Origin of the sequence: Amycolatopsis sp. A1MSW2902 (assembly GCF_017312175.1) — a bacterium.
GTDB lineage: Bacteria > Actinomycetota > Actinomycetes > Mycobacteriales > Pseudonocardiaceae > Amycolatopsis > Amycolatopsis nivea.
This window is the reverse complement of record NZ_QJPO01000001.1, coordinates 5880044-5935967: the sequence shown is the minus strand read 5'-3', so window position 1 is coordinate 5935967 and position 55924 is coordinate 5880044. Positions and strand designations below refer to the sequence as shown.

Sequence of the window (55924 nt, the reverse complement as noted above, 5' to 3'; positions counted from 1 at the left end):
GCCGCACACGTCCTGCTCGCGGACCTCGTCGCGCAACGACAGCGCGATCTCGCGCAGCACCAGGTCGCCGGTGGGGTGGCCGTAGGTGTCGTTGATCGCCTTGAAGTGGTCGAGGTCCAGCAGCAGCACGCCGACGCTGTCCTGGTTCGCCCGCGCGCGTTCGAGGTAGCGCTCGGCGACCGTGCGCCACCAGCGTTTGGTGGCGAGCCCGGTGGTGACGTCGGTGCGCGCGTCGCGCTGGAACTGGGTGAGCAGCAGCCCGCGGTGCAATGCCACGAGCGCGATCACGACGCCCGCCAGGATCAGCGGGTTGGCCAGCAGCAGGAGCGCGGCGGTGACCAGGCCGAGGCCGATCGCGCCCGCTTCGAGGAGCTGGTCGCCGAAACCGGAGAACAGGTCGGCGAACGACCGCGGCGGGCTCGACAGCGCGATCGCGACCATGACGAGCGCGGTGTTGATCGCCCAGCGCAGCCCGGCGGCGAGCACGAAGACGATCAGGTCGACCAGGCCGGGCCCGAAGCCGTGGGCGAGCACCCCGGGGTACTCGTGCATCCCGAGCGCGAGCACCGCGACGGCGGCTTGCGTCCCGCACAGGACGGACGCACAGGAGAAAATCCAGCGGTGCGGCAGGACCGGCCGTTCGCGCGGCCAGATCCGCCACCACGCGACGGCGTAGGTGAGCACGACCATCGCCGACGCGAGGATCGCCGGCAGCGCCACCACGGCGGCGATGCTCCACACAGCCTTGGTGTCGACGTACGCGACTGTGGGTGCGCGGCTGTACTCGCGCTGCCGTTCGATGTGCCGGGTCGCCTCGATCGCGAGCGCCGCGCACACGGCGAGAACCCCGAAGCGGACCAGGTCGATCTGACGCACCGGCGCGAGCCACGCGGTGGCGAGGGTGGTGCCCACCGCCACGACGTTCACCAGCAGCACATACATGCGGACGTGAGAGGGCAGCCGCCATAGGCGCCAGCCTGTGAACCACCCGGCAACTCGTCCGCGCACTCTTCACCTCACCCGATTGGCTTCTACGGTAAACGACGAGGCGCGTTGTGTGCTGCCTGTCGTCCGGACTCTGGGAAGCCCCGGGGCGATTTCGCCCGGTCAGCCCAGCGCCAGACGGCCGGCGGGGGGAGGTGGCCACTGTGAGTAGTGACCAGCTGCTCCGAATCCGGGCCGGACCAGGGGATCCAACAGGGTCCCCTTGGGGCCCCCATGGCCACATTCGGTGACCAGCCGACCGGCGATGACGTGCGAAAACCGCCGAAGGCGCGACTCTGAAACGGAGGTGACAACAGTGCGCGACAACAACTGGACGGCTCTTCGGTGACCTCGGTCTCCCTCGCGGTCTCGACTCGAGGTCGAGACTTCGGTCTTCGCAGATGAGAGGAGGTGCCCACAGTGCGGGACAACAACTGGTGAGTGGGTCGGAGAAGGGAATCCGGGATGCGGAAAGGAGGGCTCTCGATGCGCGACAACAACTGGACTCGGTGAGACGGCTGAAATCCCTGCACGAAATGTGCGCGGAGGAGGTGAACAACTGCCATGCGCGACAACAACTGGACTCGCTGAACGTGCTGAGTGCTGACCGTCGATCCGGAAGGGAGCTGCCGTCGTGCGCGACAACAACTGGACCCGCTGAATCTGTCGACCGCCGACCGCCTAGCCACGAAAGGAGCCGCTGCTGTGCGTGACAACAACTGGACTCGCTGAGTCCCGCCGACCATCGCCCGTCGAGCCGCGAAGGGAGCCGCCCGCGATGCGTGACAACAACTGGACTCGCTGAACCCCGCAACCACCGCCCGCCGAGACAGGAAAGGAGCCGCCGCGATGCGTGACAACAACTGGACCCGCTGAATCCCGCGACCACTGACCGCTCAACCGCGAAAGGAACCGCCTCGTGCGTGACAACAACTGGTCCCGCTGAGCCCGTAACCACCACCCGTCGAGACAGGAAGGGAGCCGCCGCCGTGCGCGACAACAACTGGACCCGCTGAATCTCGCGACCACCGACCGCCCGACCGCGAAAGGAACCGCCCCGTGCGCGACAACAACTGGTCCCGCTGACCCCCGCAACGACCGCCCGTCGAGCCAAGAAGGGAGCCGCCGCCGTGCGCGACAACAACTGGACCCGCTGACCCCTGCAACCACCGCCCCTCAAGCCAAGAAAGGAGCCCACCGTGCGCGACAACAACTGGACCCGCTGAACCGCCCCCAGCCCGCCCCACGAGGAGGTGAGAGGGCATGCGTGACAACAACTGGACGTGACCGAAGCCAGTCCCGCGGCGCACCCGTCCCGCGGATTACGGCGCGGGAGGTGGGGTGGCCCCGTCGAGGGGAGTTCGGCGGGGCCGCACCGCGCGGTCCGCTCGCACCGCCCGCGTCCAGGCGATCCCGGCCAGAGCGGCGCATCCCGCCCCGGCGACGGCGGCGATCGCGACCACTGTCGTCGGCGCGAAGGCCAGTGCCAGCGCGCCCGCGGCCGCGATCGTCAGTCCTTGCGCCGCCCGCAACGCCGCGATCGCGACTCCGATCACCTGGCCGCGCTGTTCCGGCGGCGCGGCGAGGCTGTACTGCACCTGGGTGATCAAGTCGTGCGCGGAGAACATCCCGGACACCGTCCAGACCGCGACGACCACCGGCAACGCGGGCGTCCAGCCGGTCGGCAGCAGGACGAGACTGCTCGCCACCGCGAGCGGGCCCAGCCACCGCACCTGCCGTGCCCGCGGCAACCGGCTGATCAGCAGCGCGCCGAGCAGCGTCCCGACCGGGTTCGCGACCAGCAGCCAGCCGAGCACGCCCGTGCCGCCGAGTTGCGCGGCCACGGGCACCGCCAATCCCTCCGGCACCACGTAAAACCCGCAGCAGCACGCGATCGCCAGCAGTGACCGCAGCTTCCGGTCCCGCGCGACCAGCCGGCAACCAGCCTTCAGCGACGCCCATTGCGGCACGTGCGCGGTCACCTTCGAAACCGGGTACGGCCGCAATCCCCAGCGCAGCGCGGCCGCCGACACCGCGAACGTCACCGCGTCCGCCCACAGCGCGCCCGAAACCCCGAGCCACGCGACCACCGCGGCGCCCGCGCCGAAGCCGATCACCAGCGCGGCCTGGTACGTCGAGGAGAGAATCGCTTGACCGGTCGCCAGTTTCTCCTCGCCCAGCATGTCCGGCAGCACCGCCTGCCGAGCCGCCTGAAACGGTCCGGCCGCGAGTTGCACGATCACGAGCAGTCCCGCGGCGACCGGCCAGGGCATGCCGGGGATCGCCATCAACGCGACCAGCAATGCGCGCACGACATCCGCGACCACGAGCACGGTCCGGCGCGGGAACCGGTCGGCGAGCCCGCCGAGCGCACCGCCGAGGAGGTCCGGCAAATAGGTGAGCGCGTACGTCCCGGCGGCCCAGCCCGCGGACGCCGTTCGGTTGAACACCAACACAGTCAGCGCGACTCGTGCTAGTTGATCACCTGCCACCGACAATACGTGCGCGAGCCAGAGCGCACGAAATTCGCCCATCCGGAACACACTCCGGAAAGACGGCGCTGTCGTGGTCATGTGCTCACCCTGTCGTGACTCGGCCACCCGGAGCAACCCCGGCCTGGCGCGGGTGGGTCGCGGATCCGGCTCCGGCCGTCCGTGGAAAACTGGGTGATCGCCGTCCGTGGATGATGTCGCACCGAAGGGTTTTCCGTTGACCGAGGAGAGCCGGCAGGTCGCCGGTCGCTACGAGCTCGTCGAACTGATCGGCAGCGGCGCGATGGGGATGGTCTGGCGCGGGGAGGACAAGATCCTCGGCCGCGTCGTCGCGGTGAAGGAACTCCTCATGCCCGTGAACCAGGGCGAGGACAAGGTCGAGGAAGCCCGCAACCGCGCCATGCGCGAGGCCCGCATCGCCGCCCGGCTGCAGCATCCGAACGCCATTTCGGTCTTCAACGTGGTCGAGCACGAGGACCGTCCGTGGCTGATCATGGAGTACCTGCCGTCGCGCAGCCTCGCGGTGAAACTCCGCGAGGACGGCCCGCTGACCGTCGACGAGGCGATCCCGTTCGCGGTGCAGCTGGCTGGCGTGCTCGCCGCCGCGCACCGGGCGGGCATCGTGCACCGCGACGTCAAACCGGGCAACGTCCTGCTCGGCGACGACGGCAGCACGGTCAAGGTGACCGACTTCGGCATTTCCCGCGCGGTCGGCGACGTCACGCTCACCGCGACCGGCGAAATCTCCGGCACGCCCGCGTTCCTCGCGCCCGAGGTCGCCCGCGGCGAGGAAGCGACGTTCGCCTCCGACGTGTTCGCCCTCGGCGCGACGCTGTACATGGCAGTGGAGGGCGACCCGCCGTTCGGCACCGCGGACAACGCGATCGCCTTGCTGTACCGGGTTTCCAGCGGTTCGATCAACCCGCCGAAACAGGCTGGCAAGCTGGAGCCGCTGCTGCTGAAGCTGCTGGAGCTCAAGCCGGAGGACCGGCCGTCGATGGCCGAGGTCGTCACGGAACTGCGCAAACTCGACGGCGGCGTCACCCCGGTCGTGGCGGTCCCGGAACCGCCGACCCTTCCGGACGCCAAACCGCCGGTCGTACCCACCACGGTCGCGGTTCCGGCCGCGGGCGCCGCCGCCGCGCCGCCTGCGGGCTCGGACCGAAGACGCCGCGGGATGATCTTCGCCGGGGCGGGCGCGCTGCTCGTCGTGATCGCCGTGATCGTCACTGTCGTCCTCACCCGCAACCACGGGGGCGAAAACCCCTCCGCGAACCCGCCGCCCCCCGCCGAGAGCTCCGCGGCTTCCAACGCTCCGGCGACCTCGTCCGCGTCGCAGCCGTCACCGTCGACGCAGCCGTCGACGCCGTCCTCGTCGAGCAGCCCTCCGTCGTCCAGTTCCGCGGCGAACTCGCCCGAGGCGATGGCTTCCGCACTGCGTGCCTACTTCTCGTACCTGCCGAGCAATCTGGAAGCCGGCTGGGCGATGATCAGCGACAAGTTCCGTGCCGCGCACAAAAATCAGACTTTCGACGAGTACAAGGCGTGGTGGAGCCGGTTCAGTTCGGTGACCGCGAACGACGTGAAGGTCACCGGTGAGAACACGCTGACCGCGGTGATCACCTATCACCGCGCCGGCGGCGGCCCGACGACCGAGACGCACCGCTACACGATGTCGCAGCGCAACGGCACCTGGCAGATCGACGTGGAGAACTAGCTCTCGAGCAGCAGCGCGATCGCGGCGGCGGGGTCGCGGTCCGGGCCGACCCGCACGGTGCGCAATCCGGCGGACCGGGCGGGTCCGACGTCCGCGCCGACGAACCAGGCGTCGTCCAGCGTGGTCTCGCAGCGTTCGGCGACGAGCCCGAACAGCTTCGGGTCCGATGTGGACAGTCCGTCCGGCCCGGCGAGCGCCCAGCCGTCCACGAGCCCGGCGATTCCGGTGCACAGCAGCGTGGACAGCTGCGGTTCGCCCTCGCCGAGGACGCCGATCCGCCAGCCCGCCGCGCGCAGCCGGGGCAATCCGGCCAGGACGCCGGGGGCGGCCGGGACGAGGGCGGGATGGCGTTCGCGGTAGGCGTCTTCGAGATCGGGTTCTTGCAGGTCGAAGCGCTCGCGAAGGTTTTTGAAGAACGTCGCCCGGTCGGCGCGCCCGCGGTCGTCGGCGGTGATGAGCCACGCGGCGTCCGCGTCGGCGAGCCGGTGTTCCGCGCAGAACTCCCACGCCCAGCGGCGGAATCCCTCCGCGCGATCGACGAGCGTGGTGTCGAGGTCGAACAGGACGAGCCGCACGGGGGAGAGGTTAGCGCGTCCCGTCCGGGTTCAGTCCGGGCTCCGGGAGATTTTTCTACTCCGTTCGAGTGAACGGATCGCGGTTTTTGTCGGTGTTCGATGCGAACATATGTTCGTGACGAGCGAAGGACCGATCCTCCACGCCGATCTCGACGCGTTCTACGCCTCGGTCGAGCAGCGCGACGATCCCCGGCTGCGCGGCAGGCCGGTGATCGTGGGCGGTGGCGTGGTGCTGGCCGCGAGCTACGAGGCCAAGGCGTTGGGCGTGCGCACCGCGATGGGCGGGGCGCAGGCCAGGCGGTTGTGCCCGCATGCCGTGGTGGTGCCGCCGCGGATGCCGGTCTACAGCGCGGCGAGCAAGGCGGTGTTCGAGGTGTTCCGGCAGACGACGCCGGCGGTGGAAGGAGTGTCGATAGACGAAGCTTTCTTGGACGTAGGCGGTCTGCGGCGGATCGCGGGACGTCCGTCGGAGATCGCGGTACGCCTGCGCGCGGAGGTGCTGGCGCAGGTCGGGCTGCCGATCACGGTAGGGGTGGCGCGCACGAAGTTCCTGGCGAAGGTGGCGAGCGGCGTCGCGAAACCGGACGGTTTGCTGGTGGTGCCGCCAGACCAGGAGCTGGAATTCCTGCACCCGCTGCCGGTGGAGCGGTTGTGGGGAGTGGGAAAGGTGACGTCGGCGAAGCTTCGGGAACGCGGTGTCCGCACCGTGCGCCAGGTCGCCGAACTGCCCGAGGCCGCGCTGATCTCCATGCTGGGCCCAGGCTCGGGACGCCACCTGCATGCCCTGGCGCATGGTCGTGACCCACGCGCGGTTCAACCAGGAAAACGCCGCCGCTCGATCGGCTCGCAACGCGCGCTGGGCCGCCGCTCCCGCTCTCCGGCCGAACTGGACGAGATCATGGTGTCCATTGTGGACCGACTGGCCCGTCGGCTGCGCGGCGCGTCACGCGTATGCCGGACGGTGGTGCTGCGAATGCGCTTCGCGGACTTCACCCGCGCCACGAGGTCGCACACGCTCGCCGACAGCACCGACCACACGGAAACCTTGCTGTGCGCCGCCCGCGGCCTGCTGTCCGCGGCGCAACCACTGGTGTACGACCGGGGTTTGACGTTGCTGGGCCTGTCGTTCTCGAATCTCGACAGCCACGGCGCGGTGCAGTTGGCGCTGCCGCTGGACCAACCGTCCAGCCCAGCGTTGTCCGCGGAGGCGACTGCGCTGGACTCAGCAGTGGACGCGCTACGAGACCGCTTCGGCGCGGCCGCGCTGACCCGTGCGGCGCTGCTGAGCCATGAGGCGGGGATGGAGATGCCTATGCTGCCGGACTAATCGAATGCGGTGGTCCCGCGGACGCTTCGCCGTGGGTCCGGACGACCTTGCACGACAGCACGCTCCGCGTGCGAGAGTGCGGGAGGTCGTTGCCCGGCATCAGGAATGGATGCTTGTGCTGCCGGATCTAGTGAGCGTAGTGGTTCCGCGAGGGCTGGTACCCGAACCGGGCGGGCAATCCCGGGACAGCTGGATGCTGGGCGGAATTTGGCTGGCCGGGATCTGAGTGCGGGGGCTTGCGCCGACCCGATGTGGCTGCACTTGGCCGGAGTCGGATGGCTGCACTTGGCCGCAGTCGGAGAGCGCGCTCCGGGTGGCCGTTCTTCGGATCCGGTATGGACTGGCTCGGTTTCGGCGGCGCCACCGAAACCGGTGCCGAGTCCAGCCGCTTCTCTGCAGCCGCCCGGCTAGGGTGACGCGGCATCTGGAGGAGGTGTTGTGCGGCCTTGGGAGTCCGGTGTTGTGGGTGCTGGGCGGGGCGGCTACTGGTGGGCGAGGTCCTGCGTGGCTCCGGGGATCCGGTGCTGCGGGTGCTCGGTCAGTGGCTCCTGAAGAACCAGGTGCCGCGTACCACCGGGAAATCCTGTTGCTGCGGGCAGCGAGTGGGGCGACGACTGGACGAACAGGTGCGGCGTGCCCCCGGAAACACGAACAGGTGCGGCATGCCTCGGGAAACCCCGGAGCTGCGGTTGCTGGGCCGGTGCGGTTCCGGTGAGCTGATCTTGTTCAGGCTCAACGTCGTTGACCGCGGTCGTCGCCCGCGGGCGTCCGTGGTCTGTTCCGGTCATCGCACGCGCGGGCGGGGGAGTGCCGAGGCACAATCCCCCCCGCCCGGCAAGGTCCATGCGAGACGCAGGCCGTTCCAGGGCACGGAAACAGGTCTTCGCCCGGAAGCCGCTATTTCAGGTCAGCGAGCAGACCGTCCAGGGCTGTGGCGAGGGCCTCGGCGTTGGCTGGCCCGAACCACGTCGTGCGGATTCGTTCGTTGTTTCCCTGAGACGTCTCGTGGTCGGCGGCAAGCTGATCAAGCGAGCGGGTCTCGTCGTCCAGTGCGCGGCCGACGTTCTGGAAGAGACCGCGCACGTACCGTTCGGCGACCTCGGTCGCGATGCCGTGCTCGCCGGCCCAGGCGGTGAGCGTGGCGAGGTAGGCGTAGTGGGCGGTGAGAGTCCCGGTCAGGGCGGAGAAGACGTTGAAGGCGTCCTCGTCCGCGACGGGCAACGACCCGCCCAACTGGTCGAAGAGAGCGTCCACCGCTGGATGCGGAGGTGTGGTCACGGTGACGGACCGGCGTACGCGCACGGCGGGCAGCGGGATGGCGCGGACGATCGGGGCGCCGGTGCCGAGGGTTTGGCGCAGAGCGTCGATGCCGACCCCGGCCATCAGGGTGACCACGATCTTCTCGTCGGCCACCTTGAGCCCGCCTAGCGCTTCGTCGCGGTCTTGGCGGCGCACGGCAATGATTACCAGGTCCGCGCGGTCCACGACCTCCTGGTTGTCGGCGCACACCTGGACGCCCTCGAAACGTTCGGACAGTTCGGCGGCGGTGCGGGCTCCTCGCGGGGAGAGGAAGATTTCCGCTGCCGCACCGTTTTCGTGTCGTATGCCTTCGACGAGAGCCTTGCCGATTTCGCCGACGCCGACGATGCCGATTTTCCGCATGTTGTTGTCCTCCAGGGAATGCTGGGTCATGTCGGTCTCCTGGCGCCCCAAGGCGAGGCGACTGTGAGATTGCCGCGAGGTGATCGTTGTGCTGTCGGCGCAATGACGCTTCGCAGGCACGCAGCGGATCGTCGGGCGAACCGGCGGGCACCAGGTCGTGGCAGCGCGCCGGACACCGGTTTTTGGGCCCAGACAACGATCAGGCAACCCAGACCGAGCCGGGCGTTGTTGTGCACCTGATCCTCCGTCACTTCGCCAAAGCCGCGCCGAGGAAGGCGAGGATTTCCGCCTGTGCGGCTTCGGCCTGCGGTTCGATGCCAGGCAACGTGAGGAATGCGTGTTTCGCGCCCGGGTACTCGGAGAGCTGCACGGGGCTTCCGGCCTCGCGCAGCCGCTCGGCGTAGCGGCGGCCGTGGTCGGCTACAGCGTCCTGGGTGGGCACCACCACGAGTGCTGGAGCGAGCCCGCTCAGATCGTTGGTGTGCAACGGGGAGACAGCAGCGGCGTCGGCGCCAGGCGGGATGGCGAGTCGCTGGAAGAGCTTCAGCAGCGACAGGGCTGGGCTCGGGCGGTACGCGTATTCGGCGACAGAGGGGTAGTCGAACATCGTGCCGGTCACGTCGGCGACCGGGTTGACCAGCACCTGCGCCTTAAGCTCGAGACCGGCTTCCCTGGCGCGGACGGCAGCTAGTGCGCTGATAAGGGCACCACAGCTCTCGCCGAAGACCGCCACGCGCGCGGGGTCGATGCCCCACTCCGCGGAGTGCCGGACCACGTGCCAGAGCACGTTCCAGCCGTCGTCCGCGGCGTTCGCGAGCGGGGTGTCGGGTGCGAGCAGGCGGTGTTCTACCGAGACGACGACGGCGGGAAGCCGCGCGGCGAGACGGCTGTTGGTCCAGTCGCACTGCGCCGCCGTGCCCACGAAGCCGCCTCCGTGGACATGGACCACCAACGGCAGTGTGGCTTCCAGCCTCGGCCGGTAGACCCGGACCGGCAGGTCACGGCCGGGCAGAGCGATCTCGCGCCACTCGATCTCGGCATCGGGGCTCGGCTCTCCGATGATCGGGTACGCCGCGCTGGAAGCCCGGAAGCGGTTCTCCGCCTCGCGGTAGACGTGCAGTTCCTCGGGCGTGATCACCGAGTAGTCCGGCTCCGGCGGTCTCGTCGGGGCAGCGGGTTCTCCCATGATTCCTTCTTTCCTCCCGGCGGAAAGCCGGGTGCGTCGTGGTGTCCCCAGTGACTTGTCCTTATTATGCACACACTGTGTGCATTGCCAAGTGCATAGGTTATGCTGGGCCGGACGAGAGGGGCCGAGATGACCGGTCGCAGGCGATGGTCGACCGACGAGATCCTGGACACCGCGGAAGACCTGCTGCGCACGAGCGACGCGGAGTCGTTCAGCGTGCGAAAACTCGCCGCCGCGCTCGGGACCGATCCCTCCAGCCTTTACCGGCACTTCCGCAACAAGACCGAACTGCTGCGCGCCGTCGCGGACCGGATCCTGCTCGCCGCCATGGACGGCTACCGTCCGGAAGGCACTTGGAAGCAGCGCATCACCGCACTGGCGCTGTGCCTGCGCGAGGCCTTCGGAGAGCAGCCTCAACTCGCCACCGTGTGGGGCCGCTACGCGTCCGGCGGCACCGGATCCCGGTTGGTCATGGAGGAATTGCTGCAGGCCCTGCGCGCGGCCGGGGTTCCCGACAAGCAGATCCCGGTGCTGTACCACCGCCTCGTGGTCCTCATCGCCGCCCTGATCGCCGCCGAGGCTGGCGTCAGCAGCATCACCGCCGAGGAGTACGAACAGGGTCTGGAACAGTTCCGCGTCGCAGTGCTCGGCGCCGATCCCGAACGCTTCCCCGCTTTGGCGTTCTTCGCCCGCGAAGTCCGTCCCCTCGGGGCGGATCGCCGCGCCGCGTTTGAAGAAATCGTCGCCGGTCACTTGGCCCAGATTGAGGCTCAGATTCCTTGATGCGCCTGGTCCACTGCGCGCCGAGGCAACATCGCACAATGCGGTAGGACTGCCAGAGGATGTCTACCGCAGGGCGCTGAGCCACGAGACGGCGATGGCTTGCTGGGGTTAAGCGTGGTTCCGCGGTGCGCAGTTCAGAGCCCGGTTGGTCACTGTTCGTACCGGGCTACCGGGAGGGCCTCCCCGAGGCAATGGCGCGCAGTGCAACAAGGCCTGCACTGACCAAAGGATGTCCACTGCTGCCACGTCGTACCGCGGTCAGCAATTGCCGGGTAGGAATAGACGTGCCCAGCAAAGGAATCCGCTTAACCGCGTGCTCCGGCAGCGGCACGATCCTCGGCATCAGGCACACGCCGAGGCCTTCCGCGACGAGGGCGGAAACTGCGTACCACTCCTTGACTTCATGCACGATCCGAGGCGTGAAACCAGCGGCGGCGCAGGCTGCGGTCACCAAGGGATAAGTGTCGTTGTTGTGTTTCTTGACGATCCACGGCTGATCAGCCGCCTCCGCGAGTTCGATTCCCTTGCGGCGGGCCAGGGGGTGGGTGGCGGCGACGAGCAGGTCTTGGCGGTCGGTCGTCAACGGGGTCTGTTCGAAGCGGGAATCGGTGACCGGCGGCGCTTCCGGGCCGGGCAGGACTAAGGCGATGTCGGCTTCGTCGGTGAGGAGGAGGCGGTAGCAGTCGGCGCTTTCCGCTTCGGTGATTTGCGTTTCTGCCAACGGATGCGTCCGGCGCAGGCTGGCGACGGCGGGGGCGGCGAGGGTCGCCAGCGCGGAGGAGACGCCGCACAGGCGCAGTGTGCCGCGGAGTTCAGTGGCCTCCGCGGCGAGTTCCGCGCGGGCTGCTTCCCATTGCAGGCGTAGGGCGTCGGCGTGTCGGAGCACGATGTGTGCGGCGGGCGTCAGCTGCACTCGACGGCCTTGCGGCACCAGGAGTTCCACCTCCAGATCCCGGGCCAGCAAACGTAATTGCTGCGAGACGGCAGACGGGGTCAGGTGTAGTGCGGCGGCGGTCGCGGTCACGGTTTCGTACTCGGCGAGGGTTCGCAGGACGTGCAACCGGTGGTCAATCATGTAGTCCAGGCTAAACGGTTTCGTGCGGAAAGATTCGTTGGACGTGCACGCTTCCAGAGGCAAGCCTGGAGGGATGAGGAATGCGCCTGCGCTGATGGTGGGGAGTGTGCTGAGCGTCCAGTTCGGGCAGGCGTTCGGGAAGCAACTGTCCGAGGACGTCGGCGCGTCCGGTGTGGTGGCGTTGCGGCTTGGGCTGGCTGCGGCGGCTCTGCTGATCCTGTACCGGCCTGCGGTGCCCCGCAGTTGGGCGGAAAGGAGGGTGATTCTCGGCTTCGGCACGGCCATCGCGGGGATGAATTTGATCTATCCCGCGCTGACCATCTTGCCGTTGGGGTTGGCGAGTGCGTTGCAGTTGTTGGGGCCGATTTCCTTGGCATTGTTCACCTCGCGACGTCTCCGCGACGTGGCTTGTGCGGTCGTGGCCGGAGTCGGGGGTGTGGTTGTTCTATGCTCCGCGCGAGGTCAGTTTTCCGCTCGCTGGCGTGGCTCTCGCGTTGGCTTCTGGCGCGTGCATGGCTGCCTACTTCCTGCTCAGCAAACGCGCGGGAGCAAGCAGCGCGGGTGGGGGTCCGCTTGCGCTGGCGTTGGCTTGGGCTGCCGTGCTTTCGGTGCCGTTGGGGGTGATAGACCAAGGCACGCGGCTGGTGGCGCCTCGGGTGTTGCTGGTCGGCGTCGTGGTGGCCGCGTTATCGGCGGTGGTGCCGTATTCCTTGGAGCTGGCGGCTTTGCGACGGCTGCCTGCCCGGACGGTCGGGGTGCTGGCCAGTCTCGAGCCGGCGAGTGCGGGGCTGGCCGGGGTGCTGGTTCTCGGTGAGCACTTGCGCGCGGTGCAGTGGGTGGCGCTCGCCTGTGTGGGGCTCGCGAGCGCGGGGGCGGTGTTGGGGCGGAAGGACGCTACTCAGCGGGTCGGTTGACCAGTGCGGCAATGCCTTCGATCAGGCGGTCCAAGCCGAACGCGTACTCGTGGTCGAGGCTGTACGGAGCCTGGTGCGTTTGCCCGGCGGCGGCGCCGACCCGGTCCGCGACGGGGAAGCGGCGCGGTTCGTAGACCTCCGCCAGTGCGGGGGCGGTCGCGGCCCACCATTGCTGGTCGGTCATCCCGGTTTGCCGCACCACGCGGGCGGCTTCGACCTTGCGGCGCGCCAGGCCTTCGACGTGGGTGGTCACCAGCGTGATCGTCGAGTCCATTTCGAGGTCCGACAGGCCGATCCCGTCGACGACCGCCAGTTCCAGGTCGTACTTCGCGATCGCGTTGGGGCCGAGCGTCGGACGGCCGGTGAAGACTTGCAGCAGCCACGGATGCCTCAGGTGCATCGCCCAGTTGACGGCGGCGACGCGGCGGAGGCCGTCGCGCCAGTCGTCGGCGTCTATTTCGGACAGTTCGGCTACTGCCTCGCCGTACACCGCGTCGACCATCGCTTCGACCAACTCCGCGCGCGACGAAACGTAGGTGTAGAGCGACATCGTCCCGACGCCCAGCGATTCGGCGACCCGGCGCATCGACAGCGTCGCCAGGTCCTGTTCGGTGTCCGCGACCTCGACCGCGGCGTCGACGATCCGGGCCGGAGTCAGTCCGTGCTTCGGGCCGCGCTTCGGCAGCTGGCGGGTGCCCCACAGCAGCGCGATCGTCGCGGCGGGGTCGCCGGGGTTGCCGTCAGTCGTCACGTGACCAGCATAGGAACTTAACTCCGTAGGCAATACGGAGTGTTGTGCTAGCCTTCTTCGTATGGCATACGGAGTAGATGGCCTGCTGGCGCGCGGGGTGCAGAAGCGGTACGGCGAACGGGCCGCGCTGGACGGGTTTGACCTGCGGGTTGAGCCGGGAACGGTGTGCGGACTGCTCGGTCCCAACGGTGCGGGCAAGACGACCGCGGTCCGGATTCTGACCACGTTGCTGCGGCCGGACGCGGGGGAGGTGCGGGTGGCCGGTTTCGACGCGGTCGCCGAGCCGGACGAGGTGCGGCGGCGGATCGGGCTGGTCGGGCAGAACGCCTCGGTCGACGAGATCCTGACCGGCAGGCAGAACCTCGAACTGTTCGGCAGGCTCGGCGGACTGCCCTCGCGGGCGGCCCGGATGCGAGCGACGGAGCTGCTGGACCGGTTCGGTCTCGCCGAAGCCGCGGGCCGGTCCGTCTCCGGCTACTCCGGCGGCATGCGGCGCAAGCTGGACCTGGCTGCCGGGCTCCTGCTGAACCCGGCGGTGCTGTTCCTCGACGAGCCGACGACCGGGCTCGACCCGGCTGCCCGCATCGACGTCTGGGCGGACGTCCGCGCGCTGGCGGGCACCGGCACCACGGTGCTGCTGACCACGCAGTACCTGGAGGAGGCCGATCAGCTCGCCGACCGGATCGCGGTCCTCGACGCCGGCCGGGTCGTCGCCGCGGGCACGCCGGACGAGCTGAAGGCGAAGGTCGGGCCGGACCGGGTCGAGACGGTCGTCCGGAAGCCGACGCTCGACGAGGTTTTCCTGCTCCTGACCGGCAACGCGACTGAGGAGGCGCGATGACCGTCCCCGCATCCGCGCGCGTGTCCTGGCCGACGCACACCGCCGTCCTGACCCGGCGGATCCTGGTGCACTGGAAGCAACGTCCGGTCTCGATCGCGGTCACGCTGCTGTTCCCGGTCCTGATCGTGGTGATGTTCGGCCAGCTTTTCGGCGGCGCGATGGACATCCGGGACGGCGCGTACATCGACTTCCTCATCCCCGGCATGCTCGCGATGACCATGCTGTTCGGGCTGGAATCCACCGTCCTCGCGGTGACTTCCGACGCCGCGAAGGGCGTCACCGAGCGGATCCGCGCGATGCCGGTCAGCGGGCTCGCCGTGCTGACCGGACGGTGTCTCGCCGACTTGATCAGCGCGGTCGCCGGGCTGGTCGTGATGATGGGAGCAGGGCTGGCGCTGGGCTGGCGGCCGCACCAGGTGTCCGTGCTGGGCGCGGTCGGGCTGCTGTTGTGGCTGCGGTTCGCCTTCGTCTGGATCGGGATCTATCTCGGACTGCTGCTGAAGACCCCGGAGTCGGCGGTTTCGGTGCAGGTGCTGGTGTGGCCGGTCGGATTCCTGTCCGGCGTTTTCGTTTCCCCGGACACCATGCCTGCCTGGCTGAGCGCGGTCGCGACCTGGAATCCGCTCACCGCAACGGCTTCCGCGGTGCGCGAGCTGGCGGGCAATCCGGCGTGGGCGGCGAATGGCTGGGCGGCGGAGCATTCCGTGCTGCTCGCGATGGCGTGGCCCGCGGTGCTGACGGCGGTCTTCCTGCCGCTCGCCACCCGGCAGTACCGGATGCTCGGTCGGTAAAAAACAGCCGGGCGGCAAGGGAAATCCCTGCCGCCCGGCTGCACCCCGAGAGGAAAAAATCAGGCGCGTGCCTTCGCGTGCGTCCGTCCGCGCAGATCGAGTTCGATTTCCTCCAGCGACCGCCCCTTGGTTTCCGGGACGAGCCACTTCGTGAGGAAGAACAGGACCACGTTGATGCCCGCGAACAGGAACATCGAGCCGCCGAGGCCGAGTGCGCCCGGGTCGGAGATGATCGGGAACACGGCGCTGATGATGCCGGTCGCGGCCCACAGGACGACGCTGCTCACGCCCATGCCCGCGGCGCGCACCTTCAGCGGGAACACCTCGGCCATCATGACCCACACGACCGCGCCCCAGCCGAGTTCGTAGCCGACCAGGTAGAGCACCATCGCGACGAGCATCAGGATGCCCTTGGTCGCGGTGTCGTGGACTTCCAGCACGATGAACCCGGCCCCGACCAGGGTGATCACCATCAGCACGTTGCCGATCAGCAGCAGCGGCTTGCGGCCCCACCGGTCGACCACGAACACGACCCACGCGGTGAACAGGAACTTGGTCACGCCGAGCAGCACGCCGGACAGCAGCGCCGCCTGGGTCGCGAAACCGAGGCCGATCAGCATCGTCGGGAAGTACGCGTTCACCGCGTTCACGCCGCTGAACTGCTGGCCGATCGCGAGCAGCATGGCCACCACGAGCATCGGCCGCACAGTCGGCGTCAGCAGGTCGCGGAGCCGGGTCTTCGCCGATTCCGAGTCGAGCCGGATCACCTCGCGGATCGTGCCGATCTCCTCGTCGACGTTCACGCCGCCGCCGTGCGAGCTGAGCAGGACCGCGCGGGCCTGTTCCTCGTGGCCGTTCGCGACGAGCCAGCGCGGCGTTTCGGGCAGGAACACCAGGCCCGCCAGCAGGATCACCGCGGGCACGATCGCGCCGGCGAACATCAGCCGCCAGTTGCCCGAGCTGCCGAGCCCGTAGCTGACCAGGAACGCGATCAGGATGCCGAGCACGATGAAGATCTGGTTCAGCGCGCCCATCGCCCCGCGCAGCCGGGCCGGGGCGAGTTCCGACAGGTACGTCGGGACCGTCGAGGACGAAAGCCCGATGCCGACGCCGATCACCAGCCGGGAAATGATCAGCAACGCGAACGTCGGCGAAAACGTGGCCGCGAGCGTGCCGATGATGACGACGACCGCGGCCACCATGATCGTGCGGCGGCGGCCGAGCCTTTCGTTGAGCCGGGAGGAGAAACTCGCGCCGACGATCGCACCGATCGAAATGCTCGCGGTGATGACGCCTTTGTCCCAGCCGGACAGGCCCCAGAGTTTCCCGATGAACGGCAACACCCCGGAAATGACGCCGAGGTCGTAACCGAACAGGATGCCGCCGAGGGCACCGAAGAAGTACAGCGTCGTTCTGCCGATGGGCCGCCGCGCCGCGGCTGTCTGTGTCATTGCCGAGCCGTCTCTTTCCGGGATGGCCGGCCGGTCCTGGTCCGCTGCCCGCGAGGTCAGCGCCGTCCTGGCCGGACGAATGGGGGTCGAGGGGACAAGGACTGCCGGACTGGTCCAGCACTGCGGAACGGCCGGATCCGCCGTCGCACAGCGCCTTTCCACGCTGTGCGCCTGCCCGGCTCGCTCCCGTTCGAACTTCGCCGTACACAGTCACACGCTGGTCACCGGCGGGCAAGACGCGGGCTGATAACTATTCAGTCACGTGACTAGCGTTCACATATGTGGACGCGGTAGGCGAGCGTTTTCGCAGGTCAACGTGGTGGCAGGGAGATCTTGTCAAGAGTTTCCGCGAACGTCGAACTGTGGGGAACCGGCTGCCGGGGACGTCCGTCGTACCGGGCGTCCGGTCGCCGCGGTGGGGGAGATGCGCATGGGAACGGGTTTCGAGGTCGCTCCGAGGGAGGTCGTGACCGCGGCCGGACGGGCGCACCAGGCGGCGGCGACCGTGCGGACGGTCGACCTCGCGGGCGCGCTCGCCGGGGTCGGGCTGTCCGGCGGCACGAGCGTGGCGGCGGCGGATCGGCTGTCCGACACCTGGGGCCGCGTCGTTCCGAAGTGGACCGCCGACACCGAGGCTTATGCGGAGAACCTCGACCAGGCCGCGGCCGGCTACCGCGACAGCGACCAGAACGCGGCCGGCGAGATCGCGGCGGCGGGCCGATGATCACCTGGGGAGACGTCCGGCGCTGGAACCCGGCTGACCTCGCCGCGGCGGTCGACGCGCTCGGCGCCCGGGCCGCGCGGCTCGCCGCGGCGAACGACGACGCCGACGCCATGACGAAGTTCGGTGCCTGGCAAGGCGACGCGGCGGACGCGGCGACCGCCAAAGGCACTGCGCTCACGGCGGAATTGCGGCAGCTGACCACCGACGTGTCGGCGGTTCGGCGCGGGGTGCACGACGCGCAGCTGGCGGTCGAGCGGATCAGCTCGGCGGTACGCGACGTCGACGATTTCGCCTCGCGCAACGGAATGCGGATCGACGACGGCGGCGGGGTCAGCGGGGAACCCGAGCGGCAAGCCGAGGTCGCCGACCGCGTCGGCCAGATTCTCCGCGACGCCACCGCAGTCGACGCGGACCTCACCGTCGTGCTCGATCGCGCGGCGAAGGGCGAAAGCGGCGGGACGGGTGTCGTCGCGCTGGCGATGGCGACCAGCAGCCAGCCGAAACCGAACGGCACCCCGGCGGAGAACCGGGCGTGGTGGGACAGCCTGTCCGACTCCGCGCAGTCCTCGATCCTGCGCGACAGTCCGGACCTGATCCGCAACCTCGACGGCATTCCGGTGGTCGATCGCGACGCGGCTAATCGTGTTGTGCTGCAACAGGAAATCGACAAGCGCAAGGGCGACGACGCGCAACTTCGCGGCCTCACCGCGATCCGCGACCGGCTCGCGGCCACCGGCGACGGCAAACCGCCCGCCTTCCTGATTTCGCTCGACGTCAGCGGCGACGGCACCGCGGTGGTCGCGGCGGGAAACCCGGACACCGCGGCGAATGTCGCGACCTACGTGCCCGGCACCGGCAGCGAACTGGCCAAGATCGGCGGCGACCTCGGCCGGTCGGACAAGATGTGGCAGTCGGCGACGATGGCGGGCTCGCCGTCGACCTCGGTGATCACCTGGATCGGCTACGACGCGCCGGACGAACTCGTCAACGCCGCCAGCGAAAAATACGCCGACGGCGGCAAAGCGGCATTGTCGAAATTCGAGGACGGACTGCGGGCATCGCACGAAGGCGCGCCGTCGCACAACACCGTGCTGGGCCACAGCTACGGCACGACGGTGATCGGCCACGCGGCTCGCGATGGCGGTCTCAATGCCGACGACCTGATCTTCGCCGGCAGCCCCGGTGTCGGCGTCGAGCACGCGAACCAACTGCACCTCGACGGCGTCCCGCAGGACCAGGTCGCCCAGCACGTGCATTCGACGGTCGCGGAACACGACCTCATCAAGATCACCAACATCGGCGTCGGCGGCCATGACCCGCTCGGTCCGAGCCCGACCGGCGACGGATTCGGCGGCCAGGTATTCGAGTCCGCGCCGGGCGACAAGGGCCCGTGGTACGAGGGCGGCCTGTCCGGGGCCGCGCACAGCCAATACTGGGAGGACAACAACCCGTCGCTGCGCAGCTTCGGCCGGATCATCGCCGGGCTGCCGGCGTGACGGCGCGCCGCACCGCGCTGGCCTGCCTCGCCGCCCTTCCTCTCGTAGCCTGCTCCCCAGGAGGTGAAGCCATGACCACCACGATCACCGAAACCGAAGCCCGCGACCGGGTCGAGGGCTATGTGCGCGCCGTGTTCGCGGTGCTGCCCGCGCCGGCCGCGCGGGAACTGTTCTCCCGCAACCGGTCCGAATGCACCGATCCGACCGACAACGGTCCGGCGGGGCGGTACGAAATCTCCGCCACCTACGAGGTGACCGGCCTCGAACCGGACACCTTCAAGGCGCAGTTCGACGCCGTCGTGGATTGGTGGCAGGGGCACGGCTTCACGGTGCTGACCGACCGGCGGCCGACCGACCAGTACGTCTTCGCGCGCAACGAGCGGGACGGCTTCGACATGTCGTTGCAGGCAAACGAACTCGGGAAGCTTTACCTCGGCGCGACGTCGCCGTGCGTCTGGCCGAAGGGCACCCCCGAGGCTGCGCCCGAAGCGGTCGTAGAAGAAGAGGAAGTCGCGGAAGCTCCGGAGCCCGAACGTCCGCGACCGCGCCGCGCGCCGGTGGACGACGAGGACTTCGGCCAGACGTCCTGGTCGGACGGAGGCGCCGCGTTCTGAGCACTCGCGGGTAGAGTGGACTCGCAGGTCCAATCAGGAGGCAGGCGATGACGCTCACGCGCAAGGGCGAGGCCACGCGACAGCGGATCGTGGAGGGCGCGGCCGAGGTGATCCGCGAGCGGGGCGTGCTCGCGACGACGCTCGATGACGTCCGCGCGCAGACCAGGACCAGCAAAAGCCAGCTGTTCCACTACTTCCCGGACGGCAAGGAAGAACTGCTGCTGGCCGTCGCGCGCTGGGAGGCGGACCGGGTGCTGGAGGTGCAGCAGCCGTCGCTCGGCGCGCTGCGCACCTGGGACGACTTCCGGACCTGGCAGCAGGTGGTGCTCGGGCACTACACCGAGCAGGGCAGGCATTGCCCGCTGAACGTGGTGATGTCGCAGATCGGCCGCAACACGCCGGGCGCGCAGGCGGTGGTGACGCAGCTGATGGAGCGCTGGCTGTGCGAGCTGACCGCGGGGATCGAGAACCTGCGTGCGGCGGGGGAGACCCGGCAAGGGCTGGATCCGAAGCGGGCCGCGTCGGCGCTGCTGGCCGGGGTGCAAGGCGGGGTGCTGATGCTGCTGACCACGGGGGAGCCGCAACACCTCGAAGCCGCGCTCGAAGTCGGTATCGCCGGGTTGCGCGCCGCTTAGCCGAAGTACGTGAAGGGCTCCTTGCGGGAATCAGATTCCGGCAAGGAGCCCTTCACGGACAGCTCGGGTGGTTCAGGCGTTCTTGATCGCGGAGATCTCGAACTCGAGGGTGATCTTGTCCGAGACCAGCACGCCGCCGGTCTCGAGCGCGGCGTTGAAGGTGACGCCGTAGTCGCTGCGGTTGATCGAGGTCGAGCCCTCGAAGCCGACGCGGTCGTTGCCGAACGGGTCCTTCGCCGAGCCGCCGAACTCGAACGGGATGGTGACCTGCTTGGTGACGTCCTTGACGGTCAGGTCGCCGGTCACGTCGAAGGTGTCCTCGCCGGTCTGCGCGATCCCGGTGGAGGTGAAGGTGATGGTCGGGAACTGGTCGCAGGACAGGAAGTCGTTGTTGCGCAGGTGACCGTCGCGGTCGGCGTTGCGGGTGTCGACGCTCTTCGTCTGGATGGTGACGTTCGCGCTCGAGTTGGCCGGGTTCTCGCCGTCCAGGGTGAACGAGCCCTCGAACTCGTTGAAGGAGCCGCGGACCTTGGTGACCATGGCGTGGCGGGCGACGAAGCCGATCCGGCTGTGCGAGCCGTCGATCGTGTAGGTGCCGGTCAGGTGGGAGTAGGTGGTCGCGCTGGTCATGAGTTCCGTTCCTTCGGGTCCTTGGTTGAGTGTTCAACTAGCACTGTAGCCCACAATAACTGATTGCGCGAGCAAGTGTCGGATATACTCCTCGTCTGTGGTGAACAGAACCCCGCTGACCAGCGAAGAAGAGGCAGTGTGGCGTCCGTTGATGCGGGTCGTCACAGTGCTGCCGAGGGCTCTCGAGGACCAGTTCGCGCACGACACCGGCGTCTCGCTGACGGATTACACCGTGCTCGTGTCGCTCTCGGAAGCGCCCGAAGGCAGGCTGCGGCTCACCGATCTGGCGGAGTCCGCGGCGCTGTCGCTGAGCCGGATCAGCCGGGTCGTCGAGGCCATGGTGCGCCGCGGCCTGGTCCAGAAGGTGAAATGCCCGCAGGACCGCCGGGCCGCGCACGCGACGCTCACCGAACTGGGGCGGGCGAAGCTCGCCGCCGCGTACCCCGGGCATCTTGAGCGCGTGCGCTCGTACCTGTTCGACCACCTCTCGCCCGAGGAGGTCCGCGCCGCGGGCCCGATCCTCGCCCGGCTGGCCGCCGCGCTGGAGCCGCCGGACTGTCCCGCCTGCCCGGACGATCAGACCTGACTCCGCGACGAAAGGGTTCCGATGCCCGACCAGGGTGAGTTCAAGCGCGACACGAACTACATCTCCGACCGCATCACCGCCGACGGCCGCGACGGCTGGCCGGTGGAGCCGGGCCGCTACCGCCTGGTGATCGCGCGCGCGTGCCCGTGGGCGAACCGCGCGTCGATCGTGCGCAGGCTGCTCGGCCTCGAAGAGGTGCTGTCGATGGGCCTGTGCGGTCCGACGCACGACGAGCGCAGCTGGACTTTCGACCTCGACCCCGGCGGCCGCGACCCGGTGCTCGGCATCGAACGGCTGCAGGAGGCGTTTTTCGCGCGGTATCCGGACTATCCGCGCGGGATCACCGTTCCGTCCATTGTGGATGTCCCAAGTGGACGGGTGGTGACGAACGACTTCAAGCAGATCACCGTCGATCTGTCGCTGGAATGGGGCGCCTACCATCGCGACGGCGCGCCCGAGCTGTATCCGGAACGGCTGCGCGACGAGATCGAGGACGTCGCGGAGAAGGTCTTCCGGGATGTGAACAACGGCGTGTACAAAGCGGGTTTCGCCACTTCGCAGGAGGCGTACGAAGAGGCGTACCGCGCGTTGTTCTCCCGGCTGGACTGGCTGTCCGAGCGGCTGTCCGGCCAGCGATACCTGGTGGGCGACACGATCACCGAGGCGGACGTGCGGCTGTTCACGACGCTGGTCCGCTTCGACGCGGTGTACCACGGGCATTTCAAGTGCAACCGGCAGAAGCTCGCGGAGATGCCGGTGCTGTGGGCGTACGCGCGGGATCTGTTCCAGACGCCCGGTTTCGGGGACACGATCGATTTCGGGCAGATCAAGGAGCATTACTACGTGGTGCACCGGAACGTGAACCCGACCGGGATCGTGCCGCTGGGGCCGGACCTGTCGGGATGGCTGACGCCGCACGGGCGGGAGGAGCTGGGCGGGCGTCCGTTCGGCGACGGGACGCCGCCCGGGCCGCCGCCGGCGGGGGAGCGGGTGCCTGAACTGGGGTCGTGAGATCCGCGAGTCAGTCCGCGTTTTGCCGACTCCGGTAGGCCGCGACGCTGGCCCGGTGCGCGCAATTCCGGGTGCAGTACTGCTTCGAGCCGTTGCGCGACAGGTCGACGAAAGTAGCTCGGCAGTTCAGTCCTGCGCAGACGCCGAGGCGCGACGGACCGTGGGTGGCGATCACGGAGGCCAGTGCGCTGAGCGTGGTCGCCGCCAGATGTGCTGAGCAGCGGTCGGTGTCGGAAGTCACCTCGGTCCACCAGCGGTCGTCCTCGTGCCGCAGTTCCGGGGTGGCTCGGCTGTCCCGTAGCCCGGCATTGATCAGGGCCGCGGCTTCGACCGCGTCGGTGCTCGCTCGTTCCAGCACGGCGCGCACGGTCTCGCGCAACTCGCGGACTTCTGCCAGGTCGGCGCGGGTGAGACGGCGTGAAGGCGCGGCCGCGGGATGGCCGGCGAGGAAGTCCCGCAGCTGCTCCACGGTCTCGAGCGCGTCCTCTCCCTTGATCGGCCGCAAAGTGTTGGCGAGGTCGACGGCCGTCTGCACGTGATACGCATCCAGCATTTGACGTGTCTCCTCGTGTCTTCGTACTGTGACACCCATGGGTGCGTTCGCGTGTCACAGGATACCTGCGGCGGAAGCTGCGAGCGCGGACGGGCGGCGGCTGGGGCTGACGCTGGGGATGCTGGTGCTGCCGATGTATGTGGCGCTGGGCGCGCCGGCGGTGGCGCTGCCTGCCATCGGCCGCGCGCTCGCGGTGCCGTTCGGGGCCACGGCCTGGATTCTCGCCGCGTGGTCGATGACCTCCGCGCTCGCGATGCCGGTCGCGGGCCGGTTGATGGCCCGGTGGAGTCCGCTGCGGGTGCTCGTCGCCGGAGTCGTGGTGCTCGCCGCGGGCTCGGTGCTCGCCGGGGCGGGTTCGACGCTGCCGGTCGTGATCGCCGGTCGGCTGATCGGCGGCGCGGGGGCGGGTGCGACCGTGATCGCCGTCTTCGCCGCGGCCACCGCTCTTCCTGGGCGGGAACGGATTCGCGCGCTGGGAATCATCGCGGCCGCCAGCGCGACGGCGTCGGCGTGCGGAACGCTGCTGGGCGGGGCGGTCACTGCATGGCTGGGGTGGCGTGCCGTGCTCGCGCTCCCGGCCCTCGCGCTGCCCTTGCTGCTGGCTGTGGTGGCGCGCAGGCGCACGTTCACGCGGACCGACGGTGGTGAGCGGGACGGGCGGCTCGACATTGTCGGCGCGGCTGTGCTGTCGGTGCTCGCTGGCTCCTTGATCGCGTTGCTGCAAGCGCGTTCGGTCGGCCTGCCCGCTCCGGTCACCGTCGCCGTGGCTGTCGCCGGTGTGCTCGCCGCGGCGGGACTGTGGCGGCGCGTGCGGCGCTTGCCCGACGGGTTCGTGCCTCGGCGGGTGATCGCAGCACACGGCTTCCTGCCAGCCGGTCTGATCGGCGGGACGGTCTTCGCCGGTTACTACGGGGTGCTGTTCGTCGCCCCGTCCCTGATCGAACAGGCCACCGGCGGCGGTGCCCTTGAAGCTGGCGCGATCTTGGTCCCGGCCGCCGCCTGCTCAGTGCTGGCCGGGAGACTAGTGGGCACCCTGCACGACCGGTTCACCAGTTGGCAGATGGCGGCCGGACTCGCGGGACTCACTGTCGTCGGGGTCCTCGTGGTCGCGGTCTTCGACGGGCCGGTCGCGGTGGTCATCGGCGCGGCGCTCACCGTGTGCGGGTTCGCCGGTTCCCAGGCCGTACTTGTCGGCCTCGCGCCGGAACTGGTCGCCGCGGATGATCGCGATACCGCACAGGGCCTGTTCAACTTCATGACCGCTTTGGGCGGCGGAATCGGCCCGGCCGCGGTCGCGGGTCTGTCCGGCCTCGTGCCGATGTCGGTGGCCCTCGCGGTGCTCGCGGCCCTCCCGCTGGCCGGAGTCGTTATCAGCCTGTCCCGGAAAGGAGCCCGCCGTGGCCGCCGAGCCATTCAAAGTCAGTGTCAGTGAAGCCGAGATCGCGGATCTGCGTGAACGATTGCGCCGGACGCGATGGCCCGAGCCCGAGCCGGTGGACGACTGGTCGCAGGGGTTGCCGCTGGCTTATGCGCAGGAACTGTGCCGCAGCTGGGCCGAGGACTACGACTTCGGGTTCGCCGAGCGGCTGAACGCTTTCCCGCAGTACCGCGACACCATCGACGGGCTGGGCATCCACTTCCTGCACGTCCGCTCGCCGGAACCGGACGCGTTCCCGCTCGTGCTCACGCACGGATGGCCGGGGTCGGTGCTGGAGTTCCTGGACGTCCTCGGCCCGCTGACCGATCCGCGCGCGCACGGCGGGGATCCGGCGGACGCGTTCCACGTGGTCGCGCCGTCGTTGCCCGGGTACGGCTGGAGTGACAAGCCGTCGAGGACCGGTTGGGGCGTCACCCGAATCGCGCGCGCTTGGGACACGTTGATGGTTTCGCTGGGCTACGAACGGTACGGCGCGCAGGGCGGCGACTGGGGTTCAGCAGTGTCCGGCGCGCTGGGCGAGGTGGCACCCGAGCGGGTCGCCGGCGTCCACCTGAACCTGGGGTCCGTGGCGGCGGGCACGTTCGATGACCCGACGCCCGCGGAGCTGGCGAATCTTGAGGCAGAGAAGGAATTCCAGCGCACCGGCCGCGGGTACTCGGCGCTCCAGGCGACCCGGCCGCAGACCCTCGGCTACGGCCTCACCGACTCCCCGGCGGGTCAAGCCGCTTGGATCGCCGAGAAGTTCTGGGCCTGGACGGACAACGACGGCCACCCCGAGGACGCGTTGCCGCGGCAGAAGATCCTCGACGAGATCTCGGTTTACTGGTTCACCGCGTCGGCCACGTCGTCGGCACGGCTGTACTGGGAGAGCTTCGCCAACTTCCGGGACAAGGTCACCGCGCCGTCCGGACTGTCGGTCTATCCGCGCGACATAACCCGACCATCGAGGCGCGAGGCCGAACTGCGGTTCACCGACCTGCGCTGGTTCGAGGAACTGCCGCGTGGCGGTCACTTCGCCGCGCTGGAGCAGCCGGAGTCGCTGGTCGAGCAGGTGCGGGGGTTCTTCCGTCTCTTCCGCTGACCGTCCGTTATTCGCGCCCGGGCAGCGGAAGGTCGTGTGCTTTGCGGAAGTCGTTCAGCGCGGCCCAGGCGAGATGCGGGTCCAGCGCGAGCCGTCGTCGGGCGACGGCCAGTTCGTGCAGGCTCGGCGTGAGGCGGGACTGGGTGAGCGCGTCGGTGAACACGTCCAGGACGGTGGCGCAGAAGAGGACGAACGCGCTGCTGTGCAACCGCAATCGGTTGACCGCGTCGGCGAGGTCGGGGGTCGCGCCTTCGTGCAGTTCGGCGGCTAGTTCGGCGAGTTCCACCGCTTCGCGGGTGTCGGGGATGCGGAGCAGTTTTGGCCACAGTTCGGTCAGCTCCGGAGTCTGCGTGAGCCCGCGAGCTTGTCCGGTGAAGCCGCTCGCTTTGGCGGTCAGGTCGGCGCGGACCAGGATGCCGGTGACCGTCGACAGCGACGGTTCGTAGTGCTCGATCGTCACGTCCACCATGTCGATCGTGGTGCGGCGCAGGTCGCGGGGAAGGCCGCCGGAGAGGCAGTGGCCGAGGTAGCAGAACTGCTCCGGGACGCCGGGCAGCCGTTGCGCGATCCACAGCCTGCTTTCGTCCAGCGTGAACGATTCCAGGCGCACGACCTCGGAGAACGCGCTGTCGAACGCGTCGCGCACGGCCAGTCCGCGCTGCTCGAAGCTGAGCACCGCGTCGTCGGACACCGCCACGAAGTACAGGCAGCCGGGCACGCCGAAGATGCCCTTGATGTCGTTCACCAGTTGCTGGGCCTTGTCCTGCTCGCCGATCTTGTCGAGTTCGTCGATCGCGACCACGACCCGATCGGTGATTCCCTCCTCGCGCAAGGACTCGGCGGTCAGCTGGGCGAACGCGCGGAACTCGTCGACGACCTCCGGATGCGTCAGCTGCTGTTCGGCCCGTTGCGTGGTGCGGGTGCGGCCCAGCTCGCCGCCGGCCGGGACGGCGAGCTTGCCGGACCAGCCGGTAGTGTAGGTCAGGAGGTACTGGATCCGGAGCAACTGCCGTCGTGCTTCGGCTTCGAGGGCGCGCGGCCCGGCGGACGATTTCCGGCGCAGGAAGAGGATTACCGCGCCGATCGCGGTCGCGAGAAGTTTCCACACCCAGCGGAGCGCGAGGACCGCGACCACGGCCAGCGCGATCCGGTTGCTCACTGGCTGGTTAGTCCACAGTGGACCGAGCAGATTCGGGAACCGCACTGTGCTGACGGTCTGCCACAGTTCGACGGGGAACCGGGTGAATTTTCCGTTCCACAGCAGGCCGCCGATAGCCCAGCCGAGCGCGGCCGAGAGGACGAGGTCGGCCGATCCGCGCCAGAACCGGCGGGCCCACCAGCGCCAGCCGAGTTCCGGACCCAGCGTCTGCCGGATCCGGGCGAGGACGGCTTGGCACAGCAGTTTGTGCAGGTGCAGCACGAAATCGCGGGCGTCGTAGGTGGCCGGGGCGGAGGCGACCACGACCAGTGGCGCGGGGTTTTCGCTGCCGTGCAGCAGCCCTCGCTGCATGGAACGGATCGCGGTGGTTTTGCCGGACCCGCGTTGCCCGCCGAGCGCGACCGCGCCGGAACCCGCGCGTTCGAGGACGCGCCGGATCCGTTTCGCCGCGGCGGTCGGCACGATCCGGCTGCTGTCCTCTTCGCCGAGGTCGTGCTGCTGGTCGAAAACCAGCGTGGTGCCGAAATGCAGCCGCCGGTGCGCGGAAATGACGTCGCGGACCTCGGGCAGCACGATCTCGCGCGCGGCGAACGAACGCCGCGGCCCGAGACCGAGCTGCTCCTCGTGGAACTGCATAGCGTCCGGACTCATCCACTCGCGCAACGCGGTGACTTTGCGGACCGCGAGCACGCCGGTGGCGAACAGGACGCACGGCATCATGACTCCGGCGAAAACCCGGAAGAACAGGGGAAGCTGACTCCACGCTGCGCTCATCAAGCTGAGGTAGACGAGCCCGAGCAGCACCGCGACGACCAGCCAGACCACCTCGCCCGGAGACACCGCCCGGTTTCGCGGCCGGAACCCGCGGTCGCCTTCGGCCATGACCTGGTCCTGCAGCGTGCGGATCTTGGCGAGCAGAGTCTCGTTGCCGAACAGTTCCTCGCGGACGACTTCGGTGCGCAGTGATTCGCGGGCGAGCAGGCGGGTGACTTCGTGGGAGCTGAGCGTTTCGTCGATGAGGGAGGCGAGTGCGGCTTGGGCGGTCCAGGAGTCGAAGTCTTCGAGGTCTTCTTCCTCGAGGAGATGGGGGTCGGTCCGCTCGCCGGTCACCGGCGGATGATGCCATATGCGGTGCTTCGGGCAGGGCGGTTTCGGTGACTGTTAGCGCTAAGTGAGCAGCCGCAGCGCGTCTCGGGATGCGGTGTCGCGCGGGGTGTAGGCCTCGAGCCGGTGGTCGGGGCTGTCGGGTTGGAGCCAGACCTGGTAGTCGACGTCCACGTGGCCCAGCGTCGGGTGGCGCAGGTTCATCGGTCCGCTCGTGCAGTCCGCGACGTCGCCGGTTGCCCACAGTTCGGCGAATTCCGGGCTGCCCATCGCGAGTTCGCCGATGAGCTCCGCGAGCCGGGCGTCGGTCGGGTGCCGGCCGGAGGTCAGGCGCAGGTAGCCGATGTGGATGCGGGCGAGGTCGGACCAGTTGCGGTAGAGGTCGCGGTGCAGCGGGTCGAGGAAGAACATCCGCGGGATCGACGGCCGGGTTTCGGGAAAGTCCGGCGCGGTGTACTCGACGTGTTCGGCGAGCAGCAGGTGGCCGGTGCGGTTCCAGCCCAGTACGTCGCCGCGGCGGCCGAGGATGATTGCCGGGACGCTGTCGCTCAGTGCGTGCAACAGGGTCGCGACCCGCGGGTCCAGAGTTTCCGGCGCGGGGCGCACCAGACGGGAGACACCGGGGCGTTGCGCGAGGTTGTGCAGGTGGCTCGATTCGGCGTCGTCGAGGCCGAGCACCCGTGCCAGCGCGTCGAGCACTTGCGGCGACGCGGTGCCGGACTGGTCCTGCTCCAATCGCGTGTAGTAGCCGACGCTGACGCCCGCCAGCTGGGCGAGTTCCTCCCGGCGCAGTCCGGGCACCCGGCGGAGCGTGCCGTACGTCCGCAGCCCGGCGGCCTCCGGCGGCACGCGGTCGCGGCGGGTTTTGAGGAACACGCCAAGGGTTTCGGTCTGCATGACCTCGATGGTAGGCAGCCGCGCGCGTCGCTGCCTGCACCTGCGAGGGGTACTCATCGCAGGTGCTGGCCGAGGCGGTTCGCGCGTTTCCAGGATCGGGGGCATGACGGAAACTCGCCGCGCCTGGCTCGGGCTGCTCGTGGTGCTCGGACCGGTCCTGCTGGTCTCGATGGACGGTTCGATCCTGTTCCTGGCCATGCCGACCATCACGCACGCCCTCGCCCCGACGCCGGACCAAGCCCTGTGGATCCTCGACAGCTACGGCTTCGCGGTCGGCTCGCTGCTCATCGCCTTCGGCAGCCTCGGCGACCGGTACGGGCGGCTCAAACTGCTGATGATCGGCGCCGCGGTGTTCGGGGCGGGTTCGGCGGGCGCCGCGTTCGCGACCGGGCCGGAATGGCTCATCGGCTGTCGCGTGCTGATGGGGCTCGGCGGCGCGACGTTGCTGCCGTCGGGGCTCGCGGTGCTCAGCGAGGTGTTCCCCGAGCCGCGGCGGCGGGCCCGCGCGATCGGGATTTTCGCTGCGACGTTCGCCGCCGGCTTCGCGATCGGGCCGATCCTCGGCGGGGTGCTGCTGAGCCGGTTCGGGTGGGGGTCGGTGTTTCTGGTCAACCTGCCGGTGGTCGCGGTTTTCCTCGCTGCCGCGCCTGTGGTGCTCCGGGAGGTCAAGACGACCCGGCCAGGCAAGGTCGACCTGCTCAGCATCGTCTTGTCCGCAGGCGGTTTGCTGCTGACTGTCTACGCGGTCAAGAACTTCGCTGCCTACGGTTTGTCTTGGTCGGCGATCGCCGGGGTCTTGGGAGCGGCGGTGCTCACGTGGTTTCTGCGGCGGCAGCGGAAGTTGGAGTACCCGCTCCTCGACGTGACCTTGTTCCGCGAGAAGGCCTTCACCGTCGCGGTGATCACCGGAGTGTTGTCGCTGTTCGCCTGGTCAGCTGCGGCATTTCTGACCGGGATGTACCTCCAGTCGGTGCTGGGAGTGTCCGTGCTCGCCACCGCGTTGCTGGCGCTTCCGGGGGCAGCCGCGCTTACCGCGGTCTGCGTCCTCACCCCGGCGTTCTCCCTGAAGATCGGGAACCGAGCGGCCTTGGTGACGTGTCATTTCGCGATGGCGCTCGGATTGGCGTTGCTGCTGGCGACCACGGCCACCGGCGGAATCGGCTGGTTCATCGCCTCCTCGGTGGTGGCCGGGGTCGGCTACGGGATCTCGTTCTCCCTCGTCGCGGACACCGCGGTCGGCGCGGTCCCGGCTGACCGCGCGGGCTCGGCGGGTGCGATCGCGGAGACGTCCAACGAGATCGGCAACGCGCTGGGCATCGCGGTGCTCGGTTCGGTCGCGGCGTTCGTCGTCCGGTCGGAGGGGACCGCGGAGGCGCACGTGACTGGTTTGCATGTCGCGATGGGCATCGCGGCCGTGCTCTGCGCGGGGCTGGGAGTGCTTGCGCTGCGGTGGCTTCCGAAGGATTCGTCAGCTGAGGACGTCGTAAGCGAGAGCGACTGGGTCGTCGACCGTGCCTGACGGCTGGGCCTGGACGGCGGCCGCAGCGGCAGTCGCGTCGGGAAGGGCCAGGTGGGGGCCGCCGCGGAGGTGGTCTGCGGCGGCCAGCAGGTCAGCGGCGGCGACTGGGCGGTCCAAGCGCACAGCGTGGTCGGCGATGCCCACGAGAACGATCGACAGATACAGCACCTCGCCGGATTCCGCGGCCAGGGCCAGTGCTTCGCGGCGGCGGCCCCGGGCTGTGGGCAGGTCGCCGGCTTGCGCGTCCAGGTAGGCGTGCGAATGCTGGATCATCGCGCAGAACAACGGATGCGGCGAGACTTCGCTCAGCAACGCTTCGGCCCGGTTCAGTTCCGCCCGGGCTTCCGTGAGGTCTCCGCGCCAGCGCGCCAGATCCGCTTTCGTCTGGGCCAGAAACGCGAGCGAATCAGGGAACGGCACGGTCCGCGCGTCGCGTTCGGCGGCGGCTATCGCGGTTGCCGCTGCTGCCGCGTCACCGAGTTGCCAGAACAGGTGCGCTTGCCGTCCTCGCGCGAAGAGAACGTCTTCGGCCGAACCGATTTCCGACACGACCTGGATGGATTCCTCGTAGCACGCAACGGCTTCCTCCAGTTCGCCGCGACGGCCGACGACCTCGGCGAGGCTGTTCAGCGCCAGCGACATGCCCCAGCGTTCCCCGCTCTGCCGGAACAGCCGGACAGCCTCGCGGGTGTCGGCTTCCTGCGCGGCTGAGTCGTGCCAGCGGTTCAGCTGTATCCGCGCGCGGTGCAGCCGGGCATGGGCGCGCAGCCACGGGTCCTCATCGGATAGTAAATCGTCCAATGTGGACCCTATGACGCTGGGATCCCCGCTTTGCGTGAACACCGGAATAATGGAGCGCAGCAAGGCATTCTTGCTGTCGCGGCTGAGTTCGAGCGCTTTGCGGCCCAGCGCGTCGGCGGTGGTTTCAGAGGACATCCCGATGGTCAGCAACAACGCGGCCATCGCGTAGCCCATCGCGCGCAGTTCGCGATCCACCACCTCGCCGGGTAGCGCCAACGCCGCCTCGATCACTTCCTGTGCCTCGGTTTTGCGCCCGGTCAGCATCCAGAACCACGCGCACGACGTCGCCAGCCGCAGTGCGGTCGTGGCTTCGCCCGCGGCAATGGCACCGCGCGTCGCGGAGATCAGATTGCCGTGCTCCGCGGCGAAACGCGCCAGCCATTCGATCTGCTCGGCGCGGCGCAGGTATTTGTCGCCGGCCTCGGCGAAGGAGGCGAACCACTCGGCGTGCGCTTGGCGCATTTCCTCGCGTTCGTCGGCCGCAGTGAGCTGCTCCAGGCCGTACGCCTTGATCGTCTCGAGCATCCGGTAGCGCGGCTCGGCGTCCGCGGAGACAGTCAGTAGCGATTTGTCGACCAGCGCGCTGAGCAGCTCCGAAGTACCGCCGCAGACCGCTTCCGCGGCTTCCGCGGTCGCGCCGCCGGAGAACACCGCCAACCGGCGCAGCAGCTGCCGTTCGTCCGGTTCCAGCAGATCCCAGCTCCAGTCGACGACCGCGCGGAGCGTGCGGTGCCGCGGCAACGCGGTCCGGCTGCCCGCGGTGAGCAGGCGGAACCGGTCGTCGAGCCGCGCCGCCAGCTGCGACACGGTCATCGACCGCAACCGGGCCGCGGCGAGCTCGACCGCGAGCGGCATTCCGTCGAGCGCGCGGCAGATCCGCACCACATCGTCCACTGTGGACTCGTCAACGACGAACCCTGGCCGCACCGCAGCGGCACGGTCCGCCAGCAGCCGCACCGAAGCGCACGACATCGCTTCAACGGACGTGGCGCCTTCCGCGGGCAGCGTCAGCGGCTCGACCGGCCAGAGCGCTTCGCCGGTCAGCGCCAAGGGTTCCCGGCTGGTCGCGAGGATGCGCAGCCGCGGGCACTCGCCGAGCAGGTGGTCGGCCAGTTCCGCGGCGGCTTCGATGACGTGCTCGCAATTGTCGAGCACCAGCACCGCGTCGCGGTCACGCAACGCTCTCGTCGCCCGCTCGCGCGGAGTGCCGCTGACGAGCGATCCCTTGTATATCTGCTCGCGAAGGCCCAGCGCGTCGAGCACGGCCTGCGGAACGTCCGCGCCGTCCCCGATCGGGGCCAGTTCGGCGAACCACACGCCGCCGCGTTCGGTCAGCAGATGCCGTCCGGTTTCCGTGGCCAGCCGCGTCTTTCCGGCCCCGCCGGGCCCGGTCAGCGTGGTGAGCCGGTACTCGCCGACCAGCTTGGCCACGCGCGCGACCTCGGTGTTCCGGCCGACGAAACTGGTCAACCCGGCCCGCAGGTTCGTGCGCGCGACGTCCTCGTCAGCGACCGTCTCGCGGAGGATTTTGGTGTGCGCGGCGGCCAGCTCAGCGGCCGGGTCGGCACCGAGTTCGTCCGCGAGCGCCATCCGGATCCGCGCGAACACCTGTAGCGCTTCGGCTGGTCGTCCCGCGGCTTGGAGCGAGAGCATCAACGCCGCGGCCAGCCGTTCGCGCAATGGATGTTCGGCGAGCACCCTCGACAGTTCTTCGGTGAGATCCGCACCGTGGCCCAGCCGGAGCGCGGCTTCGGCGTAGTCCTCGGTGGCGGACAGCCGCAGTTCGTTCAGCCGCGCGATGTGGCCTTGGAAGAACTGCGCGTCCGAGACGTCGCCGAGCGCCGGGCCGCGCCACAGGTTGAGCGCCTCGCGCAGCAGTACGACGCGCTTCTCGTCAGACGCTGTCCGGGCGGCGGTGACCAGCTCCTCGAAATGGGCCGCGTCGACGGTCGCCTCGGGCAGCCGGTAGCCGGACGGGGTGGAATCGAGCCGCGTGCCGACCCGGCGCAGCCGCGAGACGAGCGCCTGCAACGCGTTGGCCGTGGCCGGCGGACGCGTCCCCCAGACGGCGTCGACCAGCTGCCCGGCCGAGACGACCCGGCCGGGCTCCAGCGCGAGGGCGCTCAGCAGCGTCCGCAATCGGGCACCGGTGATCTCGACCGCGGCACCGTCGTCGTTCCGGACCTCCAGCGGGCCCAGCAAGCCGATCCGCACCTGGTCGATGATGCCGCGCGGGCCCCCGTCCCGTCCTCCGGGATCTCCCCGATATCCAGGAGGTTCGGGCAATAAATGCAGTCGACACCAAGTTTGCAGTCTGTTTCACTTTCCGACGTGGGACTTCGAGAGTGGAAGAAGCAGGAGACCGTGCGGCGCATCGCGGAAACCGCGCTGCGGATGTTCGTCGACCGCGGATTCGAGGCGGTGACGATCGCCGAGGTGGCCGAGGCCGCCGACGTCGCGGTCAACACCGTCTACAACCACTTCCGCGTCAAGGAAGACCTGGTGCTGCCGCCGTCGGAGGCGTCGGCGGGACGGCTGGCCGGGATCGTGCAGGCGCGCGAGCCGGGAGTGTCCGCGGCGCGCGCGGTGCTGGACCGCCTGCGCGGCGAGATCGAGCAGCGCTCGCGGACGATCGGGCTCAGCCCGGGGTTCGGCCGGGTGCTGCCGATGATGCTGGCCGCGCCCACGCTCGCCGCCCGGTTGCGGGAACTCGGCGAGCAGATGGTCGCCGAACTCGCCGACCTGCTGGTCGCGGAAACCGGTGCGGCGCAGGGGGATCCGGTGCCCCGCCTGGTCGCCGCACAGATCGGGTGGGTGCACAGCCTGCTGTACGGCGAGATCGGCAAACGCACCGTCGCCGGCGAGTGGCCGGACGACATCGCGGAGGCGGCGCTCACGCTCCTCGACGCGGTGGAAGGCCTGCTCAGCGAACAAGTTCTGACTTATGCGACCCGGAAGGACACCTGACATGGACGCGTTCCGCGTAATCATCCGCGGCAAATTCGACTCTCTCGACGAGGCCGCCCGGACTTCGCTCGAGGACAAAACCGACGTCGCCTTCACCGAGGAAGGCACCTTCACACACGACGTCAACGCGACGGCGTTCACCTTCCGCTGCCAGGTCCCGGCCGGTCCAGACGACGACGAACGTGCGGCCAAAGACGGCGCGACCGCCGCGTTGGCCGCGCACGGCCTCCCGTACCGGGACCTGAACTACGCGGTCACCGACCTGCGGACGATCAAGATCCGGCGCAAGAACCGCCAGTGACCTCCGCCAGCGCGGTCGCCGCGCGCCAGCAGTCGTGGAAGGTGGAGTACATCGGCACCGGCGCGAGGCGGATGACGTCCGGACGGCGTGCGTCCGCGATAACGCCGTGCTGGTTCCGCAACGCGGCGCTGACGTCGTCGGCGTCCAACCCGTGCAGGCGGACGGAAAGCTGCGCACCCCGACGGTCCGGGTCGCGGGGTGTGAGCACCTCCAGCGGACGTCCCGCGCAGACCTCGTCGAGCAGCGTTTCGAGGTAACCGGTCAGCCGGATGCTCTTGGCGCGCAACGCAGTCATGCCCACCGCGTCGAACATCTCCAGCGAGGCGCGCACCGGGGCCATCGCGAGGATCGGCGGGTTCGACAGCTGCCACGAGTCGGCGGTGTCGACCGGCGTGACGGTCGGCTGCATCCGGAACCGCACGTCCGGGTCGGTGCTCCACCAGCCGGCCAGCTTCGGCAGCGAACGGTCCGCGAGATGCCGTTCGTGCACGAAGGCTCCGGCGATCGCACCCGGTCCGCTGTTGAGGTATTTGTAGGTGCACCAAGCGGCCCAGTCGACGTCCCAGTCGTGCAGCCGCAGCGGCACATTGCCCGCCGCGTGCGCGAGATCCCAGCCGACGATCGCTCCGGCGGCGTGCCCGGCGCGGGTGATCGCCGGGATGTCGAGCAGTTCCCCGCTGTAGTAATTGACCCCGCCGAGCAGAACGAGCGCGACCCGGTGCCCGTGCTCGGCGAGCCAGCCGGCGACGTCCTCGCTGCGCAACGTCGATTCCCCGGGACGCGGCGAAAGCCGGATGACGGCTTCGTCCGGGTCGTAGCCGTGGAACACGACCTGGCTGCGCACCGCGTAGCTGTCGGAGGGAAAGGCGGTGTTCTCGATGACGATCGCGTGCCGCTCCGGAGTCGGCCGGTAGAAGCTGACCATCATCAGGTGCAGGTTGACCGTCAGCGAGTTCATCATCACGACCTCGGCCGGACGCGCGCCGACGAGCCGCGCGGCTGGATCGCGCAGCTGCTGGTGGTAGGAGACCCACGGACGCGCTGCCTCGACGTGGCCCTCGACGCCCAGCCGGGCCCAGTCGGCGAGTTCCGCGTCCAGTGCGGCGCGGGTCGCGGTCGGCTGCAGGCCGAGGGAGTTCCCGGCGAAGTAGGCCGTCTCGGGGTAGCCGCCGCCGGTCGCGGGCGGAACGTGGAACTGCGCCCGCGACGTCGGCAACGGATCCTGGGCGTCGAGGTCGCGGGCGGCCGCTTCGGCGAGGGCCACGGTCATGGGAACTCCACAAAGTCGGCGAAGGAACGCAGCCCATCGTTCTTGCCGGACGCCATGCCCGTCCAATGCCTGATTCGCTCGTTCCCATGCCTGCCCGGCTATCCCGAGGTATTCCCGAACGGCTATGTCCGGGCGGGCATTCGGTATTTTCGAAGCGTCGCGGATTGGGTCACGCTGTGCCGACCGACAACGGCCAGCAGGAGGCAGTGATCACGATGCCGACCGAAGCAGAAGCGAACCTCAAGCGAAGCATCTCCCTCTTCCAAGCCGTCGGAGTCTCGTTCCACCAGGTAGTGGGCGGCGGAGTCGTCGCGTTGATGGGCACCGCCATCGCGCTGACCGGGGCCGGCGCGCCGATCGCCTTCGCCATCGCGGCGCTCGCGGTGATCGTCTATTCGCTGCCGATCGCGTCGCTCGGCAGCGCGATGCCGGTCACCGGCGGCCGCTACGCCTACGCCGCGCGGCTGGTCTCGCCTGGCGCCGGATTCGCGTCGATGTGGCTGTCCGCCGTGTCGGTCATCCAGCTCAGCCTGATGGCGCTGGCCGGGGCGAACTACGTCAGCGCGCTCGTGCCGGGCGTTCCGGTCCGGCCGCTGGCGATCGCGCTGATCACGGTGTTCTTCCTGACCAACCTGGCGGGCGCGACGTTCTCCAGCCGGGTCGGCATCGTGCTCGCGGTCGTCATGCTCGCCGCCTTCCTCCTGTACGGGATCGCCGGAATCGGGCAGGTGCGCCTGAGCGAGTTCGCGAACCTCACCCCGCACGGCATCAGCGGCCTGCTCAACGCGGCGGCCATGCTCACCTTCGCCACCACCGGTGCGTTCCTGATCGCCGACATCGGCGGCGAGATGAAGCGGCCGGGACGCGACATCCCGCTGTCCGTCGTCGGCGGCACTCTCGTCGCGGCGGTGATCTACGTGGTCGTGGCGATCCCGTCGGTAGGCGTGCTCGGCGCGGCGGCGTCCGCGGGCACGCCGATGTCGGACGTCGCCCGCCACATCCTTTCCCCGGGCGGTTTCGCGTTCTTCATCCTCGGCGGCGCGATGGCGTCGGTGATCGGGCACATCAATTCGCTGCTGCTGGCCGCGACGAAACCCGTGCTGGCCGCGACCGGCGACGGCTGGCTGCCCGCCGGGCTCGGCGCGGTGAACCGCCGGTTCGGCACCCCGCACTGGCTGCTGGCGATCCTCTACCTGATCGGCGTGGTCCCGGTGCTCGCCGGCTTCAGCGTCGCGAACATCGCGGCCATGACCTCGATCGTCACCGGGCCGTTGCTCACCCTGCTGATCATCGCGTCGTGGCGGGTGCGCCGGCAGCGTCCGGAACTGCACGCGGCGGCCCCGTTCCGGATGCGCCGGACGTCGCACGCCGTGCTGTCCGCGCTCGGCGTCGCGATCCTCGGGGTGCAGACTTGGTTGCTGCTCAAGCAGATCACCCTGCCGGCGCTGCTCGCGCTGGCAGCCTGGAGCGTGCTGGGGCTCGTCGTGTGGCTGGCGCGCCGGTCGCGAACTGTTTCCTTCAACCTCGAAAGCGAGTACGCATGACCACGCAGCTCATCCTCCTGGGCACGGCGGGCGGTCCCGCTCCGAAACGCACCCGGAGCGCTCCCGCGCAGGCGATCGTCGTCAACGGAGCCACTTACGTGATCGACTGCGGCAACGGCGTGGCCCGGCAGCTGGTGCACGCGGGCATCCCGCTCGACTCGCTGCGCGCGGTCGGCATCACGCACCACCACTCCGACCACAACGCCGATTACGGCAACCTCTACCTGCTGGCCTGGGCCGCCAACCTGGAACGGCGGGTCCCGGCGTTCGGCCCGCCGCCGCTCGCGGAGATGACCCGGCATTTCCTGGCGCTGAACCGCTTCGACATCGACACGAGGGTCGGCGACGAGGGCCTGCGCCCGTTGGATGAACTGCTCGACCCGCACGAAGTCACCGGGGATGGCGTGGTCTTCGAGGACGAGAACGTCCGCATCACCGCGGCCCGGGTGGATCACCCGCCGATCGTGGACGCGTTCGCCTACCGCGTGGACACGGCGGACCGGTCAATCGTGATTTCCGGCGATACCGCACCGTGCGAGAACCTGGTGCGGCTCGCGGCTGGTGCGGATGTGCTGGTGCATGAGGTCATGTACGTGCCCGCGGTGGACGCCATGGTGAGCCGCTACAACGGCACGACGCTGCGGGATCACCTGCTGGCGAGCCACACGAGTGTCGAGCGGGTCGGTGCGTTGGCCAAGGAAGCGGGCGTCGGGACGCTCGTGTTGTCGCATTTCGTCCCGACCGACGCCGATATCCCCGACGAGGTGTGGCGCGACCACGCCGCTGCCGGGTTCGACGGCGAGGTCGTCGTCGGGAAAGACCTGCTGCGCCTCTGACCGGATCGGGCCGAAGTCGCGTCGTTCCCCGGGTTCAGCACGCTTCGTACCTACAGTGGCCAGGTGACTACGCCTGCCGAGGACCAGCGCGACCACGTGATGGCGCGCGCGTCCGCGCTCCGCCGCGAGCTTCGTGCGGGTCTGGCGCAGCTGCCGGACCAGGCGGAAGACGAACGCACGCAGACGCTCGACGCCTTGGTCGAGCGGGCGGAGGCGCTGCTGAGCACCGAGAAGGAGGTCGACGCGGCCGTCGAGCAGGTGCGGCTCGCCCGGCTGGAGGCGAAGCGCGGGAAGGTGCAGCGGACGACGCTGTACCTGGCGGTCGCGCCGGTCGCGGTCGGGATGGTGAGCGGGGCGATGATGCTGTTCGGCGCGCTCAACGCGGTGTGGCTGCTGCTCGCGTTGCCGCTCCTGGGCGCCGGATTGCGGATCGCGTTCGGGCCGCTCGGGCCGACGCCGCTGATGGTCAACCGGCGGCAGCGGGCCGCGTACAGCGGGGCGCTGGCCGCGATCTTCACCGCGGCCGCGCTCATCGGGACCGGGCCGACGGCCCAGCCGATCGTGGTCGTCCTGGCCGCGCTCACCACGGTGGCGACCGTGGCGTTTCTGGTGCAGGAGGCGCGGTGACCTACTCCGAGTACTACCGCGACACCGAGTACTACCCCGCCGAGGAGGGGCCAGAGGCCGATCCGGAACTGGTCGCCCTCACCGACACTGTCGGCGGGATGCAGGAGACTGTCGACGATCTGGAAAACCGCACCGTCCGCGAGCTTTCCGAACTGCGCGAGACGGTCGAGTCGTTCACCGAAACCCATTCCCGGCACGAAACCCGGCTGGATCACACGGCCCGGCAGCTCGAACGGCTCCGGCAGCGGTTGCTGGTGCTCGAACGCGCGGTCCGGGTGTCGGAGAAGGTGCCGGTGGTCGACCTGGACGACGTCGGCCCGCGGCTGCGGCAGCTCGCCGCGGAGGCGGAGCGGCGGCACAGTCTGGCCGCGCAGCTGCTCACGCCGAGCCAGCGCCGACCGTACGAAGAGGACGTCGCGCGGCTGCCGCAGGCACGGGAAGTGCTGGCGCAGAGCGAAGAAGCGCTGATCGCCGTGCTGGAGGTACTGGCGAAGGCCGAGCGCGGCACGCCGGAACGGGACGACGCGGAGTCGCGACTGTCCGAAGTGGTCGCTCGACGACGCGGTGTGCTGGATCGCCAGCTGCCCGCCGCGCAGCAGGATGCCGAAGCGGCGCAACAGGTTCTGGCCGCGGACGAGGTGACGCGGACCCGGGTGCTGCCGCAGATCGAGAAGTGCGAACGGGATTGGGAAGAACTGCATTCCCGGCTGCGCGAGCGTATCACCGACGCGATCGGGTCGAGCGCGTTGCTGCCGGTGTGGTTCACGCACGCGTTCGGGGTCGCGCCGCCGTCCGGTGCGGCGGGGGACAAGTGGATCCGCGCGGCGACGTCCGCGCTGGCCTACCGGGTGACGCACGGCGTGGTCGATCCCGCGCTGCCGCTGGGCGAGCCGCCGCCGTCGGACACCGACTGGACGGAACCGAAGTGGTCCTGGCGCGCCCGGCTGGAGAACGACATCGAGGAACTCGACCTCGGCGTGGATTAACGCGGTTCTTCCGGTGTGTCGTCGGAGGCGGGGACGAGTTCTCGCTGCATCCAGGTGACATCGCGCCAGGCCCCGTGTTTCCAGCCGATCCGTCGCCAGGTCCCGATGAGTTCGAAGCCCATCGCCTTGTGCAGTCCGACGCTGGGTTCGTTCGGCTGGGTCATGCCGGCCACCGCCATCCGGAAGCCGCGTTCGGCGAGCCGGGCGAAAAGGGCTTCGTACAAGGCTTTCCCGCCACCCGCGCGCCGACGATCCTGCGCCAGGTAGACGCTGACCTCGCACGACCAACGGTAGGCGGCGCGCTCCTTGTACGGGCTGCCGTACGCGTACCCGACCACCTCGCCGTCGATTTCCAGCACCAGCCACGCGTACGACTTCGTCGCCTTCGCGATCCGGGCGGCCATCTCCGTCGGCGTCGGCGGTTCGGTCTCGAAGCTGATCGTGGTGTCCCGGACGTACGGCGCGTAGATCGCCGCGCACGCCTCGGCGTCCCGTTCCTCGGCAGGTCGGATCAACATGTCCCCGATAGTAGACACGATCCGCTGCTATAGTCGACCACTGTGACCGATCCCCTCTCCGCCTCGCTCGCCGCGGCGGTGCGCGAGGCCCGGCAGGACCGTGCGCTGTCCGCGGGCGTGCTCGCCGAACGTTCCGGAGTTTCCCGTGCCATGATCGGGAAAATCGAACGCGGCGAAGCGCAGCCGACGGCGGTGCTGCTGAGCCGGCTCGCCACCGCGCTCGGGCTCACGCTGTCCGAGCTCATCGCCCGCGCGGAGGGCGACGACGACCGCCGCCTCGCGCGTCGTGAGGATCAGCCGACCTGGCGGGACCCGGTCACCGGCTACGTGCGCCGCGCGGTCTCGCCGCCCGGGCACGGGGCTACCGAGCTGGTGGAAATCGAGCTGCCGCCCGGCGCGAAAGCCGGATTTCCGGCCAGCTCCTACGCCTTCGCCGAGCACCAGGTCTGGGTGCTGTCCGGCCAGCTGCGATTCCACGAAGGCGACGTCGTGCACGAACTCGCCGCGGGCGACTGCTTCCAGCTCGGCCGACCGGTCGACTGCGCGTACGAGAACCCCGGCGCCGAGCCGTGCCGCTACCTGGTGGTGCTCACCAAAGTGTGACCCAGTTCATGCCTGATTTGTCTGATTACCGGGGTCTCCCGCCCGGACATGATGCGACCGCACAGCATCCGGGAGGAGAAGCAAGTGGGTTCGTGGCGCGAATTGGGAGCGCATTTCAGCACCGCGGTCGTGCTGGCCGGCGGCGTACTGGTCGGCGCGGTCAACATCTATGTGGCAGCAAGCCTTTTGCCGACCGCGGTCGCCGACATCGGCGGGGAGCGGCTTTACGCGTGGAACATGACGGCGTTCCTGGTCGCGCAGGTCGTCGCGACGATGTTCGTCAGCCGGGCGCTCGCGCGGCTCGGCAACGCGACGGCGTACTACCTCGGGTTCGGCGTTTTCGCGGCGGGCTCGGTGGTGTGCGCGGTGAGCCCGGCGATGCCGGTGCTGCTGGCCGGACGCGGAGTGCAGGGCTTGGGTGCCGGATTGCTGACCGGACTGGGGTTCGCGGTGATTCACTCGGCGCTGCCGCGGCATTTGTGGGCGCGGGGGAGTGCGTTGATCTCGGCGATGTTCGGCGTCGGCAACCTCGTCGGCCCGGCGCTCGGCGGGTTGTTCGCGCAATTCGGTTCGTGGCGGGCGGCGTTCGTCGTGCTGGCTGGCGCGGCGGTCGTGATCGCGGCCTTGGTGCCGCGGGCGCTCCCGCGCAGCGAACGAAGCGGCGAGTCGACCCCGGTGCCGACCTTCGCATTGGTGGCCGTCGTGGGCGCGGTCGGAGCGGTGAGCATCGCCGGAATCTTGACCAACGTTGTCGCGATGGCCGCGTTCATCGTGCTGGGATTCGGTTTCGTGGCGGCGTTTCTGCTTGTCGAGAAGCGCGCCGCGGTACGGGTGCTGCCCGCTGAGACCTATTCCGGCTCGCCGCTGCGATGGATCTACCTGACCATCATGTGCCTCGCCGCCGGAGTTTCGGTCGAGTCGTTCCTGCCGCTGTTAGGCCAGCATCTCGGCGGATTACCCCCTGCCGCAGCGGGTTTCTTCTCCGCCGCGCTGTCGTTCGGCTGGTCCGCCGGGCAGATCGTCAGCTCCTCGGCCCGTCGCGTCCGGCTGCTCTGCCTGGCCGGACCGACGCTGCTGGCGGCCGCGTTCGTCGTACTTGCCTTGCTGCAGCAGGAAAATGCGTCGGTGCTGGCGTGGCTGGTCGTCCTTCTCGCCGGTGGCACCGGGATCGGCATCGCGATGCCGCACCTGTCGGTCGCCGCGATGGCCAGCGGTCAGCAAGCGGCAGCGGCGATCGCGACCGTGCTCACGATGGCGACCGCGTTCGGTGCGTCGATCGCGGGTCTGCTGGTGAACCTGGGCGCGCCGTCGATGGTGACGTCCGCGCGCTACCTGCTGATCGGCTTCGCCGTCGTCGCTGCGGCTGGGATTTTCACGACAGCTGCGGCAGGCGTTGGTGCACGTCAAGCAGTTGCGCGAACGGATCTCCCGCCTTCGCCACGCGATCGAGCACCGTCCGGATCGTCCACCGATCCGGAGTGAGGTCGGGGTCGTCGAGTTCGTCCCACTCCAGCGGGACGGACACCGGCGCCCCCGGCTTCGGCCGCACGCTGTACGGCGCGACGAGGGTTTTGTTCAGCACGTTCTGCGTGTAGTCGAGCCGCGCCAGCCCGCCGCGACGGTCCTTCTGCCACGCCCAGCTCACCAGGTCCGGCACGATCTTGCCGATCGACTTCGACACGGTTTCCGCCCACGACCGGGTCTCGGCGTACGTATATCGCGGTTCGATCGGCACCCAAATCTGGATCCCGCGCTGCCCGGTCGTCTTCGGTCGCCCGACGAGCCCGAAGTGATCGAGCGCGGTGCGGTGCAGCCGGGCGAGCGCGAGCACGTCGTCGAACGAGGTTTCCGAACCGGGGTCGATGTCGAACAGCAGCCAGGTCGGATGCTCGACGTCCGACGTGCGCGACGTCCAGGCGTGCAGTTCCAGCGCGGCGAAATTGGCCAGCCAGGCCAGATCCGCGACGCCGGAGGGGACGAGGTACTGCTGCACGTCGCCGGGGTCGGCTGCCTCGTAATGCCAGCGGTGCAGCCATTCCGGCGCGTGGTCGGGGACTTCCTTGTGCCAGAACCCCGGTTTGCCGACGCCGCCGGGGAACCGGTTGGTGTTGAGCGCGCGGCCGGCGAGGTAGGGGAGCATCGTCGGCGCGATCCGGGTGTAGTACTCGATCAGTTCCCGTTTGGTGATCGGCGCGTCGCCGTCGCGGCCCGGGATCAACGTCTTGTCGAGATTGGTGACCTTCAACTGCCGCCCGGCGACCGTCCACGAGCCCTGCTTGCCCAGCTCGCTCAACGCTTCGAGTTCATCCTCGGATGCTGGCTCGAACACCGCGTGCAACGGCACTTCCGCCTCGGTCGCGGGCAGATCGCTCCGCCACAACGCAGGCGGAGCGGCCGCGATCTCGTCATTGGTGAGCCCGCTTTTCACCGACTTCGGATGGTCCTCGGCGTCCCAGCCCGCGGTGGCGTGGTCGTCCTGCTTGTGCAGCAGGAACCACTGTTTCCCGTCGTCGTCCTTCTTCGGACGGATCAGCACGAAGCGCCCGGCCAGCTTCTCGCCGTACAGGTCGAAGTGCAGGTTCCCGTCCGCGAGCGCCTGCTCGGGATCGTCGGTGTCGACCGGCTCCCAGCGTCCGCGATCCCACACGATCACGTCGCCGCCGCCGTACTCGCCGCGCGGGATGACACCCTCGAAATCGGCGTACTCCAGCGGATGGTCCTCGACGTGCACGGCCATCCGCCGCGCCTTCGGATCGAGCGTCGGCCCCTTCGGCACCGCCCAGCTGACCAGCACGCCACCGAGCTCGAGCCGGAAATCGTAATGCTTCCGCCGCGCCCGATGCCGCTGCACGACGAACCGGTAACCGGGTTCCCTCGGAGCGTTCGCACCAGCCGGCTCGTCGGTCTTCGCGAAGTTGCGCATGGCGCGGTACTTCGCCAGCCGCTCGGCGGCTCCGTCCATTCGCTGCCCCTCCCGTCAGCAGGTCGGCGGAGGCTCCTCGGTGCAGGAGCTGCTGTCGACCGTTCCGGAAGCCGCTTGCAACAGCAAGCTGTAGAGCTGCTCGCGCTGGTCCGGATCGAGCGCCGCGAAGACCTCGTCCTCGACCGCCGCGAGCGCCGCCTCGGCCCGGGCCAGCTCCTTCGCGCCCCGATCGGTCAGGACGACGACGTGCCGCCTGCGGTCCTCCGGCGAACGACGCCGCTCGATCAGCTGGTCGGCCTCGAGGTCGTTGAGCAGGCCGACGACGTTGGTGCTGTCCATCTCGAGGATCTGCGCGAGGGACTGCTGGGTGCTGGAACCGCGGGTCTGCAGGACGGTCAGGGCGATCAAATGCCGAGGCCGCAGCCCGAACGGAGCGAGCACGCTCTCCGCGCGCAGCCGGATCCGGCGCGCGAAGTGCTCGAGCAACGCACCAGACCTGCGCGGAGCCTGGGCGACGAGCGGCAGCGGAGCCATGTGTCCAGTCTACGAGACAGTCCGGGTAGCTGCCGTGCTATAAATGGTTTGTCTTACACAAACTATCTACGGACGGTCATCGACATGGCACACCTGCTGCACCTCGACTCCAGCATCAACGGCGACCGCTCGGTGAGCCGCAAACTCAGCGCACGCGCGGCTCAGGCCTGGCAAGCCGCCCACCCAGACGGAACGGTGACCTACCGAGATCTGGGCGCGAACCCAGTCCCGCACCTGGACCCGTTGGCCTGGGAAGCCCGCATCACCCCCGCGTCGGAGCACACCGCAGCCCACCGCGAAGCCGCCCGGATCGGCGAAGAACTGGCAGCGGAAGTACTGGCCGCAGACACCGTGCTGCTGGGCCTCCCGCTCTACAACTACGGCGCCCCCAGCTCGGTGAAAGCCTGGGTAGACCGCATGATCGCCGCTGCCGGCGAGGACCCGTCAGTCCTGGGCGGCCGAGAACTCCTGGTCCTGGCAAGCCGCGGCGGAGGTTACGGCGAAGGCACCCCAAGGCACGGCTGGGACCACGCAGAAGGCTGGCTACCGCACGGCCTTTCCCTGACCGGCCTGGAACCGCGCTTCATCACAGCAGAATTCACCATGGCAGACGTCAACCCCGCTTTGGCGGAATTCCGCCCGCACGCAGAAGAAAGCCTCTCCGCAGCAGAACGAGAAATCGACGCCCTCTGGACCCCCGCCACCGCCACCCGCTGACAAGCCACGCCCTCCACGCAGCACGCCAGTCGTGAGGGGAACCCTCACAGCCCCAGGGTGGATTCGAGGGGTTGTTGCAACGCGGGTGGTTCAACTGGTTTCGGCGAGGAGTGTAGCGAGGCGTTCGGCTGGGGTGTCCCAGTTGAGTGTTTTGCGGGGTCGGCGGTTGAGTTGTGCGGCGACGGCGGCGAGGTGTTCGGGGGTGTGGACTGAGAGGTCGGTGCTTTTGGGGAAGTACTGGCGCAGCAGGCCGTTGGTGTTTTCGTTGCTGCCGCGTTGCCAGGGGCTGTGGGGGTCGCAGAAGTAGACGGGGATGCCGGTGGCGACGGTGAATTCGTGGTGGCGGCCCATTTCGCTGCCCTGGTCCCAGGTCAGGGATCGTCGCAGGTGTGCGGGCAGGGTCGCGGCGGTGTCGGCGAGGGCGTCGCGGACGGCGTCGGCGCCGCGGCCGTCGGGCAGCGCGACGAGCAGGGTGTAGCGGGTGGAGCGGTCGACGAGGGTGGCGATGGCGGAAGCGTTGTCCTTGCCGATGATCAGGTCGCCTTCCCAGTGGCCGGGGACGGCGCGGTCGGCGGCTTCGGCGGGCCGGTCGCTGATCATGACCATGGGTTCGGCGAAGCGGGGCCGGCGTTGTTCGCTGCTGGCGCGGGGTTTGCGCATGGTGCGGCCGGTGCGCAGGGCGCGGGCCAGCTCGCGGCGCAGTTCGCCGCGGCCTTGGACGTAGAGGGCCTGGTAGATCGTTTCGTGGGTCACGTGCAGCTCCGGCCGGTCGGGGTGGTCGCGGCGCAGCCGGGCGGCGATCTGCTCCGGGCTGAATTTGTCGGTCAGCATCGCCTGCACCCGGTCCCGCAGTTCGGGGCAGGCCGCGATCTTGCCTGTTTTCGGTCGCGGGCGCCGTGCCCGGGCGAGGTCGTGGGCGGCGTGGGGCCGGTATTCGCCGCAGGGGCGGGCGTTGCGGGCGATCTCCCGGCTGATCGTGGACGGGCTGCGGCCCAGCTCGGCCGCGATCGCCCGCCGCGAGCGGCCCGCCGCCAGCCCGTCCGCGATCGCGATCCGCTCGCCCGCGCTCAGGAACCGGCCCGAGTCCGGCCCGGGCCGCGCGGCCGGGCGCGCGGTCGCGCCCGCCCGGCTCGGTCGCCCGTGCCGCCAATAGTGCCCGGTCCTGCGGTCGACCCCGACCCTGCGGCACGCCTCGACCGTGCCCACGCCCTCCGCCACAAGATCAAAATAGCGGCGGCGTTCCGCCGCCAGCCTCACCCGGCCCCGCGGAGCCCGACCACGCCCGACCACGACCACTGCAACCCCTGCACAACTCAGGCGTTGCAACCACCACTAGAACCCAAGCAGATTCCCCCAGGGTCCCCCTCACGACCGACCCAAGCCCCACCCGCAAACCGCCGCCGATGCACCCAACGATCGGTGCACCCAGCCCTCCCCCGCACCCCGATACGAAGCTCTCCTGCGGTCTGGGGTGGCTTGTCAAGGCATCTTTCCCGCCTTGACAAGCACCCTCAGACCGTCAGCACAATCAAGCTTCGGGGTGCCCCACGCACGCCAGGGCGCAATGTCGCCGCCAGGCGACGAGCCGAACGTCAAACAACATCCCCCCGCCGAACCCGATAAACCTGCAACCTCAACTCGTAATACTTAGTAGTCTCCCCAACCCAAGACATCCCGATCCGCTCCGCGGTAGCAATAGCCCGGGAATTACTAGGCCGCGCCACCGCGAACAACTCATCAGTCCCGTCCTGGGAAAACGCCCACTCCACCAACGCCCGCGCGGCCTCGGTCGCGTACCCGTGCCCCCACTCCTCGGGCCGCAACTGCCAGCTCAGCTCCAAATCCTCCCGATAGGGCGGCAGCAACCGGATCCCCAGCCCTCCGATCACCCGGCCGTCAGACCGCAGCTCCACCGCCCACCGCCCCCGAGGCGGAGTCAGATTCGGCTGCGCCTCCTGCCAGGCCTGCAACACCGACCGCATCGCAGCGGCGTCCGCGACCCGGTCCATCGCGGGAGTGAGCCAATGCGTCACGTCGGAGGAGCCGTAGATCTGATACGCGGCTTCGGCGTCGTCAGCCGTCCAGTCCCGGATCACGAGACGGTCGGTGGTAATCGGCAGGGTCATGCAAGAACGGTACGCCCGTTCCACCCGATCGGGGCAAGTGATCCAGGACGCACCGCAGAAGTCTTGCCAGCCAAGGACTCCGCCCGCGGGAACGCGCGGGTTAGACTGCGCGGGTGGAGATCTGGGTGAACCCGCGTTGTTCCAAGTGCCGCTCGGCGGTGTCGCTGCTCGACGAGGCCGGCGCGGAGTACACCGTGCGCCGCTACCTGGAGGATCCGCCGACCGAGGCGGAGCTCGTCGCGGTGCTCGACCGGCTCGGCCTCGACCCGTGGGACATCGCCCGCACCGGCGAGAAAATCGCCGGTGAACTCGAGCTGAAATCCTGGTCCCGGACCCCGGAAGACCGTCCACGGTGGATCGCCGCGCTCGCCGAGCACCCGGAGCTGATCCAGCGTCCGATCATCACCGCCGACGACGGCACCACGGTCGTCGCGCGCGACGAGGACACCGTCCGATCGGTGCTCAGCTGACCGCGACCGCGATCAGCGCGGCCGCCAGCAGCACCACGTACGCGACGGCGTGCACCTTGTCCGGCAACCGGTCGGCGACCCGCCGGACGAGCGCGATCGTCGGCAGTGAACCGGCCAGCAGCGCCGCGCCCGCGATCGGGTCGAGATACCCGGACGGCCCGCCGCCCGCTGTCGCGTAGACCGCCGTCGCCACCACCGCGACGGGCACGCTGAGCGGGTTCGCCATCGCCGCCGCGTCCGCCATCGGCAGTCCTTTGCGGCGCAGCAACGGTACCGTCATGACGCTGCCGCCCACCCCGAGAAAGCTCGCTACCGCACCGATTCCGACGCCGCCCGCAGTGGTCGTAAACGTGCTCAACGGCTTGGGTTCGCCTTGCGGCTTCAGGAATCCGCCGCGCACCAGGCTGTCCACAATGGTCACTGCCAGGTAGACGATGAACAGGACGCGCAACAGTCCGTCCCCCGCGTAGGTCGCGGCCACCGAACCGATGACGGCACCGATCGCGACGAACGCGGCGAGCGGCCAGATGTAGTCGCGACGGAGGCGTCCGGTCCTGGCTTGCACGACGGTCGCGCTGACCGCGTTCACCACCATCACCGCGGTGGAGGTCGCGACCGCGACATGCATCGCGTCGCCGCGGCTCGTGACCGCCGCGACCACCGGCACGGTGACGAATCCGCCGCCGAAGCCGAACAGCACGGTCGTGACGCCGCTGAGGCAGCCGAAGAGCAGAAGAATCAGGATCGAGGTCAACACTGGCTTCAAGGTAGGTCGTGTCGGGTGCGGCGCGCATCCGAAGATTCGCCAGCTTCTTTCGAGGATCGGACACCTACTCTGGAGGCATGCGCAACGTTCCGTTGTCCGAGGTCGACGCCCTGCCGCGGGCCGTGCTCGCGATCAGCACGGACTACCCGCCGGACCACTTCCTGCCGCCGCATCGCCATCGCCGCGCGCAGTTCCTCTACGGGGCGACCGGCGCGATGCGGGTCGGAACGGCAGACGGAACCTGGACCGTCCCGACGCGGCGCGCGGTGCTGATCCCGCCGGAAACCGACCACAGCGTCGTGATGATGAACGTGACCACGCGCAGTCTGTATCTGGAACCGTCCGCCGTGCCGTGGTTCCCGCGCCGCTGCCAGACCGTCGACGTCTCGCCCCTGCTGCGGGAATTGCTCCGGGAAGCCGTGGACGTCGCCCCGGAATACCCTCGCCGCGGTCGCGATGCCACGCTGATTTCCCTTCTGCTGCACGAAATTTCCCGCTGCGTACCGCTGCCGCTCGAACTCCCGTGGCCGCGGCACGAGGGTCTGCGTGCCCTGTGTCAGTCCTTTTCGGACGCTCCCGATGTGCATGATCCGCCGTCTCGCTGGGCGGCGGAGCTGCACGTCAGCGAACGGACGCTGCACCGCCTGTTTCGCGCCGAAACGGGCCTGAGCTTCGCCCGCTGGCGGGAGCGGGCGTGTGTGCTGCACGCACTCCCGCTGCTGGCCGCGGACCTTCCGGTGGCCGACGTCGCGGTCACCCTCGGATACGAAAGCCCCGCCGCCTTCACGACGATGTTCAGCCGCCTGCTCGGCGCCCCGCCGACGGCTTACCGCGAGCCGTGACTCAGATCTCATTGAGTGCAACTTGATTGCGCACAACTTAGTTGTACTGTGGGTCCCGTTCGGAACTTTCTCTGAGGAGGACCTCATGACTGCCACTGTCGTTCTGGTGCACGGCGCGTTCGCGGATTCGTCCAGCTGGAACGGGGAGATCGAGCGGTTGCAAGCAGCCGGGCACCGGGTGATCGCGGCGGCGAACCCGCTGCGCGGAGTCGCCGAAGACGCCGCCGCCGTGCGGTCTTTGCTGGACAGCATCGAGGGCTCGATCGTCCTGGTCGGCCACTCCTACGGCGGCTCGGTGATCTCGGCCGCCGCGGCGGGCCACCCCGGGGTGCGGGCGCTGGTCTACATCGCCGGCTTCCTCCCGGACGAAGGCGAAAGCGCGGGCGAACTGGCCGGCAAGTTCCCCGGCGGCACGCTGGGCGAGACGTTGGAGCAGGTCTCCCTGGCGAACGGCGTCGACCTTTACGTCCGGCAAGACCTGTTCCACCAGCAGTTCGCGGCGGACGTCCCGGCCGCACAGGCCAGCCTGATGGCCGCGGGCCAGCGCCCGATCGCCGCGGCGGCCCTGGACGAGGCCTCGCCCGCACCGGCGTGGAAGGACTTGCCGGTGTACAGCCTGATTCCGACCGCGGACAAGAACATCCCCGCCGAGGCGCAGCGCTTCATGGCGGAACGCGCGGAGGCGGAGGTAGTCGAGGTGGAGGGCGCTTCGCACGCGGTGCTGGTTGCGCAGCCGGAAGCGGTGGCGGACCTGATCCTGCGCGCTGCCCGGTGACTTTGCCGAGGTGAGACCGGTCCCGCGCTGCGCCTGGGTGTGCAGCGTGGGACCGGCTCGGCGGTCCCGGATCTCCGGGCTCGGTTTCGGTGATTGGCCTGGTCGGCAGGCTTGTTGTGCGGGGTTCGGGCAGTCGATCGGTCCCGTTGTGCGGACTCGTCATAGCCGAGCCGGAATTTCGCCGTTCGCCGCGTCGGTGCGGCAGTTACCATCGGCGGCCATGAGCACCTCAGGGGGTCCACAGGAGCAGCCGGGAACGCCGCAGGAACCGGGCGCGGTCCCGCCGGGATGGCAGGCGCCTCCGCCGGGCGTCGGTTATCCGCAGCAACCCGGAACGCAGCCGGGTTATCCGCAGCAGGCCGGGCAGTCTCCGCAGTACGGACAGCAGTACCCGGGCCAGGCCGGACAGCCTGGGCAGTACCCGGGACAGCCTGGGCAGACGCAGTACCCGGGGCAACCGGGTCAGTTCCAGCCGGGCCAGCCGTACCCCGGTCAAGCGGCTTACCCTGGCCAGCCGGGTTATCCAGCACAACAGCCGGGCTACCCGCCCCAGCAACCGGGAGCCGGTTACGCCGCACCCGGCCAGGGCTTCCTGCCCCAGAACCGGCCGCTCACCACCCCGGGGCTCGGCGCGATCCCGGTGGCTCTCGGCGCGATCCTCGAGGTCGTCGCCCTGTTCGTCCCCTGGGTCACGTTCACCCTGGGCTCCCAAACCGCCTCGGTCACCTTCATCGACGCGTTCAGCAAGATGACGTCCGGCATGGACAGCTTCGCCGCGATGTACGTGCGGTTCCTCGCCTTCCTCCTGATCGCCGCGACGTTGCTGTCCACTCTCCCGTGGACGCTCGGCGCGCTGCGCACGAAGAGGTCGGCGTACTGGCTCAGCGGGATTCGTCGCCGGGAGCTCACTCCGCCGAACTTCTGGTGGTACCGCACCGTCTTCGCGGGCCGGGCGACCGTCATGCTGGCCTTCCACATCGCGGGGATCGTCGCGATGTTCTCCGAGGACCTGTCGAAAATCGGCCTCGGCGCGTATCTGCTCATCCTCGGCGGGGTGCTCGTGATCGCCGGCGCGGCGATCGGGCCGAAGCTCACGGCTGCCCGCTGACGTCGCGGATGACCGGGTTCTGACAAATGTCACCGCGCACCGGTGCGCGGTGACACTACGGCTCGCTTGCCCGTCCGCCCACCATGGGACGGGCAAGCGGCGCCGGCTCCTCCGGACCGCTCAACGGTCCGGAAAGGACAGTCATGAACTCCCGTCCCGCAACGGTTTCCGAACAACCCCGGATCAGGGCGGTCCGCGTCCTCACCGGGGCCTACCTGGCGCTGAGCGTGCTCACCCTCGGCGCGATCTTCCTCTTCCGCGACGACCCGTCGATGGTCACCGACGTCGTCTGGGTCCGGGCCACGATCGTGGCGGCCAGCGCGCTGCTCACGTTCCTGTTCGCGAGAAGCGCGGCTCGCGGGTCGAAACGCGGGCTGCTGCGGCTCCGGATCGTGTCGGCGGTGATGACGGTCGCGATCGTCGTCATCGTGTCGATTCCGGGCTTCCTGCCGCTGTGGGTCCGGCTTGAGCAGGGCGTCTGCGGGGCGCTGTTGCTGGCGGTGGTCGTCCTGGTCAACGGACGGCACGTGCGTTCGCTTTTCTCCGAGTAGCGTGCCGGACGTGGACCGCGGCCCCGATTCCGACGCGCAACGCTGGGTACTGGGCTGGCGCCGGCTCGTGCTGGACGCCGGCCTCCTGGTGTATCCGCTGATCGTTCTCGCCCAAACCGGCGGCGAGCCCGCGGCGGTGGTGGCGCTGCTGGCGTTCTGCGCCTGCTACATCGGTGCGGCCATCGCCGCATACCAGTTCCGAAGCCGGCTTTTCTGGATCCTGACCGGGGCGTTGACGGTGCTGTTCGCCGTCGTGCTGCCGATCGCTCGGGCGAACGCGTTTTACCTGCTCGCGGTGGTGGTTTCGCTCGCGGTTCCGCGGTTGCCGCGCTGGGGTGCGGTCATCGTGCCGATCGCCGCGGCGGCGACTGTGGTGGTGCCGTGGGCGGTTTGGCAGGCCGACCCGGGGTGGGCGCAGGCGGCGGCGTTGGTGTTCACCGTGCTGGTGGTGGTCGCGTTCGCGGAGGCGCTGCGGGCGAACCGGGCGTTAGTGCAGGCGCGGGCGGAGGTGCAGCGACTGGCCGCGGATGCCGAGCGCTCGCGGATTTCGCGGGATTTGCATGATCTCCTGGGGCATTCGCTCACCGCGATCACGGTGAAGAGCAATCTTGCCCGGCGGCTCGCGGTGAAGGGGGATGAGCGGGCGGTCGAGGAGATCGGCGAGGTTGAGCAGTTGTCCCGGCAGGCGTTGGCGGATGTCCGGGCGGCGGTTTCGGGCTATCGAGAGGTGACGCTGGCCGGTGAGCTCGCTCGGGGGCGCGAATTGTTGCGGGCGGCGGGGATTAGTGCGGATTTTCCTTCTGCGGTGGACGGGCCTCATCAGGAATTGTTCGGTTGGGTGGTTCGGGAGGGGTTGACTAATGTGGTTCGGCATTCCCGGGCTACCGCTTGTGAGGTGATTGTTTCGGGTTCTTCCGTGGAAATTCGTGACGACGGTGTTGGTTCTGCTGCGGATGCCGGGAATGGGCTATCCGGGTTGCGGGATCGGGTGGTCGCTGCTGGCGGACGGATGGAGGCGGGGCCGGTGCGGCCTCGGGGGTGGCGGTTGCGGGTGACTGTGGCGTGACTATTCGGTTGTTGCTTGCGGATGATCAGGCTTTGGTGCGGCAGGCGTTGGGGACCTTGCTTGATCTTGAGGACGATTTTGTGGTGGTTGCGCAGGTCGGACGGGGGGATGAGGTGGTGGGGGCGGCGCTTGAGCATCGGCCGGATGTTGCGTTGCTGGATATCGAGATGCCTGGGCTGGACGGGTTGGCCGCGGCTGCGGTTTTGGCGGAGCAGGTGCCTTCGTGCCGGGTGGTGGTTTTGACTACGTTCGGGCGGGCCGGGTATTTGCGGCGGGCTATGGAGGCTGGGGCGGTCGGGTTTGTGGTCAAGGACGCGCCCGCGGAGGCGTTGGGGGACGCAATTCGGCGGGTGATGGTGGGGGAGCGGGTGGTGGATCCGGCGTTGGCGGTGGCTACTTTGGCTGCCGGGGAATCGCCGTTGACTGCTCGGGAGAGGGATGTGCTGATCGCGGCCCGGGGTGGGGGGTCGGTGGCGGAGATTGCGGGGAGTTTGTATTTGTCTGAGGGGACTGTGCGGAACTATTTGTCTGGGGCTATTGCCAAGACGGGAGCCCGGAATCGGATGGGGGCGGTTCGGGTTGCTGAGGAGCGGGGGTGGTTGTGAGTGCTCGTCGCCTGGCGGCGACATCGGTCCTTGGTTGCGTGGGGCACCCCGAAGGTTGATTGTGCTGACGGTCTGGGGGTGCTTGTCAAGGCGGGAAAGATGCCTTGACAAGCACCCCCAGACCGCAGGGAGGCTTCGTATCGGGGTGCGGGGGAGGGGCTGGGTGCCTCGATGGGTGGGTGCATCGGCTGCGGTTTAGGGCGCGTGGGTTGGGTGACTGGTCGCGGTGGGTGAGCGGGCTGCGGCGGGTCCGCGTGCGTTGGGTGTCTGGTCTCGTTGGGTGAGTGGGCTGCGGCTGGTGCATTTTGAGTGCTTGGTCGCGGCGGGTGCGAGGGCTGCAATTGCTGTGTGTGGTTTGGGTGGCTGGTCGCGGGTGGGGCTGCGGTCGCGGGATAGCGCCCCAATGTGGCATTGGGTGCATGTGACGCACCGAATGTGGCATTGGGTGCATCCAGCGCACCCAATGTGGCGTTGGGTGCGTGGGGGTGCACCGAACGCGGCGTTGCAGCGGTGGGGAGGTCGTGAGGGGAACCCTCACGGACTTCGTGCGCCGCGACGAAGGCCGTGAAGGGCTCCTTGAGGGAATCTGCGTCTGTGAAGGGGCCTTCACGCGCACCAGAAAACAGTCGTGAGGGGAACCTGAAGGAATCAGGGCCCCCACGTAACGCAGCAGCGCGCGGGCGCGCAAGAAGGTCCGAAGTGGACGGACTAGTCGTTCTTCTCCGCGTTCAGCCTCGCGGCTTCGCGGCGGACTTCGGCTTGGGTTTCGCGTTCGCGTTGCAGCCAGGTGGGGTTTTCGGCTTTCAGGGCCTCGATCTGGTCCGTCGTCAGGGCTTCGGTGACGCCGCCCCTGGCCAGGCCACCGATGGATACTCCCAGTTTCGCGGCTACCACCGGGCGCGGGTGCGGGCCGTTGCGGCGCAGGTCGCGGAGCCATTCCGGCGGGTCGGTTTGAAGGGCGTTCAGTTCGTCGCGCGAGACGGCGCCCGCGCGGAACTCTGCGGGGGTCGCTTCGAGGTAGACGCCCAGCTTCTTCGCTGCCGTCGCCGGCTTCATGGTCTGGGGGGTCTTCTGCGCCGTCATGCCCACCAGCGTAACCGGCGACCCCGCGCCGGTAGCCTTGCCACGTGACAGGAGCCGACCAGGCCTCGGCGTTCCGGCTCGCCTACGTTCCGGGTGCGACCCCCGCGAAGTGGGTCCGGATCTGGGGCGAACGCAATCCCGAAGTGCCGCTCGACCTGGTCGCGGTCGCTGCTGCCGAGGCCGCGGGCGTCGTGCGCGACGGTGGGGTGGACGCGGCGCTGCTGCGGCTGTCCGCCGACCGTGACGGGCTGCACGCGATTCCGCTCTACACCGAGACCACGGTGGTCGTCGTTCCCAAGGATCACCTGGTCGCGGCCGCCGACGAGGTGTCCATTGCGGACCTCGCGGACGAGCTCGTGCTGCATCCGCTCGACGACTCGCTCGAGTGGGACCAGCTGCCCGGCAAGCCCGCCCTGGAACGGCCCGAGACGACTGGCGACGCGATCGAGCTGGTGGCGGCGGGCGTCGGCGTGCTGATGGTGCCGCAGTCGCTTGCCCGGTTGCACCATCGGCGTGATCTCACGTACCGGCCGGTCGAGGACGCGCCGCAGTCACGCGTCGCGTTGTCCTGGCCGGAGGGCGAGACCAGCGATCTCGTGGAGCAGTTCATCGGCATCGTTCGCGGGCGCACGGTGAACAGCACTCGCGGGCAGCAGGAAACGCAAGCGAAGACCGGCAAGGCGGCACCCGCCAAAAAGAAGCAGCGCGAACCGGACCGTCGCCGGAGCGTGCCCAAGTCCGGCGGGCGCGGCAAGCCTCGCCGTCGTCGTTGACGTTCAGGGAGCAGCTGTGGATCTCGGGTTGAAGGGCAAGAGCGCGGTCGTCACGGGGGCCAACCGCGGCATCGGGCTGGCGGTTGCCGAGGTGCTCGCGGCGGAGGGTGCTGACCTCGCGCTCGTCGCCCGGGACGCCGAAGCCCTTGCCGCTGCGGAGGAAAGCCTCGGCAGGCACGGCACGAAGGTGGTCGCGGTTCCGACGGACACCACCGACGACGCTGCCGTCGCGGCGATGGCGGAGCGGGTCAAGGCGGAGTTCGGGGCGGCGGACGTCCTGGTCAACTGCGCGGCACCGGCGTCCAGCGGGGCCCGCACGCCGCTTGCGGACCTGCGGGACGAAGACCTGCGCCTCGAGATCGAGACCAAGGTGCTCGGCTACCTGCGCTGCGCCCGTGCGCTCGCGCCGGGGATGCGGGAGCGCGGCTGGGGCCGGATCGTGAACGTCAGCGGGCTCAACGCGCGGCTGGCCGGTTCGACGTTCGGGTCGATCCGCAACGTCGCGGTCGCGGCGATGACCAAGAATCTCGCCGACGAACTGGGGCCGCAGGGAATCGCCGTGACGGTCGTGCATCCGGGCTACACGGTGACCGAACGGACGCCGGAGAAGCTCGCCGAGATCGCCGCTGCGCGGGGAATTTCCGTGGCGGAGCTGGAAAAAGGTCTCACGGCCGGGGTGAGCATCGGTCGGCTGGTGACGGCGGCCGAGGTGGCGGACGTGGTGGCGTTCCTGGCGTCCCCGCGCAGCGTGGCGATCAACGGAGACGCCATCGCGGTCGGCGGCGGCGTCCCCGGGCAGATTTACTACTGAACGGCCTGGAGTTCGCGCGCTGGACTGAGGTAGCCGAGACGGCCCTTGGTCGCGGCGAGCACGATCAGCGCGGCGGCGGCGAACGCGGCGAACAGCAGGTGCTCGGCGATTTTCGGATCCGCGTTGGGGAACAGTTCAGACCAGGCGACGGACAGGTAGTTGTTGATCCCGGCGTGCAGCAGCAGCGCGATCGGCAGGCTTTCGCCGCTGCGGTTGAACACCCAGGTCATCACGAAGCTGATCGCGATCGCGGTGCCGACGAACTCCAGCACCGACCAGACCGTCACGTTCGGCCAGTGGCCCCATTCGGTGAAGAACAACGGCA

55 protein-coding genes (2 of these 55 cut by a window edge) are annotated in these 55924 nt (G+C 69.2%); 33 read left to right on the top strand and 22 right to left on the bottom strand.

Features of this window, described 5'->3' with window-relative positions:
- Both DMP23_RS27220 and DMP23_RS27215 read right to left on the bottom strand, forming a co-directional pair.
- Positions 1-1008, bottom strand: partial view of a GGDEF domain-containing protein gene (locus DMP23_RS27220; RefSeq protein ID WP_199818059.1) — the 5' portion only. The gene continues 279 nt to the left of window position 1, outside the view; the window shows 1008 of its 1287 coding nt (coding positions 1-1008); the start codon lies at positions 1006-1008; its stop codon lies beyond the left edge, outside the window.
- A 1298-nt stretch (positions 1009-2306) separates the two neighbouring features.
- Positions 2307-3557 carry an MFS transporter gene (locus DMP23_RS27215; protein ID WP_337822948.1) on the bottom strand — a complete coding sequence of 417 codons (1251 nt, stop codon included), beginning with the start codon at positions 3555-3557 and terminating at the stop codon, positions 2307-2309.
- A gap of 136 nt (positions 3558-3693) precedes the next feature.
- Between DMP23_RS27215 and DMP23_RS27210 the strand changes: the two genes are divergently transcribed.
- Entirely contained in the window at positions 3694-5193 is a 1500-nt protein-coding gene (locus DMP23_RS27210) for a serine/threonine-protein kinase (RefSeq protein ID WP_337822947.1), read from the top strand.
- Here the strand turns inward: DMP23_RS27210 and DMP23_RS27205 are convergent.
- The gene (locus DMP23_RS27205; protein WP_337822946.1) at positions 5190-5768 is read right to left on the bottom strand and encodes an HAD family hydrolase; all 579 of its coding nucleotides are present in this window, start codon (positions 5766-5768) and stop codon (positions 5190-5192) included. The genes DMP23_RS27210 and DMP23_RS27205 overlap by 4 nt on opposite strands.
- A gap of 109 nt (positions 5769-5877) precedes the next feature.
- Between DMP23_RS27205 and dinB the strand changes: the two genes are divergently transcribed.
- On the top strand, positions 5878-7095 hold the full coding sequence (gene dinB / locus DMP23_RS27200) for a DNA polymerase IV (protein WP_337822945.1): 1218 nt from the start codon (positions 5878-5880) through the stop codon (positions 7093-7095).
- Positions 7096-7992: 897 nt separating this feature from the next.
- On the opposite strand, the gene DMP23_RS27195 is transcribed toward dinB, so the two are convergent.
- A complete protein-coding gene (locus tag DMP23_RS27195; RefSeq protein ID WP_337822944.1) occupies positions 7993-8787 on the bottom strand; it encodes an NAD(P)-binding domain-containing protein in 795 nt (264 codons plus the stop codon).
- A 217-nt stretch (positions 8788-9004) separates the two neighbouring features.
- A complete protein-coding gene (locus DMP23_RS27190) occupies positions 9005-9943 on the bottom strand; it encodes an alpha/beta hydrolase (RefSeq protein ID WP_337822943.1) in 939 nt (312 codons plus the stop codon).
- Between the two features lie 129 nt (positions 9944-10072).
- On the opposite strand from DMP23_RS27190, the gene DMP23_RS27185 reads away from it, so the two are divergent.
- The gene (locus DMP23_RS27185; protein WP_337822942.1) at positions 10073-10726 is read left to right on the top strand and encodes a TetR/AcrR family transcriptional regulator; all 654 of its coding nucleotides are present in this window, start codon (positions 10073-10075) and stop codon (positions 10724-10726) included.
- Positions 10727-10892: 166 nt separating this feature from the next.
- Here the strand turns inward: DMP23_RS27185 and DMP23_RS27180 are convergent, their stop codons facing one another.
- Positions 10893-12086, bottom strand: a complete 1194-nt coding sequence (locus DMP23_RS27180; protein WP_337822941.1) for a LysR family transcriptional regulator — start codon at positions 12084-12086, stop codon at positions 10893-10895.
- Positions 12087-12283: 197 nt separating this feature from the next.
- On the opposite strand from DMP23_RS27180, the gene DMP23_RS27175 reads away from it, so the two are divergent.
- Entirely contained in the window at positions 12284-12715 is a 432-nt protein-coding gene (locus DMP23_RS27175) for an EamA family transporter (RefSeq protein WP_337822940.1), read from the top strand.
- Here the strand turns inward: DMP23_RS27175 and DMP23_RS27170 are convergent.
- Entirely contained in the window at positions 12696-13466 is a 771-nt protein-coding gene (locus DMP23_RS27170; protein ID WP_037818373.1) for a TetR/AcrR family transcriptional regulator, read from the bottom strand. The genes DMP23_RS27175 and DMP23_RS27170 overlap by 20 nt on opposite strands.
- A gap of 61 nt (positions 13467-13527) precedes the next feature.
- Between DMP23_RS27170 and DMP23_RS27165 the strand changes: the two genes are divergently transcribed.
- Together DMP23_RS27165 and DMP23_RS27160 are read left to right on the top strand one after the other, a co-directional pair.
- A complete protein-coding gene (locus DMP23_RS27165) occupies positions 13528-14307 on the top strand; it encodes an ATP-binding cassette domain-containing protein (protein WP_238608109.1) in 780 nt (259 codons plus the stop codon).
- Positions 14304-15098, top strand: coding sequence for an ABC transporter permease (locus DMP23_RS27160; RefSeq protein WP_337822939.1), 795 nt, complete (start codon positions 14304-14306; stop codon positions 15096-15098). The genes DMP23_RS27165 and DMP23_RS27160 overlap by 4 nt, the downstream gene beginning before the upstream one ends.
- Positions 15099-15157: 59 nt before the next feature.
- Here the strand turns inward: DMP23_RS27160 and DMP23_RS27155 are convergent, their stop codons facing one another.
- Positions 15158-16549, bottom strand: coding sequence for a sugar porter family MFS transporter (locus tag DMP23_RS27155; RefSeq protein ID WP_337822938.1), 1392 nt, complete (start codon positions 16547-16549; stop codon positions 15158-15160).
- A 430-nt stretch (positions 16550-16979) separates the two neighbouring features.
- Between DMP23_RS27155 and DMP23_RS27150 the strand changes: the two genes are divergently transcribed.
- The 4 genes from DMP23_RS27150 to DMP23_RS27135 all read left to right on the top strand — a co-directional run bounded on the left by DMP23_RS27150 (position 16980) and on the right by DMP23_RS27135 (position 20018).
- On the top strand, positions 16980-17273 hold the full coding sequence (locus tag DMP23_RS27150) for a hypothetical protein (RefSeq protein ID WP_238608106.1): 294 nt from the start codon (positions 16980-16982) through the stop codon (positions 17271-17273).
- Positions 17270-18769 (top strand): alpha/beta hydrolase, encoded by a 1500-nt coding sequence (locus DMP23_RS27145; protein ID WP_337822937.1) that lies wholly within the window; start codon positions 17270-17272, stop codon positions 18767-18769. The genes DMP23_RS27150 and DMP23_RS27145 overlap by 4 nt, the downstream gene beginning before the upstream one ends.
- A 71-nt stretch (positions 18770-18840) precedes the next feature.
- Positions 18841-19383: a hypothetical protein gene (locus tag DMP23_RS27140; RefSeq protein ID WP_337822936.1), complete on the top strand. Its 543-nt coding sequence runs from the start codon at positions 18841-18843 to the stop codon at positions 19381-19383.
- A 47-nt stretch (positions 19384-19430) separates the two neighbouring features.
- Positions 19431-20018, top strand: coding sequence for a TetR family transcriptional regulator (locus tag DMP23_RS27135; RefSeq protein WP_037818379.1), 588 nt, complete (start codon positions 19431-19433; stop codon positions 20016-20018).
- Between the two features lie 72 nt (positions 20019-20090).
- Here the strand turns inward: DMP23_RS27135 and DMP23_RS27130 are convergent, their stop codons facing one another.
- On the bottom strand, positions 20091-20648 hold the full coding sequence (locus tag DMP23_RS27130; RefSeq protein WP_037818380.1) for a YceI family protein: 558 nt from the start codon (positions 20646-20648) through the stop codon (positions 20091-20093).
- A gap of 97 nt (positions 20649-20745) precedes the next feature.
- On the opposite strand from DMP23_RS27130, the gene DMP23_RS27125 reads away from it, so the two are divergent.
- Positions 20746-21234, top strand: a complete 489-nt coding sequence (locus tag DMP23_RS27125) for a MarR family winged helix-turn-helix transcriptional regulator (protein WP_134663340.1) — start codon at positions 20746-20748, stop codon at positions 21232-21234.
- A 21-nt stretch (positions 21235-21255) separates the two neighbouring features.
- Entirely contained in the window at positions 21256-22245 is a 990-nt protein-coding gene (locus DMP23_RS27120) for a glutathione S-transferase family protein (RefSeq protein WP_134736053.1), read from the top strand.
- Between the two features lie 10 nt (positions 22246-22255).
- On the opposite strand, the gene DMP23_RS27115 is transcribed toward DMP23_RS27120, so the two are convergent.
- The gene (locus DMP23_RS27115) at positions 22256-22798 is read right to left on the bottom strand and encodes a CGNR zinc finger domain-containing protein (protein ID WP_037818383.1); all 543 of its coding nucleotides are present in this window, start codon (positions 22796-22798) and stop codon (positions 22256-22258) included.
- A 37-nt stretch (positions 22799-22835) separates the two neighbouring features.
- On the opposite strand from DMP23_RS27115, the gene DMP23_RS27110 reads away from it, so the two are divergent.
- Both DMP23_RS27110 and DMP23_RS27105 read left to right on the top strand, forming a co-directional pair.
- Positions 22836-24230 (top strand): MFS transporter, encoded by a 1395-nt coding sequence (locus DMP23_RS27110; RefSeq protein WP_337822935.1) that lies wholly within the window; start codon positions 22836-22838, stop codon positions 24228-24230.
- Positions 24196-25317, top strand: a complete 1122-nt coding sequence (locus DMP23_RS27105) for an epoxide hydrolase family protein (RefSeq protein WP_337822934.1) — start codon at positions 24196-24198, stop codon at positions 25315-25317. Before DMP23_RS27110 ends, DMP23_RS27105 begins: the two co-directional genes overlap by 35 nt.
- Before the next feature lie 7 nt (positions 25318-25324).
- Here DMP23_RS27105 and DMP23_RS27100 read toward each other — a convergent pair whose 3' ends face one another.
- A complete protein-coding gene (locus DMP23_RS27100) occupies positions 25325-27586 on the bottom strand; it encodes a hypothetical protein (protein WP_337822933.1) in 2262 nt (753 codons plus the stop codon).
- A gap of 57 nt (positions 27587-27643) precedes the next feature.
- A complete protein-coding gene (locus DMP23_RS27095) occupies positions 27644-28477 on the bottom strand; it encodes a helix-turn-helix transcriptional regulator (protein WP_337822932.1) in 834 nt (277 codons plus the stop codon).
- Between the two features lie 103 nt (positions 28478-28580).
- Here DMP23_RS27095 and DMP23_RS27090 point away from each other — a divergent pair, with 103 nt between their 5' ends.
- Positions 28581-29996: an MFS transporter gene (locus tag DMP23_RS27090; protein WP_337822931.1), complete on the top strand. Its 1416-nt coding sequence runs from the start codon at positions 28581-28583 to the stop codon at positions 29994-29996.
- Here the strand turns inward: DMP23_RS27090 and DMP23_RS27085 are convergent.
- The gene (locus DMP23_RS27085) at positions 29946-33011 is read right to left on the bottom strand and encodes a BTAD domain-containing putative transcriptional regulator (RefSeq protein WP_337822930.1); all 3066 of its coding nucleotides are present in this window, start codon (positions 33009-33011) and stop codon (positions 29946-29948) included. The two genes, DMP23_RS27090 and DMP23_RS27085, sit on opposite strands and share 51 nt — an antisense overlap.
- A 117-nt stretch (positions 33012-33128) precedes the next feature.
- On the opposite strand from DMP23_RS27085, the gene DMP23_RS27080 reads away from it, so the two are divergent.
- Positions 33129-33764, top strand: a complete 636-nt coding sequence (locus DMP23_RS27080) for a TetR/AcrR family transcriptional regulator (RefSeq protein ID WP_337822929.1) — start codon at positions 33129-33131, stop codon at positions 33762-33764.
- 1 nt (position 33765) lies between these two features.
- Entirely contained in the window at positions 33766-34065 is a 300-nt protein-coding gene (locus DMP23_RS27075; RefSeq protein WP_275294194.1) for a DUF6204 family protein, read from the top strand.
- On the opposite strand, the gene kynU is transcribed toward DMP23_RS27075, so the two are convergent.
- Complete coding sequence (gene kynU, locus DMP23_RS27070) at positions 34037-35335, bottom strand: kynureninase (protein WP_337822928.1); 1299 nt, start codon at positions 35333-35335, stop codon at positions 34037-34039. The two genes, DMP23_RS27075 and kynU, sit on opposite strands and share 29 nt — an antisense overlap.
- A gap of 176 nt (positions 35336-35511) precedes the next feature.
- Here kynU and DMP23_RS27065 point away from each other — a divergent pair, with 176 nt between their 5' ends.
- From DMP23_RS27065 to DMP23_RS27050, 4 genes are all read left to right on the top strand, one after another.
- The gene (locus DMP23_RS27065) at positions 35512-36879 is read left to right on the top strand and encodes an APC family permease (protein ID WP_337822927.1); all 1368 of its coding nucleotides are present in this window, start codon (positions 35512-35514) and stop codon (positions 36877-36879) included.
- Complete coding sequence (locus DMP23_RS27060; protein WP_337822926.1) at positions 36876-37715, top strand: MBL fold metallo-hydrolase; 840 nt, start codon at positions 36876-36878, stop codon at positions 37713-37715. Before DMP23_RS27065 ends, DMP23_RS27060 begins: the two co-directional genes overlap by 4 nt.
- Positions 37716-37778: 63 nt before the next feature.
- A complete protein-coding gene (locus DMP23_RS27055; protein WP_134732769.1) occupies positions 37779-38342 on the top strand; it encodes a hypothetical protein in 564 nt (187 codons plus the stop codon).
- Entirely contained in the window at positions 38339-39328 is a 990-nt protein-coding gene (locus tag DMP23_RS27050) for a hypothetical protein (RefSeq protein WP_238608092.1), read from the top strand. Before DMP23_RS27055 ends, DMP23_RS27050 begins: the two co-directional genes overlap by 4 nt.
- Here DMP23_RS27050 and DMP23_RS27045 read toward each other — a convergent pair.
- The gene (locus tag DMP23_RS27045) at positions 39325-39846 is read right to left on the bottom strand and encodes an arsinothricin resistance N-acetyltransferase ArsN1 family B (RefSeq protein WP_037818394.1); all 522 of its coding nucleotides are present in this window, start codon (positions 39844-39846) and stop codon (positions 39325-39327) included. The two genes, DMP23_RS27050 and DMP23_RS27045, sit on opposite strands and share 4 nt — an antisense overlap.
- 42 nt (positions 39847-39888) lie before the next feature.
- On the opposite strand from DMP23_RS27045, the gene DMP23_RS27040 reads away from it, so the two are divergent.
- Together DMP23_RS27040 and DMP23_RS27035 are read left to right on the top strand one after the other, a co-directional pair.
- On the top strand, positions 39889-40449 hold the full coding sequence (locus tag DMP23_RS27040) for a helix-turn-helix domain-containing protein (RefSeq protein WP_337822925.1): 561 nt from the start codon (positions 39889-39891) through the stop codon (positions 40447-40449).
- A gap of 84 nt (positions 40450-40533) precedes the next feature.
- Entirely contained in the window at positions 40534-41931 is a 1398-nt protein-coding gene (locus tag DMP23_RS27035) for an MFS transporter (protein WP_443111290.1), read from the top strand.
- Here DMP23_RS27035 and ligD read toward each other — a convergent pair.
- Both ligD and DMP23_RS27025 read right to left on the bottom strand, forming a co-directional pair.
- Positions 41822-43411 (bottom strand): non-homologous end-joining DNA ligase LigD, encoded by a 1590-nt coding sequence (gene ligD, locus DMP23_RS27030; protein ID WP_337822924.1) that lies wholly within the window; start codon positions 43409-43411, stop codon positions 41822-41824. The genes DMP23_RS27035 and ligD overlap by 110 nt on opposite strands.
- A gap of 15 nt (positions 43412-43426) precedes the next feature.
- On the bottom strand, positions 43427-43906 hold the full coding sequence (locus DMP23_RS27025; RefSeq protein WP_337822923.1) for a MarR family winged helix-turn-helix transcriptional regulator: 480 nt from the start codon (positions 43904-43906) through the stop codon (positions 43427-43429).
- 84 nt (positions 43907-43990) lie between these two features.
- On the opposite strand from DMP23_RS27025, the gene DMP23_RS27020 reads away from it, so the two are divergent.
- On the top strand, positions 43991-44623 hold the full coding sequence (locus DMP23_RS27020; protein ID WP_043839467.1) for an FMN-dependent NADH-azoreductase: 633 nt from the start codon (positions 43991-43993) through the stop codon (positions 44621-44623).
- Between the two features lie 90 nt (positions 44624-44713).
- Here DMP23_RS27020 and DMP23_RS27015 read toward each other — a convergent pair whose 3' ends face one another.
- Together DMP23_RS27015 and DMP23_RS27010 are read right to left on the bottom strand one after the other, a co-directional pair.
- The gene (locus DMP23_RS27015; RefSeq protein ID WP_443111358.1) at positions 44714-45874 is read right to left on the bottom strand and encodes an IS30 family transposase; all 1161 of its coding nucleotides are present in this window, start codon (positions 45872-45874) and stop codon (positions 44714-44716) included.
- Positions 45875-46215: 341 nt separating this feature from the next.
- Complete coding sequence (locus DMP23_RS27010) at positions 46216-46749, bottom strand: GNAT family N-acetyltransferase (RefSeq protein WP_043839465.1); 534 nt, start codon at positions 46747-46749, stop codon at positions 46216-46218.
- 113 nt (positions 46750-46862) lie between these two features.
- Between DMP23_RS27010 and DMP23_RS27005 the strand changes: the two genes are divergently transcribed.
- Positions 46863-47219, top strand: coding sequence for an ArsC/Spx/MgsR family protein (locus DMP23_RS27005; RefSeq protein ID WP_337822922.1), 357 nt, complete (start codon positions 46863-46865; stop codon positions 47217-47219).
- Here DMP23_RS27005 and DMP23_RS27000 read toward each other — a convergent pair.
- Positions 47212-47976, bottom strand: coding sequence for a sulfite exporter TauE/SafE family protein (locus DMP23_RS27000; RefSeq protein ID WP_337822921.1), 765 nt, complete (start codon positions 47974-47976; stop codon positions 47212-47214). The genes DMP23_RS27005 and DMP23_RS27000 overlap by 8 nt on opposite strands.
- 86 nt (positions 47977-48062) lie before the next feature.
- Here DMP23_RS27000 and DMP23_RS26995 point away from each other — a divergent pair, with 86 nt between their 5' ends.
- The 6 genes from DMP23_RS26995 (at position 48063) to DMP23_RS26970 (ending at position 52932) form a co-directional block, all read left to right on the top strand.
- Positions 48063-48827: an AraC family transcriptional regulator gene (locus DMP23_RS26995; protein ID WP_275295346.1), complete on the top strand. Its 765-nt coding sequence runs from the start codon at positions 48063-48065 to the stop codon at positions 48825-48827.
- 85 nt (positions 48828-48912) lie between these two features.
- On the top strand, positions 48913-49602 hold the full coding sequence (locus DMP23_RS26990) for an alpha/beta fold hydrolase (protein ID WP_337822920.1): 690 nt from the start codon (positions 48913-48915) through the stop codon (positions 49600-49602).
- Positions 49603-49822: 220 nt separating this feature from the next.
- Complete coding sequence (locus DMP23_RS26985) at positions 49823-50710, top strand: hypothetical protein (RefSeq protein WP_337822919.1); 888 nt, start codon at positions 49823-49825, stop codon at positions 50708-50710.
- 143 nt (positions 50711-50853) lie between these two features.
- On the top strand, positions 50854-51261 hold the full coding sequence (locus DMP23_RS26980; RefSeq protein WP_051173191.1) for a hypothetical protein: 408 nt from the start codon (positions 50854-50856) through the stop codon (positions 51259-51261).
- A 10-nt stretch (positions 51262-51271) separates the two neighbouring features.
- Complete coding sequence (locus DMP23_RS26975; RefSeq protein ID WP_337822918.1) at positions 51272-52327, top strand: sensor histidine kinase; 1056 nt, start codon at positions 51272-51274, stop codon at positions 52325-52327.
- A complete protein-coding gene (locus DMP23_RS26970) occupies positions 52324-52932 on the top strand; it encodes a response regulator transcription factor (RefSeq protein WP_238608083.1) in 609 nt (202 codons plus the stop codon). The genes DMP23_RS26975 and DMP23_RS26970 overlap by 4 nt, the downstream gene beginning before the upstream one ends.
- Before the next feature lie 708 nt (positions 52933-53640).
- Here the strand turns inward: DMP23_RS26970 and DMP23_RS26965 are convergent.
- On the bottom strand, positions 53641-54015 hold the full coding sequence (locus DMP23_RS26965; RefSeq protein WP_037820573.1) for a DUF5997 family protein: 375 nt from the start codon (positions 54013-54015) through the stop codon (positions 53641-53643).
- Between the two features lie 44 nt (positions 54016-54059).
- On the opposite strand from DMP23_RS26965, the gene DMP23_RS26960 reads away from it, so the two are divergent.
- Together DMP23_RS26960 and DMP23_RS26955 are read left to right on the top strand one after the other, a co-directional pair.
- Complete coding sequence (locus DMP23_RS26960; RefSeq protein ID WP_238608081.1) at positions 54060-54788, top strand: LysR family substrate-binding domain-containing protein; 729 nt, start codon at positions 54060-54062, stop codon at positions 54786-54788.
- Between the two features lie 16 nt (positions 54789-54804).
- Positions 54805-55599 (top strand): SDR family NAD(P)-dependent oxidoreductase, encoded by a 795-nt coding sequence (locus DMP23_RS26955; protein ID WP_337822917.1) that lies wholly within the window; start codon positions 54805-54807, stop codon positions 55597-55599.
- Here the strand turns inward: DMP23_RS26955 and DMP23_RS26950 are convergent.
- Positions 55593-55924 carry the 3' end of a CPBP family intramembrane glutamic endopeptidase gene (locus DMP23_RS26950; protein WP_337822916.1) on the bottom strand. It continues 532 nt past the right edge of the window, so 332 of the gene's 864 nt are visible here — the last part of the coding sequence; its start codon lies off the right edge, out of view; the stop codon is at positions 55593-55595. The two genes, DMP23_RS26955 and DMP23_RS26950, sit on opposite strands and share 7 nt — an antisense overlap.

What these genes read in the sequence shown, in the direction of transcription:
- DMP23_RS27215 (WP_337822948.1), bottom strand. Translation starts at nt 3,557, where the DNA reads ATGACCACGACAGCGCCGTCTTTCCGGAGTGTGTTCCGGATGGGCGAA.
- dinB (WP_337822945.1), top strand. Translation starts at nt 5,878, where the DNA reads ATGTTCGTGACGAGCGAAGGACCGATCCTCCACGCCGATCTCGACGCG.
- DMP23_RS27195 (WP_337822944.1), bottom strand. Translation starts at nt 8,787, where the DNA reads ATGACCCAGCATTCCCTGGAGGACAACAACATGCGGAAAATCGGCATC.
- DMP23_RS27190 (WP_337822943.1), bottom strand. Translation starts at nt 9,943, where the DNA reads ATGGGAGAACCCGCTGCCCCGACGAGACCGCCGGAGCCGGACTACTCG.
- DMP23_RS27185 (WP_337822942.1), top strand. Translation starts at nt 10,073, where the DNA reads ATGACCGGTCGCAGGCGATGGTCGACCGACGAGATCCTGGACACCGCG.
- DMP23_RS27180 (WP_337822941.1), bottom strand. Translation starts at nt 12,086, where the DNA reads ATGGCCGTGCCGAAGCCGAGAATCACCCTCCTTTCCGCCCAACTGCGG.
- DMP23_RS27165 (WP_238608109.1), top strand. Translation starts at nt 13,528, where the DNA reads ATGGCATACGGAGTAGATGGCCTGCTGGCGCGCGGGGTGCAGAAGCGG.
- DMP23_RS27160 (WP_337822939.1), top strand. Translation starts at nt 14,304, where the DNA reads ATGACCGTCCCCGCATCCGCGCGCGTGTCCTGGCCGACGCACACCGCC.
- DMP23_RS27155 (WP_337822938.1), bottom strand. Translation starts at nt 16,549, where the DNA reads ATGACACAGACAGCCGCGGCGCGGCGGCCCATCGGCAGAACGACGCTG.
- DMP23_RS27150 (WP_238608106.1), top strand. Translation starts at nt 16,980, where the DNA reads ATGGGAACGGGTTTCGAGGTCGCTCCGAGGGAGGTCGTGACCGCGGCC.
- DMP23_RS27145 (WP_337822937.1), top strand. Translation starts at nt 17,270, where the DNA reads ATGATCACCTGGGGAGACGTCCGGCGCTGGAACCCGGCTGACCTCGCC.
- DMP23_RS27140 (WP_337822936.1), top strand. Translation starts at nt 18,841, where the DNA reads ATGACCACCACGATCACCGAAACCGAAGCCCGCGACCGGGTCGAGGGC.
- DMP23_RS27135 (WP_037818379.1), top strand. Translation starts at nt 19,431, where the DNA reads ATGACGCTCACGCGCAAGGGCGAGGCCACGCGACAGCGGATCGTGGAG.
- DMP23_RS27130 (WP_037818380.1), bottom strand. Translation starts at nt 20,648, where the DNA reads ATGACCAGCGCGACCACCTACTCCCACCTGACCGGCACCTACACGATC.
- DMP23_RS27120 (WP_134736053.1), top strand. Translation starts at nt 21,256, where the DNA reads ATGCCCGACCAGGGTGAGTTCAAGCGCGACACGAACTACATCTCCGAC.
- DMP23_RS27115 (WP_037818383.1), bottom strand. Translation starts at nt 22,798, where the DNA reads ATGCTGGATGCGTATCACGTGCAGACGGCCGTCGACCTCGCCAACACT.
- DMP23_RS27110 (WP_337822935.1), top strand. Translation starts at nt 22,836, where the DNA reads ATGGGTGCGTTCGCGTGTCACAGGATACCTGCGGCGGAAGCTGCGAGC.
- DMP23_RS27095 (WP_337822932.1), bottom strand. Translation starts at nt 28,477, where the DNA reads ATGCAGACCGAAACCCTTGGCGTGTTCCTCAAAACCCGCCGCGACCGC.
- DMP23_RS27090 (WP_337822931.1), top strand. Translation starts at nt 28,581, where the DNA reads ATGACGGAAACTCGCCGCGCCTGGCTCGGGCTGCTCGTGGTGCTCGGA.
- DMP23_RS27075 (WP_275294194.1), top strand. Translation starts at nt 33,766, where the DNA reads ATGGACGCGTTCCGCGTAATCATCCGCGGCAAATTCGACTCTCTCGAC.
- kynU (WP_337822928.1), bottom strand. Translation starts at nt 35,335, where the DNA reads ATGACCGTGGCCCTCGCCGAAGCGGCCGCCCGCGACCTCGACGCCCAG.
- DMP23_RS27060 (WP_337822926.1), top strand. Translation starts at nt 36,876, where the DNA reads ATGACCACGCAGCTCATCCTCCTGGGCACGGCGGGCGGTCCCGCTCCG.
- DMP23_RS27045 (WP_037818394.1), bottom strand. Translation starts at nt 39,846, where the DNA reads ATGTTGATCCGACCTGCCGAGGAACGGGACGCCGAGGCGTGCGCGGCG.
- ligD (WP_337822924.1), bottom strand. Translation starts at nt 43,411, where the DNA reads ATGGACGGAGCCGCCGAGCGGCTGGCGAAGTACCGCGCCATGCGCAAC.
- DMP23_RS27025 (WP_337822923.1), bottom strand. Translation starts at nt 43,906, where the DNA reads ATGGCTCCGCTGCCGCTCGTCGCCCAGGCTCCGCGCAGGTCTGGTGCG.
- DMP23_RS27020 (WP_043839467.1), top strand. Translation starts at nt 43,991, where the DNA reads ATGGCACACCTGCTGCACCTCGACTCCAGCATCAACGGCGACCGCTCG.
- DMP23_RS27010 (WP_043839465.1), bottom strand. Translation starts at nt 46,749, where the DNA reads ATGACCCTGCCGATTACCACCGACCGTCTCGTGATCCGGGACTGGACG.
- DMP23_RS26995 (WP_275295346.1), top strand. Translation starts at nt 48,063, where the DNA reads ATGCGCAACGTTCCGTTGTCCGAGGTCGACGCCCTGCCGCGGGCCGTG.
- DMP23_RS26990 (WP_337822920.1), top strand. Translation starts at nt 48,913, where the DNA reads ATGACTGCCACTGTCGTTCTGGTGCACGGCGCGTTCGCGGATTCGTCC.
- DMP23_RS26985 (WP_337822919.1), top strand. Translation starts at nt 49,823, where the DNA reads ATGAGCACCTCAGGGGGTCCACAGGAGCAGCCGGGAACGCCGCAGGAA.
- DMP23_RS26980 (WP_051173191.1), top strand. Translation starts at nt 50,854, where the DNA reads ATGAACTCCCGTCCCGCAACGGTTTCCGAACAACCCCGGATCAGGGCG.
- DMP23_RS26965 (WP_037820573.1), bottom strand. Translation starts at nt 54,015, where the DNA reads ATGACGGCGCAGAAGACCCCCCAGACCATGAAGCCGGCGACGGCAGCG.